General features: G+C 70.8%; 47 protein-coding genes (2 of these 47 only partly in view). 24 read left to right on the forward strand and 23 right to left on the reverse strand.

Going from position 1 to position 57,064, the window contains the following annotated elements:
- From Q9G87_RS39545 to Q9G87_RS39560, 4 genes are all read right to left on the reverse strand, one after another.
- Nucleotides 1-722, reverse strand: partial view of an MFS transporter gene (locus Q9G87_RS39545; RefSeq protein ID WP_305921702.1) — the 5' portion only. 583 nt of this gene lie to the left of the window's left edge; only the first 722 of its 1,305 coding nucleotides appear in the window; it begins with the start codon at nt 720-722; the stop codon falls past the left edge of the window.
- A 100-nt stretch (nt 723-822) separates the two neighbouring features.
- Entirely contained in the window at nt 823-1,182 is a 360-nt protein-coding gene (locus Q9G87_RS39550) for a nuclear transport factor 2 family protein (RefSeq protein WP_305921703.1), read from the reverse strand.
- Between the two features lie 11 nt (nt 1,183-1,193).
- Nucleotides 1,194-1,601 (reverse strand): hypothetical protein, encoded by a 408-nt coding sequence (locus Q9G87_RS39555; protein ID WP_305921704.1) that lies wholly within the window; start codon nt 1,599-1,601, stop codon nt 1,194-1,196.
- 159 nt (nt 1,602-1,760) lie between these two features.
- On the reverse strand, nt 1,761-3,425 hold the full coding sequence (locus tag Q9G87_RS39560; protein ID WP_305921705.1) for a class I adenylate-forming enzyme family protein: 1,665 nt from the start codon (nt 3,423-3,425) through the stop codon (nt 1,761-1,763).
- Nucleotides 3,426-3,672: 247 nt separating this feature from the next.
- Between Q9G87_RS39560 and Q9G87_RS39565 the strand changes: the two genes are divergently transcribed.
- The 4 genes from Q9G87_RS39565 (at nt 3,673) to Q9G87_RS39580 (ending at nt 7,545) form a co-directional block, all read left to right on the forward strand.
- Nucleotides 3,673-5,337: an endo-1,4-beta-xylanase gene (locus Q9G87_RS39565; protein ID WP_305921706.1), complete on the forward strand. Its 1,665-nt coding sequence runs from the start codon at nt 3,673-3,675 to the stop codon at nt 5,335-5,337.
- Nucleotides 5,338-5,448: 111 nt separating this feature from the next.
- Nucleotides 5,449-6,267 (forward strand): maleylpyruvate isomerase family mycothiol-dependent enzyme, encoded by an 819-nt coding sequence (locus Q9G87_RS39570; RefSeq protein ID WP_305921707.1) that lies wholly within the window; start codon nt 5,449-5,451, stop codon nt 6,265-6,267.
- A gap of 67 nt (nt 6,268-6,334) precedes the next feature.
- Complete coding sequence (locus Q9G87_RS39575; RefSeq protein ID WP_305921708.1) at nt 6,335-6,799, forward strand: AAA family ATPase; 465 nt, start codon at nt 6,335-6,337, stop codon at nt 6,797-6,799.
- The gene (locus tag Q9G87_RS39580) at nt 6,796-7,545 is read left to right on the forward strand and encodes a tRNA(His) guanylyltransferase Thg1 family protein (protein ID WP_305921709.1); all 750 of its coding nucleotides are present in this window, start codon (nt 6,796-6,798) and stop codon (nt 7,543-7,545) included. Before Q9G87_RS39575 ends, Q9G87_RS39580 begins: the two co-directional genes overlap by 4 nt.
- 33 nt (nt 7,546-7,578) lie before the next feature.
- On the opposite strand, the gene Q9G87_RS39585 is transcribed toward Q9G87_RS39580, so the two are convergent.
- From Q9G87_RS39585 to Q9G87_RS39605, 5 genes are read right to left on the reverse strand one after another with little or no spacing between them, the layout of a single operon-like run.
- Nucleotides 7,579-8,991 (reverse strand): AMP-binding protein, encoded by a 1,413-nt coding sequence (locus Q9G87_RS39585; RefSeq protein WP_305921710.1) that lies wholly within the window; start codon nt 8,989-8,991, stop codon nt 7,579-7,581.
- A complete protein-coding gene (locus Q9G87_RS39590) occupies nt 8,988-9,593 on the reverse strand; it encodes a VOC family protein (RefSeq protein ID WP_305921711.1) in 606 nt (201 codons plus the stop codon). The genes Q9G87_RS39585 and Q9G87_RS39590 overlap by 4 nt, the downstream gene beginning before the upstream one ends.
- A gap of 52 nt (nt 9,594-9,645) precedes the next feature.
- Complete coding sequence (locus Q9G87_RS39595; RefSeq protein ID WP_305921712.1) at nt 9,646-10,467, reverse strand: carbohydrate ABC transporter permease; 822 nt, start codon at nt 10,465-10,467, stop codon at nt 9,646-9,648.
- On the reverse strand, nt 10,464-11,381 hold the full coding sequence (locus Q9G87_RS39600; protein WP_305921713.1) for a carbohydrate ABC transporter permease: 918 nt from the start codon (nt 11,379-11,381) through the stop codon (nt 10,464-10,466). The genes Q9G87_RS39595 and Q9G87_RS39600 overlap by 4 nt, the downstream gene beginning before the upstream one ends.
- Entirely contained in the window at nt 11,378-12,733 is a 1,356-nt protein-coding gene (locus Q9G87_RS39605; protein ID WP_305921714.1) for an extracellular solute-binding protein, read from the reverse strand. Before Q9G87_RS39605 ends, Q9G87_RS39600 begins: the two co-directional genes overlap by 4 nt.
- An 85-nt stretch (nt 12,734-12,818) precedes the next feature.
- Here Q9G87_RS39605 and Q9G87_RS39610 point away from each other — a divergent pair, with 85 nt between their 5' ends.
- Nucleotides 12,819-13,994, forward strand: coding sequence for an ROK family transcriptional regulator (locus Q9G87_RS39610; RefSeq protein ID WP_305921715.1), 1,176 nt, complete (start codon nt 12,819-12,821; stop codon nt 13,992-13,994).
- 117 nt (nt 13,995-14,111) lie between these two features.
- Nucleotides 14,112-17,816 (forward strand): S8 family peptidase, encoded by a 3,705-nt coding sequence (locus tag Q9G87_RS39615; RefSeq protein ID WP_305921716.1) that lies wholly within the window; start codon nt 14,112-14,114, stop codon nt 17,814-17,816.
- A 6-nt stretch (nt 17,817-17,822) separates the two neighbouring features.
- On the opposite strand, the gene Q9G87_RS39620 is transcribed toward Q9G87_RS39615, so the two are convergent.
- Genes Q9G87_RS39620 through Q9G87_RS39645 form a run of 6 tightly spaced genes read right to left on the reverse strand, consistent with a single transcriptional unit; the run spans nt 17,823 to nt 25,017 of the window.
- Nucleotides 17,823-19,415: an ABC transporter ATP-binding protein gene (locus Q9G87_RS39620; protein WP_305921717.1), complete on the reverse strand. Its 1,593-nt coding sequence runs from the start codon at nt 19,413-19,415 to the stop codon at nt 17,823-17,825.
- Nucleotides 19,412-20,452 (reverse strand): serine hydrolase domain-containing protein, encoded by a 1,041-nt coding sequence (locus Q9G87_RS39625; RefSeq protein WP_305921718.1) that lies wholly within the window; start codon nt 20,450-20,452, stop codon nt 19,412-19,414. The genes Q9G87_RS39620 and Q9G87_RS39625 overlap by 4 nt, the downstream gene beginning before the upstream one ends.
- The gene (locus Q9G87_RS39630) at nt 20,449-21,678 is read right to left on the reverse strand and encodes an anhydro-N-acetylmuramic acid kinase (RefSeq protein WP_305921719.1); all 1,230 of its coding nucleotides are present in this window, start codon (nt 21,676-21,678) and stop codon (nt 20,449-20,451) included. Before Q9G87_RS39630 ends, Q9G87_RS39625 begins: the two co-directional genes overlap by 4 nt.
- Entirely contained in the window at nt 21,678-22,505 is an 828-nt protein-coding gene (locus tag Q9G87_RS39635) for an ABC transporter permease (RefSeq protein WP_305921720.1), read from the reverse strand. Before Q9G87_RS39635 ends, Q9G87_RS39630 begins: the two co-directional genes overlap by 1 nt.
- The gene (locus Q9G87_RS39640; RefSeq protein ID WP_305921721.1) at nt 22,502-23,470 is read right to left on the reverse strand and encodes an ABC transporter permease; all 969 of its coding nucleotides are present in this window, start codon (nt 23,468-23,470) and stop codon (nt 22,502-22,504) included. Before Q9G87_RS39640 ends, Q9G87_RS39635 begins: the two co-directional genes overlap by 4 nt.
- Nucleotides 23,470-25,017, reverse strand: coding sequence for an ABC transporter substrate-binding protein (locus Q9G87_RS39645; RefSeq protein ID WP_305921722.1), 1,548 nt, complete (start codon nt 25,015-25,017; stop codon nt 23,470-23,472). Before Q9G87_RS39645 ends, Q9G87_RS39640 begins: the two co-directional genes overlap by 1 nt.
- A gap of 77 nt (nt 25,018-25,094) precedes the next feature.
- Here Q9G87_RS39645 and Q9G87_RS39650 point away from each other — a divergent pair, with 77 nt between their 5' ends.
- The 3 genes from Q9G87_RS39650 to Q9G87_RS39660 all read left to right on the forward strand — a co-directional run bounded on the left by Q9G87_RS39650 (nt 25,095) and on the right by Q9G87_RS39660 (nt 28,670).
- On the forward strand, nt 25,095-25,982 hold the full coding sequence (locus tag Q9G87_RS39650) for a MurR/RpiR family transcriptional regulator (RefSeq protein WP_305921723.1): 888 nt from the start codon (nt 25,095-25,097) through the stop codon (nt 25,980-25,982).
- A 68-nt stretch (nt 25,983-26,050) separates the two neighbouring features.
- Nucleotides 26,051-26,941, forward strand: a complete 891-nt coding sequence (locus tag Q9G87_RS39655) for a sulfotransferase (protein ID WP_305921724.1) — start codon at nt 26,051-26,053, stop codon at nt 26,939-26,941.
- Between the two features lie 97 nt (nt 26,942-27,038).
- The gene (locus tag Q9G87_RS39660; protein ID WP_305921725.1) at nt 27,039-28,670 is read left to right on the forward strand and encodes an arylsulfatase; all 1,632 of its coding nucleotides are present in this window, start codon (nt 27,039-27,041) and stop codon (nt 28,668-28,670) included.
- Between the two features lie 14 nt (nt 28,671-28,684).
- On the opposite strand, the gene Q9G87_RS39665 is transcribed toward Q9G87_RS39660, so the two are convergent.
- From Q9G87_RS39665 to Q9G87_RS39690, 6 genes are all read right to left on the reverse strand, one after another.
- Nucleotides 28,685-29,221 carry an NUDIX hydrolase family protein gene (locus Q9G87_RS39665; RefSeq protein WP_305921726.1) on the reverse strand — a complete coding sequence of 179 codons (537 nt, stop codon included), beginning with the start codon at nt 29,219-29,221 and terminating at the stop codon, nt 28,685-28,687.
- Between the two features lie 134 nt (nt 29,222-29,355).
- Nucleotides 29,356-30,357 carry an NrfD/PsrC family molybdoenzyme membrane anchor subunit gene (gene nrfD / locus Q9G87_RS39670; RefSeq protein ID WP_305921727.1) on the reverse strand — a complete coding sequence of 334 codons (1,002 nt, stop codon included), beginning with the start codon at nt 30,355-30,357 and terminating at the stop codon, nt 29,356-29,358.
- Nucleotides 30,354-31,241, reverse strand: a complete 888-nt coding sequence (locus Q9G87_RS39675; RefSeq protein ID WP_305921728.1) for a 4Fe-4S dicluster domain-containing protein — start codon at nt 31,239-31,241, stop codon at nt 30,354-30,356. Before Q9G87_RS39675 ends, nrfD begins: the two co-directional genes overlap by 4 nt.
- A gap of 3 nt (nt 31,242-31,244) precedes the next feature.
- Nucleotides 31,245-34,451 (reverse strand): formate dehydrogenase, encoded by a 3,207-nt coding sequence (gene fdh / locus Q9G87_RS39680; protein WP_305921729.1) that lies wholly within the window; start codon nt 34,449-34,451, stop codon nt 31,245-31,247.
- A gap of 70 nt (nt 34,452-34,521) precedes the next feature.
- Complete coding sequence (locus tag Q9G87_RS39685; protein ID WP_305921730.1) at nt 34,522-35,934, reverse strand: rhamnulokinase; 1,413 nt, start codon at nt 35,932-35,934, stop codon at nt 34,522-34,524.
- Nucleotides 35,931-36,935 (reverse strand): LacI family DNA-binding transcriptional regulator, encoded by a 1,005-nt coding sequence (locus Q9G87_RS39690; protein ID WP_305921731.1) that lies wholly within the window; start codon nt 36,933-36,935, stop codon nt 35,931-35,933. Before Q9G87_RS39690 ends, Q9G87_RS39685 begins: the two co-directional genes overlap by 4 nt.
- Nucleotides 36,936-37,287: 352 nt before the next feature.
- Here Q9G87_RS39690 and Q9G87_RS39695 point away from each other — a divergent pair, with 352 nt between their 5' ends.
- From Q9G87_RS39695 to Q9G87_RS39715, 5 genes are all read left to right on the forward strand, one after another.
- On the forward strand, nt 37,288-39,216 hold the full coding sequence (locus tag Q9G87_RS39695) for a beta-galactosidase (RefSeq protein ID WP_305921732.1): 1,929 nt from the start codon (nt 37,288-37,290) through the stop codon (nt 39,214-39,216).
- 112 nt (nt 39,217-39,328) lie between these two features.
- Nucleotides 39,329-42,025 carry an exo-rhamnogalacturonan lyase family protein gene (locus Q9G87_RS39700; protein ID WP_305921733.1) on the forward strand — a complete coding sequence of 899 codons (2,697 nt, stop codon included), beginning with the start codon at nt 39,329-39,331 and terminating at the stop codon, nt 42,023-42,025.
- Between the two features lie 129 nt (nt 42,026-42,154).
- Nucleotides 42,155-42,472, forward strand: a complete 318-nt coding sequence (locus Q9G87_RS39705; RefSeq protein WP_305921734.1) for an L-rhamnose mutarotase — start codon at nt 42,155-42,157, stop codon at nt 42,470-42,472.
- 11 nt (nt 42,473-42,483) lie between these two features.
- Nucleotides 42,484-43,641, forward strand: a complete 1,158-nt coding sequence (rhaI, locus tag Q9G87_RS39710; RefSeq protein WP_305921735.1) for an L-rhamnose isomerase — start codon at nt 42,484-42,486, stop codon at nt 43,639-43,641.
- A gap of 6 nt (nt 43,642-43,647) precedes the next feature.
- Nucleotides 43,648-45,687, forward strand: coding sequence for a bifunctional aldolase/short-chain dehydrogenase (locus Q9G87_RS39715; RefSeq protein WP_305921736.1), 2,040 nt, complete (start codon nt 43,648-43,650; stop codon nt 45,685-45,687).
- Here the strand turns inward: Q9G87_RS39715 and Q9G87_RS39720 are convergent.
- Nucleotides 45,684-46,217, reverse strand: coding sequence for a hypothetical protein (locus tag Q9G87_RS39720; protein ID WP_305921737.1), 534 nt, complete (start codon nt 46,215-46,217; stop codon nt 45,684-45,686). The genes Q9G87_RS39715 and Q9G87_RS39720 overlap by 4 nt on opposite strands.
- Nucleotides 46,218-46,340: 123 nt before the next feature.
- Between Q9G87_RS39720 and argC the strand changes: the two genes are divergently transcribed.
- The 9 genes from argC (at nt 46,341) to Q9G87_RS39765 (ending at nt 55,547) form a co-directional block, all read left to right on the forward strand.
- Nucleotides 46,341-47,378 (forward strand): N-acetyl-gamma-glutamyl-phosphate reductase, encoded by a 1,038-nt coding sequence (gene argC, locus Q9G87_RS39725; protein WP_371825897.1) that lies wholly within the window; start codon nt 46,341-46,343, stop codon nt 47,376-47,378.
- A 142-nt stretch (nt 47,379-47,520) separates the two neighbouring features.
- Complete coding sequence (gene argJ, locus Q9G87_RS39730) at nt 47,521-48,672, forward strand: bifunctional glutamate N-acetyltransferase/amino-acid acetyltransferase ArgJ (protein WP_305921739.1); 1,152 nt, start codon at nt 47,521-47,523, stop codon at nt 48,670-48,672.
- The gene (gene argB / locus Q9G87_RS39735) at nt 48,669-49,541 is read left to right on the forward strand and encodes an acetylglutamate kinase (protein ID WP_305921740.1); all 873 of its coding nucleotides are present in this window, start codon (nt 48,669-48,671) and stop codon (nt 49,539-49,541) included. Before argJ ends, argB begins: the two co-directional genes overlap by 4 nt.
- The gene (locus tag Q9G87_RS39740; RefSeq protein WP_305921741.1) at nt 49,541-50,707 is read left to right on the forward strand and encodes an acetylornithine transaminase; all 1,167 of its coding nucleotides are present in this window, start codon (nt 49,541-49,543) and stop codon (nt 50,705-50,707) included. Before argB ends, Q9G87_RS39740 begins: the two co-directional genes overlap by 1 nt.
- Entirely contained in the window at nt 50,704-51,651 is a 948-nt protein-coding gene (gene argF, locus Q9G87_RS39745; RefSeq protein ID WP_305921742.1) for an ornithine carbamoyltransferase, read from the forward strand. Before Q9G87_RS39740 ends, argF begins: the two co-directional genes overlap by 4 nt.
- Nucleotides 51,648-52,166 (forward strand): arginine repressor, encoded by a 519-nt coding sequence (locus Q9G87_RS39750; RefSeq protein ID WP_305921743.1) that lies wholly within the window; start codon nt 51,648-51,650, stop codon nt 52,164-52,166. The genes argF and Q9G87_RS39750 overlap by 4 nt, the downstream gene beginning before the upstream one ends.
- Complete coding sequence (locus tag Q9G87_RS39755; RefSeq protein ID WP_305921744.1) at nt 52,163-53,362, forward strand: argininosuccinate synthase; 1,200 nt, start codon at nt 52,163-52,165, stop codon at nt 53,360-53,362. The genes Q9G87_RS39750 and Q9G87_RS39755 overlap by 4 nt, the downstream gene beginning before the upstream one ends.
- A gap of 8 nt (nt 53,363-53,370) precedes the next feature.
- A complete protein-coding gene (gene argH / locus Q9G87_RS39760; RefSeq protein ID WP_305921745.1) occupies nt 53,371-54,819 on the forward strand; it encodes an argininosuccinate lyase in 1,449 nt (482 codons plus the stop codon).
- Nucleotides 54,801-55,547 (forward strand): DNA-3-methyladenine glycosylase, encoded by a 747-nt coding sequence (locus Q9G87_RS39765; RefSeq protein WP_305921746.1) that lies wholly within the window; start codon nt 54,801-54,803, stop codon nt 55,545-55,547. Before argH ends, Q9G87_RS39765 begins: the two co-directional genes overlap by 19 nt.
- Here the strand turns inward: Q9G87_RS39765 and Q9G87_RS39770 are convergent.
- Nucleotides 55,487-55,888, reverse strand: coding sequence for a PH domain-containing protein (locus Q9G87_RS39770; protein WP_305921747.1), 402 nt, complete (start codon nt 55,886-55,888; stop codon nt 55,487-55,489). The two genes, Q9G87_RS39765 and Q9G87_RS39770, sit on opposite strands and share 61 nt — an antisense overlap.
- 91 nt (nt 55,889-55,979) lie before the next feature.
- Between Q9G87_RS39770 and tyrS the strand changes: the two genes are divergently transcribed.
- Nucleotides 55,980-57,064, forward strand: partial view of a tyrosine--tRNA ligase gene (tyrS, locus tag Q9G87_RS39775; protein WP_305921761.1) — the 5' portion only. It continues 181 nt past the right edge of the window; the window shows 1,085 of its 1,266 coding nt (coding positions 1-1,085); it begins with the start codon at nt 55,980-55,982; its stop codon lies off the right edge, out of view.

A 57,064-nucleotide genomic window follows, 5' to 3' on the forward strand; every position in this document is an offset into this window, starting at 1 on the left:
GCGATGTCCACCAGATATGTCCCCATCAGGTCGCTGCGCCCCACGGCGTAGCGCACCCCCTCGACCAGCGACTTCAGCGAGGCGGGCGTGGCGTCCTCGGCGGGCGGCAGGGATCTGATCCGCCACAGCAGCACCAGGGACAGCAGGAACGTGACCGCGTCCACGCCGTACGCGGCCGCCGTGCCGGCCGTGGTCACCAGCAGGCCGCCCAGGGCCGGGGCCACGATGGCGCCGAAGTTCCAGCGCAGGCTCGCCAGCACCGCCGCCGCGCCCTGGTGCTCGTGCTTGACGACCTGCTGGAACACCGCCTCCATGCTGGGCCGCTGCAGGCAGGCGATGCCGGTGGAGATCGCGCCCACCACGTACAGGACCCAGACCTGCGGGTTCGGCAACATCGCGTTGACCGTGAGGGCGGCCGAGGTGACCAGGAGGCCCAGCTCGCTCAGGACGATGATCTTGCGGCGGTCGAGGGCGTCGGCGAGGGCGCCGCCCCACAGGCCGCACACCACCATCGGCACGAACTCCGCCAGGCTCACCAGCCCGACCGCAAGGTAGGAGTCCGTCAGCTCCTTCATCTGGTACGGCACCGCCACCAGGGTGATGAACGTGCCGAACATCGTGATGACCCCGGCCCCGAACAGCAGGCGATAGTCGCGCGAATCGCGCAGCGGGCTCAGGTCGATGGAAAGGTGACGAAGAAGGCGTCTTACTCGATCGGGCACGAGGTCCGATTGTCCGGCGGAAGCTGCGGTCCCCGCAAATCGTTTTCTCGCACAACGGACACGCGAAGGCCCCGGGGTGACCGGGGCCTTGGTCTCGGGGTCAGGCGGTGGGGACCTTGTCGAGGAAGCCGAGGACCTTGCGGATCCTGCCGTCCTCGGCCAGCTCCACGACGTCGAAGCCGACCGCGACGGGCTCCCCGCCCGCCGGGCCGAGGTGCCAGGTGAATCTGGCGATGTTGTGGTGGGTCTCGAAGACCTGTCCGGCGCTGAACACGAGGCCGGGGAACATGCCCTGCGCCCCCTCGATCACCGCGGCGATCCCGGCGTGACCGGCCACGTCGGCCAGCGGGTCGGTGTACGTGGCGTCCTCGGTCCACAACTCGGCCACGGCCTTGGTGCGGGCGTCGGCGTCGGTCTCGTTCCAGGCGGCGAGGTAGCGGTCGACGAGATTGGCGTCCATGGTGATCTCCCTTACTGGTTGCGGGCCTTGCGCAGGCCCATGATCTGCAGCTCGGCGAACCCGGCCACGGCCAGCGCCTGGGCGATGGCCCAGATCGCGCCGATCGTGGTGAAGTCGCCCGCCCCGGTGATGACGGCTGCGACGCTGCCCAGGGTCCAGATGATGTTCAGGGCGATCACGGCCCTGGTGGCGGCCGGGCTGATCGCGCGGCGGGCGGCCAGCAGGCCGACCGCGGCGCCGTACACGAGCAGGAAGACGCCGATTCCGCGCAGCAGGCCCGCCTCGGGGCCGAGCAGGGCGGCGACGGGGCCGGCGAAGGCCAGGTAGACCAGCCCGTTGCCGCCGGTGACGACGGCGTCGGCGGCCAGCGCCAGGCGCAGGAACTTCGTGCGGTCGGTCGTGACGCTCAGCGCGGTCATATCGGCTCCTTCGGTGGTTCGGTGCGACACCTGAAAGATGTCAGCCACCGGATAGGGGCCGCGATTACGCCAGAGGTAAGCGGAGGTGGTGATTCGCCGCTTCACCTGCGGCAATGGTCAGGGTGTGACGCTCGTCACGGCGAGCCACCGAAAAGTTGATCAAGCGCTTCCGAGGATCTCCTGGCGCAGGTGGGTCTTGAGGATCTTGCCGCCGGGGTTGCGGGGCAACTCGCCGTCGCGGAACCAGATGTGCGCCGGGATCTTGAACTTGGCGATCCGGCCGGCCAGGAAGGCCTGCAGCTCCGCCGGCGTGACCGACTGGCCAGGCGTCAGGCGGATGACGGCGCCGACCTCCTCGCCCAGGTCGTCGTGCGGCACTCCGATCACGGCCGCGTCGTCGACCGCCGGGTGCTCGAACAACGCCGCCTCCACCTCGGCGCAGTAGACGTTCTCGCCGCCCCTGATCACCATGTCCTTGGCCCGGTCCACGATGTAGACGAAACCCTCTTCGTCGATCTTGGCCAGGTCGCCGGTGTGCACCCAGCCGTCCACGAACGTCTGCGCCGTGGCCTCCGGCTTGTTCCAGTAGCCGAGGATCACGTTCGGGCCGCGCAGGCACAGCTCGCCCACCTCGCCGGGCGGCAGCTCGTTGTCCATCGGGTCGACCACGCGCACGTCCACCACGGGCACCGGGCGGCCGATGCTGTCGGGCCTGGCCCGGTAGTCGGCGCCGCCGTTGCCGATGGCCAGCGCGGTCGTCTCGGTCATGCCGTAGCCGTTGGAGGGGGCGCGGTTGGGGAGGTTCTCGGTAATGCGCTCCAGCAGCTTGGGCGGGGCAGGGGCGCCGCCGTAGCCGAGGGTGGCCAGCGACGACAGGTCGTACTTGCCGAAGTCGGGGTGGGACATGAGCTGCCACGCGCTGGTGGGCACGCCGATCATGGCGCTGATCTTCTCCCGCTCGATCAGGCGCAGCGCCTGCTCGGGATCCCACTTGTACATGAGCACCAGTCCGCCGCCGCTGAACATCGTCGTCGTCATGGCCGAGAAGCAGCCCGTGACGTGGAAGAGCGGCACGGTCAGCAGCGTCACGCGGCGCGTCCCCGCCGCCGCCGCGAGGTCTTTGCCGGCCAGCGCGAGCGCGTGCATGAGCCCGTAGGCCACGGTCATGGGCGACTGGCCCAGGTTGCGGTGGCTGCCGAGCGCGCCCTTGGGGCTGCCGGTCGTGCCGGAGGTGTAGAAGATCGTGGCCGGGTCGTCCGCGGACAGCTCCACGCCGGGCAGCTTCACATCGGCCGCGACCTCGCCCAGCACCTCGTCGAAAGCACGCGCTCCGGCCGGTGGCTCGCCCCTCGTGACGATCAGCGGCACGCCCGTCGAGGCCAGCCGCGCCGCCCGCTCGCCGTCCGCGATCAGCACCTTCGCGCCCGAGTCCCGCACGCCGTAGGCCAGCTCGGCCTCCGTCCACCAGGCGTTGAGCGGCACGGCCACGGCCCCGGTCGCCAGGACCGCCGAGAACGAGACCACCCATTCCGGATAGTTGCGCATGGCCACGGCCACCCGGTCGCCCTTGCGCACGCCGTAGTCGTCCACCAGCCGGTTGGCCAGTGTGGCGGCGCGGCGGAAGTGGTCCTCGAAGGTGATCTGCTCGTCCTCGTAGACGAGGAAGACCTTGTCGCCGTGGAACCTGCTCATCTCCAGCAGGGCGCGGAAGTGGGCGGGTGCGTGTTTCCACGTGCGTACCCCGGTGTCGCCGATCTCCTCTATCTCGAAGAGCTGGCCGGGGCCGGTGAGCTGCTCCTGGACCTGGGCGTGCGTGAGGGACATCTGCAGAACGCTCCCCGCGGTGGACGATTATTCTGGGTAAATCACAGTACCGACCGGTAGGTACGTCGCGCTAGAACCCCGCGGCCGTGAAAGTTTCATCTATGCGCCGATAGTTTCTGCTGCCCAACTGCTGCTTTAGCGACTGCCCGCGACCGGCATTGACCGCTCACTTGCATGTCAATACCGTCTGCGGTGCGATCCAAGCGGGATCGAAACTTTCGGGTCGAGTGCCTGCCTCCGGAGGTAGATGTTCGTGCTGTCGTCCTCGTTCGCCAGAGTCCTCGCCTTGGCGGGGATGTCCTTAGCCTTCCTCCTGCCCGCCAGTTCGGCCGACGCGTCGGCGTCCCTGCGCACGCACGCCTCCGCCAAGGGCAAGTTCATCGGGGCGGCGCTCGCCACTAGCCCGCTGTCCAATGAGACCTCCTACCGCAATATCGCGGCCACCGAGTTCAGTCAGGTCACCGCCGAGAACGCGATGAAGTGGGACGCCACCGAGCCCAGCCAGGGCCAGTTCAACTTCTCCGGCGCCGACGCCATCGTCAACTTCGCCACCCAGAACAACCAGCAGGTCCACGGCCACACCCTGGTGTGGCACAGCCAGACCCCGAGCTGGGTGCAGAACCTCGGCGCCAGCGCCATGCGCACCGCCATGCAGAACCACATCAGCCAGGTCGTCGGCCGCTACGCCGACAACGCGACCGTGGTCTCGTGGGACGTGGTGAACGAGATCTTCGACGACAACGGCGGCTGGCGCTCCTCGTTCTGGTACAACACGCTCGGCCAGAGCTTTGTCGCCGACGCCTTCCGCGCCGCCCGCGCCGCCGACCCCAACGCCCGGCTGTGCATCAACGACTACAACGTCGAGGGCATCAATGCCAAGAGCACCGCGATGTACAACCTGGTCTCGTCGCTGCGCCAGCAGGGCGTGCCCGTCGACTGTGTGGGCTTCCAGGGTCACCTCGCGATCCAGTACGGCTTCCCGAACGACCTGCAGCAGAACCTGCAGCGCTTCGCCGACCTCGGCGTCCAGGTCCGCATCACCGAGCTGGACGTGCGCATGCAGATGCCCAGGGACGCCACCAAGGACGCCACCCAGGCCACCTACTACCGCAACGTCGTCAACGCCTGCCTGGCGGTGACCGCCTGCGCCGGCGTCACGATCTGGGGCTTCACCGACAAGTACTCGTGGGTGCCGGACACCTTCCAGGGCCAGGGCGCCGCGCTGATCTACAACGAGAGCTACCAGGCGAAGCCGTCGTACAACGCCGTGCACGACGCGCTGGCCGGCGGCACCACCACCGACACCACGCCGCCGACCACGCCGGGCACACCCACGTCGAGCAACGTGACGTCCAACTCGGCCGCCCTGACCTGGGCCGCCTCCACCGACAGCGGCGGCAGCGGGCTGGCCGGCTACAACATCTACCGCGAGCAGGGGGCCACCGACACGCTGCTCGGCCAGAGCACCACGAACTCGACCACGCTGACCGGGCTGAGCTCCGAGACCCAGTACCAGGTCTACGTGCGGGCCCGTGACGGCGCCGGCAACCTGTCGGGGAACTCGCCGCTGGCCACGTTCACGACGCTGTCGGGACCGGGTGGCGGGGGCCCCTGCACCGCGGCCGGCACCGTGCAGACCCAGTGGAGCACCGGGTACGTGGTGCAGCCGGTGACCGTCACCAACACCGGCACGTCCGCCATCACCGGCTGGACCGTCACCTTCACCCTGCCCGCCGGCCACACGCTCACCGGCTCGTGGAACGCCGACGTGACGGTGAGCGGGCAGACCGTCACCGCCAAGAACGCGGGTTACAACGGCAACCTGGCCCCGAACGCGAGCACCAGCTTCGGGTTCCAGGTCAGCCGGCCGAACGGGAACACTCAGACGCTCTCCGGATACACCTGCGCCTGATGTTCCGCGAATCCCCTGGGCGCTTCTCCTGCCGCCCAGGGGATTCTCTCTGCCGAAGATATTGACAATTAAACCGTCGAGGTCTGTCGTTCGCCATAGGAGGTGAACGGCATGAACGAATGGGATGCCACCTCGTACGCGGGCAAGGACACCATCCTGCGGGTCGTCAGGGACGAGGCCGATCGGCTGTTCGCGCTGGCCGAACCGGAGGAGGCATGGGAGGCGCCGACCGCCTGCCCAGGCTGGACGACGCGTGACGTGGTCGCGCACATCGTCGACACGACCGAGGGATACTTCGCCGCGTTCGACGCGGCTCGACGCAGCCAGGACTTCGGCGCGGCGTACGGGCTGCCCGGGATGGGCGATCGGGTCAACGAGCAGGCCGTGGCGCTGCGCGGGATCCCGCAGAAGGAGCTGCTCGACCGGCTCAAGACGGACCTCGAGCAGATGCAGGCGATCCTGCGCGAGCTCGGCGAGGACGAATGGGCCGGGCTCACCGTCCCGCACTTCTACATGGGCCCGCTGCCCGCGTACTTCTACGCGGCAGGCCAGCTCATGGACTACGCCGTGCACTCCTGGGACATCCGGCAGGGGACCGGCCGGGCGCACGGGCTGTCGGGGGAGGCGGCCGATCTGCTGGTGCCGTTCATGTTCGTGCTCTGGCAGTCCACGATCAGGCAGGAGGCGGACCTGACGACGCCGTTCGAGCTCGGCATCCGGGTGGGCGGGGTCAACGGCGGAGACTTCCGCGTGTCGGTGGGGCCGGGCGGGATGACGTACGAGCAGGGTGACCTGGGCGGGTTGCCGACCGTCATCGAGTTCGACGCGGGGAGCATGGTGCTCACGACGTTCGGGCGCAGCAACGCCGGCACCGTCAGGGGCGACCTGGCGATCGCCGACCGCTACCTGAACCTGTTCTTCCGTATCTAGAGCCGTGGGCCGCCGGTGCGCATACCGGCGGCCGCGTGCTGTTACGGTTGGCCCGTAATGTGGGGTGATGACTGATCGGGAAGTGGCCGTTCTCATCGGCCTGCAGGCTTCCGGTAAATCCGCCTTCTACCGGCGATGCCTGGCTGCCACTCATGCCCATGTGACCAAGGACGATTTCCCCAACGCGCGGCACCGGCAGCGACGCCAGCTCCGTCTGATCCGTGAGGCGCTGGAGGAGGATCGGAACGTGGCGGTCGACAACACCAATCCTTCACCCGAGGAGTGGCGGCCGTTGATCGTGACCGGGCGGGAGCACGGGGCGCGGGTGGTGGCCTATTGGTTCCCGCCGAACCTGAAGGGATCTCTCCAGCGCAACGCGGAACGGCTCGGCCGGGCGCGCGTGCCGGAGGTGGGCGTCTTCTCGACGTACAGGCGGATGCGGCGCCCCCGGGTGGCCGACGGGTTCGACGAGGTGGCCGTGGTGGAGTTCGACGGGCGCGGTGGCTTTCTCGTGCGGAAGGAGGAGGGATGAGGGGCGACCGGTTGGAGGCGGGGATGCGGGCGCGGGAGTGGTTTCACTCGCTGACGCTGCTGCCCGGTGCGTGGGCGATCGTGCGGGTGGATGGGCGCGCATTCTCCCGCTACACGGAAGGCCGCTTCGACAAGCCTTTCGACGTGCGCTTCCGCGAGTTGATGGCAGTCGCGGCGCGGAGCCTGCTGGAGGAGTTCCAGGGGTGTTACGCCTATGCGCAGAGCGATGAGATCTCTCTCGTGCTGCCTCCCTCCTTTGACCTGTTCGGGCGGGAGGCGGAAAAGCTGGTGTCGATCTCGGCAGGCGTGGCCTCGGCGGCTTTCACGCACGCGGCGGGCGAGCCGGTGCACTTCGACAGCAGGGTCTGGCTGGGCAGCTCGGTGGAGGACGTCGTCGACTACATGTCGTGGCGGCAGGCCGACGCCGCCAGATGCGCACTGAACGGCTGGTGCTACTGGACCTTGCGCAGGGACGGCAGGACGGCGCGGCAGGCCGGCAAGCTGCTCGAACACACCACGGTCGCCGACAAGAACGAGCTGCTGTTCCAGCACGGCGTGAACTTCAACGAGCTGCCTGCCTGGCAGCGCCGCGGCATCGCCTTGTGGTGGGAGACGCACGACCATCAGGGGCACGACCCCCTCCGCGGCGTGGACGTGGTCACCCAGCGGCGGCGGGTGCACGTGGAGTGGGATCTGCCCATGAAGGACGACTACCGGCGGCTCGTGGAGCGGCTGGTCACCGGCTGACCGCCGGCAGCGGTCGCGGAGTTCGCTCAGCGCTCACCCCAGGTCGTGCCCTCCGGCCGCCGGCAGCTGGTGCTTGGCCACGCGCGCGGTGGGCGTCCGGGGGAGGGTGTCCAGCCGCTGCCAGAACCTCGGCACCTTGTACGGAGCCAGCCGCTCAGCCGTCCAGTCACGCAGGGCCGCCAGGTCCAGCTCGCGCCCCGGAGCCGCGACCACGAACGCCTTCACCTCCTCGTCCGTCAGCTCGGACGGGACCCCGATCACCGCGCACTCCAGCACGTCGGGGTGGGCTTCCAGGGCCTCTTCGACCTCCAAGGGCGAAAGGTTCTCGCCGCGGCGCCGTATGACCTCCTTTTTGCGGGCCACGAACGTGTAGGTGCCGTCGGGGTTGGCCGTCACCAGATCGCCGGTGTGCAGCCAGCCGTCCTTGACGGCCTTGGCGGTTTCATCGGGCATGCCCCAGTATCCGGGCGTCACAGCGGGGTTATGCAGGAGCAGCTCGCCGTCCTCAGCCACCCGCGCGTGGTTGATCGTGCCCAGCGTGGGGTGCTGGCGGGGCGTGCCCAGGGTCTCGTAGGGTCGGGCGCCGCGGGGCCAGATCAGCCCGTACGGGGTCTCCGACAGGGCGTAGCCGACGACGATCTCCAGGCCGAAGCGGCGCTCGATCTCCAACTGCCGTTCGCGGGCCGGTGCCGGGCCCGTGTAGCAGAGCTTGAGCGGGTTGTCGGCGTCGTCCGGCCTTTCCGGCTGCCGCATGAGGATCTCCAGCATGGCGCCGATCGCGTTGAACTCGGTGGCGCCGTACCGCCGGGCATCGTCCAGGAAGGAGCCGGCCGAGAAGCGGGGCAGGAGGACCAGGCCGGCGCCGCAGGACAGCGAGCCCATGACCGAGTAGGCCGGGGCGTTGATGTGGAACAGCGGCAGCGACGTCATCAGGCGGTCCGCGCCGGTCAGGCCGAGCCAGTGGGCGAAGCCCTGGCCGGCCAGCGCGTACGCCCGGTGGGTCTGCATGACCAGTTTGGAGCGGCCTGTGGTGCCGGAGGTGGGGATGAGCGCGGCCAGATCGTCCGGCTTCACCAGGTCCGGAGGAAGGTCGGCGGGTCGTGGCCATGGGCCGGGGTCACGGATGACGTGGGCCGGCTTGGCCTGCTCCATGAGGGCGTCCAGCTCGCGGTCAGTGCTGCGCGGGTTCACGGGGAGGCTGATGGCGCCCAGCGTGGTCAGAGCCAGCCAGCAGATCAGGTCTCGCGGGGTGGTCCTGGCCACGAGCATGACGACGTCGCCGTGCCGCACGCCCCGGGCGGCCAGGGCCTGCGCCTCGCCGCCCACCAAGGCGGCGGCCTCGGCGAACGTGATCATCGAGTCGCCGTGCAACCACGGGCGCTCGCCGCCGGCGGCGGCGGCGAGCACCTGCGGGATCGTGGCCGGGAGCGATCCGGGGGTGGTCAAGGCTCCAGCGTGATCCCTTCGCGCCTGAGGTCCTCGATGATGCCGTCCACCAGACGGGTGGCGACCGTGTGGCGCAGCTCGCCGTGGTCACGCAACTCGCGCACGGCGGGAACGGGATCCGGGTCGGCGAACAGCCGCTCGTCGGCGTAGTCCACCGGCCGGCCGGTCGGGTCGATGGTCCACCAGGACGCCTCCAGCGCGATGCCGTTGGGGTCGCTGAAGTAGATCGACCGCAGGAACCCGTGGTCGATGACGTCGGTGACCTCGCACCCATGCGCCTTGAGCCGGTCGCGCATCCGGTTGAGCGCGTCCTCGTCCGGCAGGTGTAGCGACAGGTGATCGAACTGCGCTGCCTTGGCGTACGGCACGCCCGCGGGCTTGGCGAAGCTGTCGAGCGGCTGGTCCGCGTACTCGAAGAAGGCGACGGTGTTGCCCGGCGCCACCTCGAAGAAGTAGTGCTTGAACGCGGGCACGGCAAGGGTGGTGACCAGGCGGGCGCCGAGCACACCGTGCCAGAACCGCACGGTGGCGTCCATGTCCGCGGTCACCAGGGCGAGATGGTGCACGCCGCGCCAGTGCACCGGGTCGGGGTTTGCGGCCATGCGTCAACCGTACGCCTTTCAACTATCCCTGGTAAGTGAGGACTACCTGCCTTCAGCCCTTCACCGAGCCGGCGAAGCTGAAGGAGCCGGCCAGGTATTTGTTGACCGCGACGTAGAGGACCACGGCCGGGGCGGTGTAGAGGATGGAGAAGGCGGCCAGCTGACCGTAGGCGACCTGGCCGTACTCGGAGAAGAACGTGAAGACGGTGACCGCGGCCGGCTGCTTCTCCGGGGTGTCCAGCAGGACGAACGGGGCGAAGAAATTGCCCCACTGGCCGACGAAGACGAAGATCGCGACGACGGCGATGCCCGGGGCCATCAGCGGGCCGACGACGGCCGTCAGGGAGCGGATCCAGCCGGCCCCGTCGACCCAGGCCGCCTCCTCCAGGTTCACCGGCACGCCGTCCATGAAGTTCTTCATCATCCAGATGGAGAACGGCAACGAGCTCGCCGTCAGGAACAACACCATCGCCGGGACCGAGCCGTACAGGTTGAAGCGGAAGAACATCGCGTAGACCGGCACCAGGATCGCGGTCACCGGCAGCCCGGTGGTGAACAGCAGGGTCAGCATGAAGTGGCGGCGGTAGCGCAGCTGGTAACGCGACAGCGGATACGCCGCCAGGCCCGACACCAGGACGGTCAGGATCGCCGTCGAGCCCGAGATGACGATCGAGTTGATCAGCGGAAGGATGATCGTCTCCCAGGTCAGGACGGCTTCGAAGTTGTCCAGGGAGAAGGTGAGCGTGGGCGTGGCGGACAAGGTGGCCTCCGGCTGGACCGAGGCGATCAGCACCCACAGGAACGGCCCCAGGAAGGCCAGGGCGATGAGCAGCAGGGCCAGCACCGCCGCGCCCCTCGCGGCCAGCCGCATCATGCGTCCTCCACCTTGATCAAACGCAGGTAGATCAGCGAGAACAGGGCTCCGATCACCAGCATGACGAGGGCGATCGCGGAGCCGTAGCCGATCTCGAAGTAGCGGAACGCCTGCTCGTACATGTACAGCGGCGTCGTCTGGCTGGCCGTCCCCGGGCCGCCGCCGGTGAGGGCGTAGATGAGGCCGAAACTGGCCAGGGTCTGCAAGGTGATCAGCATGAGGTTCGCCATGATGGAGCGGCGGATCAGCGGCAGCGTGATGTGCAGCAGGCGGCGGCCGGGCCCGGCGCCGTCCACCGCGGCGGCCTCCACCAGGTCGGCGGGGACCTCCGAGAGCGCCGCCGAGTACACCAGCATCGAGAACGCCGTGCCGCGCCAGATGTTGGCCAGGATGACCGCGAGCATCGGCGCCGTGTAGAGCCATTCCTGCTCGATGCCGAGCGCCGTGTTGAGCGTGCCCTCCTCGGCCAGGAAGGAGAACCAGCAGGCCGCCGCCACGACCTCCGGCACCACCCAGGCGGCGATCACGACGCCGTTGACCACGCTGCGGGTCACCCGGCCGCGGCCGCGCTGGAGAAGGGCGATGATCAGGCCCAGGGTGTTCTGGCCGATGACGGCCGAGCCGATGACGAAGACGAACGTCAGGAAGAACGAGTTGAGGAAGGTCGGGTCGCCGAAGAGCTTGATGAAGTTGGCCAGGCCCACGAATCGCGAGTTCACCGACGCCGAGCCGGTGAGCGTCTCGTTCGTGAACGCGATGTAGACGCTCCAGAGGATAGGCCCGGCCAGGAACAGGGCCAGGATGACCAGGGCCGGGCCGAGGGGGAGGAGCCAGCGCAGAACCCCGCGCCGCGCCGGGCCGCGCACGGGCGGGCTCGTCACGGGCGGGGACTGCGGCGCGGTGGCGACCGTCATCGGGCCAGGACCTTGTCGGGGCCTCCCACGGCGGAGGGCAGCGCCTGGACGTACGCGGCCGTCGCCTCCTCAGGGGTCTGCGCGCCCGTTGTGACCGCCTCCATGGCCTCCTGGACCTCGGTGGACACCTTCGGGTATTCCTCGAAGGCGGGCCGGTAGTGGGTGACCGAGGCCAGGTCGGTCCAGAACTTGATGCTCGGGTTGCCCTCGCTGTACTTCGGGTCGGCGGCCACGTCCTTGCGGGCGGTCAGGTCGCCGGTGCCGACCGAGTACGCCGTCGAGTTCTCCTTGTTGGTGGCCACCGTGATGAAGTCGAACGCCTCCTGCTTGTTCTTGGCGTAGGCGCTCATCGCGATCACCCAGCCGCCCGACATGCTGACCGCGCCCGGCGGCTCGCCGTTCTGCGTCGGCATGCGCGTCCAGCCCATCTTCTCCGTCCACTCCGGCCACGGCTTCGTGCCGGTCGCCTTCCACGCGGAGGACGCCCAGGCGCCGTCGAGGGAGATGCCGAGCTCGGCGCCCGGGAACCACTCGAGCGTGATCTTGTCGCCGAGCTTGGCGTTGTGCGCGTCGGCCTGCTTGGGGCCGAGTTCCTCGCGGTAGATGGTGTTGATGAAGGTCAGGGAGTCGGTGAAGTTCTTGCCGCCGGCCAGCCACTTCTTCTGCGTCTCGTCGTAGAGGGTGCCGCCCGGGGTGCCGTACAGGAGCATCTCGAAGCCCTGCATGGTCGACGCCTCGCCGTGGATCTTCGTGGAGTACATGGCGAAGGGGATGACGCCGGGGACCTTTTGCTTGATCGTACGGGCCGCCGTCAGCACGTCGTTCCAAGTCTTCGGCTCCCACGGGACCGGCAGTCCGGCCTTGGCGAAGACGTCCTTCTGATACCAGAGACCGCGCGTGTCCGTGCTGATCGGAACGCCGTAGACCTTGCCGTCACCGCCCATGGCGGCCTGCTTGACCGAGTCGGGGAACTGGCTGCTCCAGTCGGGCCATTTGGCCAGGTAGTCGTCGAGCGGGGCCAGCTTGCCCGCCGCGACGTCCGCGTTGACCTGGAACGTGTCGTGGTAGTAGACGTCGGGCGCCGAGTCGGGGGAGCGGTTGAGCAGGGCCAGCTTGGTGTAGTAGGCCTCGTTGGTGCCCTGGACCGCGGTCAGCTTGACCTTGACGCCGGGGTGGGCGGCTTCGTACTGCGTCTTCGCGCCGGTGAGCATCTTCTCCAGATGCGGCCACGTCGGCTCGACTCTGTAGAGGACTTCGAGTTCCTTGCTGCCGGAGGTGTCCTGCGCGGGGTCGGCGCCGCAGCCGGCGACGACCGCGAGGAGCAGGAGGGAACCGGCCAGCGGACGTTTCATCACGGCCTCCCCGTGTTGCCTTGGGTTGACGTGACGGTAAATCTTTTTGATTTACTTAGTCAATACTTTGTGTTGACATATTGACATGCAGCTCGGCACGAACCTGCCCAAGATCGGCAGCTACAACCGGGCCGTGGTGCTGGAGGCCGTTCAGGCCTCCGACGGCATCAGCCGGGTGCAGATCGCGGCCCGCACCCGGCTCACCGCGCAGACGGTCTCCGTGATCGTGCGCAGGTTGCTGGAGGAGGGCCTGGTCGTGGAGGACGGCTCGGCGCCGTCGAGCGGCGGCAAGCCGAGGACGATCCTGCGCGTTGATCCGGCCGCCGGGTACGCGGTCGGCGTGCACTTCGATCCGAAGGAGATCTCGTGCGTGCTCGCCGACCTGGCGGGGCGGCCGGTGGCCCGCTCGCACCTGGCCGTGCGGCCGGGGCTCAAGCCGGAGGCGGTCATCCGGCAGATGGCCAGGGCGGCGCGACGGATCCTGCGTGAGGCGAGGGTGCCGGACGGGAAGGTGCTGGGGGTGGGGCTGGCCTGTCCCGGGCCGCTGGACGGGGACGGCGTGATGGTGTCACCGCCGCGGCTGCCGGCATGGGAGCAGGTGCCGATCAAGAAACTGCTGCGGGAGCACACGCGGTTCCCGGTGACCGTGGACAACGACGCGACCGCCGCGGCGATCGGGGAGCGGTGGGCCGGGATCGCGCGGACCACGCCCAGCTTCGCCTACCTCTATTTGGGCACCGGCATCGGTGGCGGGATCTTCCTGGACAACCAGGTGTATCGGGGGCGGTCGATGAACGCCGCCGAGTTCGGGCACATCACGGTCGAGCCGGACGGGCCCGAGTGCCACTGCGGGAATCGGGGGTGCGCGGAGGCAATCTGCTCGCCGAGCGCCATCGAGGCCGCGATGGGGGGACATTTCTCGCATGCCGACATTTGCGCTGCCGCCGCGCGAGGGGAGGCCGCGGCGCGCGAGGTGATCGAACGGGTGGCGGGGCGGCTGGCCGATGCCGCCGTGAGCGTGGTGAACATGCTGGACATCGACCTGCTGGTGCTCGGCGGGCCCGCGCTCAGGGAGGTGGGGGAGATCTACCGGGAGGTGATCGCGGCGGCCACGGCGAGCCGGGCGCTGGCCCGGCGGCTGCACACCGTGCGCGTGGAGACCTCGCCGATCGCCGCGGACGCCGCCGCGATCGGCGCCGCCTCACTGGTCTTCCACGCCACGTACGCGCCCAGGCTGGCGACCACCCTGCTCGGCGGCTGAGCTTGCTGGCGGGTTTACGACAAGTCGGGATCTGGCCACACCGACCTCATAGACAATGGCTGGTCAGGATGACTAGGAATTCGGTATTCATGCTTACCGATTCTGTGGAGGTCGTCCATGCCGCGTGGGACAGGGCGATGGCGGCGGAGCACCGTGGTGGCGGGCGTCCTGGCCATGATCGCCGCGCCGCTCTCGGTGCCTGGCGCGCACGCGTCCGCCGCGTCGCTTCCGGTTTCCGGCGCGGCGAGCGACGAGATCACGCTGATCACCGGTGACCGGGTGCGGGTGACGGCCGTGGACGGTGAGCACAGCACGGTGACGGTCACCCCCGCGCCGCGGGCCGACGGCTCCGTGCCGACGTTCCAGGTGCTGGAGGCGGACGGCGCGGTGAGCGTCATCCCCGACGACGTGGCCGCCCTGGTGCCGGAGCGGCTCGACAGCGCGCTGTTCGACGTGACGGAGCTGGCCGGCCAGGGGTACGGCGCCGACCTCCCGCTGATCCTGGACTACGCGGGGCCCACGCCCAAGCCCGCGATCCCGGCCGTGAAGCAGGTCCGGACGCTGGAGAGCATCGGCGGCGCGGGTGTCACGGTGGCCGCGGCCGACACCCCCAGGCTGGGTGCCGAGCTGACGAAACTGGCCCGCGCCCGAGCCACGGGACCGCTGGCGGGCGTGTCGAAGATCTGGCTCGACCGCAAGGTCAAGCCGGTGCTCGAATACAGCGTCCCGCAGATCGGCGCTCCCGCGGCGCGGGCCGCCGGGTACGACGGCGCGGGCACGACCGTGGCCGTGCTCGACACCGGCGTGGACGCAGAACACCCCGACCTCGCCGGCCGGGTCGCCGACCGGCGCGACTTCGCCGGCGCGAACGTCACGGACGACCCCCACGGCCACGGCACCCACGTGGCCTCCACGGTCGCGGGCGCCAAGGGCGTCGCGCCCGGCGCGCGACTGATCAGCGGCCGCGTGCTGGACTCCACCGGCCACGGCCTGTCCTCCTGGATCATCGACGGCATGGAATGGGCGGCCGGCGAGCAGCACGCCCAGATCGTCAACCTGAGCCTCGGCGCCCGCGAGGCGGGCGGCCCGCTCACCGACGCGCTCTCGCGGCTGACGAAGCAGCATGGCACGCTGTTCGTCGTGGCGGCCGGCAACGACGGTTGCGACCAGTGCGTGGGCACCCCCGGCGACGCCCCCGAGGCGCTGACGGCCGGCGCGGTGGACCGGGAGGACCGGCTCGCCGGCTTCTCCAATCGCGGCCCCGTCGCCGCCGACCAGGCCGTCAAGCCGGACGTGACCGCGCCAGGCGTGGGCATCACCGCGGCTGAGCCCGGCGGCGGTCACGTCGCGATGTCCGGCACCTCGATGGCCGCTCCGCATGTCGCGGGTGCCGCCGCGCTGCTGCGCCAAGCTCGTCCCGGCATCACAGGCGGCGAGCTGAAATCCCTGCTCATGGCCACCGCCGCAGCGGGCAGGGACATCCCGGTCGACGCGCAGGGCGCGGGCCGCATCGACGTGGCCGCCGCGCTCAAGGGCTCCGTCGTGGCCTCGCTCGGCTCGGCCCACTTCGGCCGGCTCGGCACGGGCGAGCGCAAGAGCATCACCGTGACCTACCGCAACCTCGGCCAGGCGCCTGCCGAGCTGGACCTGACCAGCGGCGCGGCGTTCACGGTCCAGCCCCCGAAGCTGACCGTCCCCCCGTCGGGAACGGCCGAGGCCACGGTCACGGTCACGGCCGCCGAGCCGGGTCGGCTGCGCCAGGAGCTGACGGCCGCCGTCGCGGGCGGCCGGCCCGTACGCACCCTGCTGACGGGTGTCGTCGAGGACCGGCGCGTCGAGCTGCGGGTACGCGGCATCGCCAGGGACGGCCGCACCGCACGCGGCGGCTTCACCGTGCTCAACCTCGACGAGGGCACCCTGGTCGGCCGGGTGCTCCCCGGGAACCCGGCGCAGCCGTGCACCGACCAGAAGTACGGCACCGGCACCTGCCTGCTGGTCAAGCCCGGCACCTACTCCGTGCTCGGCCACGTCTTCACCATGCCGGCCACCCAGGACAGCACCGCCGCCGGCAAGCCGCTCAACGAGAGCCTCCTCGGCGACCCGGAAATGGAGATCACCGAGAACACCGAGGTCGTGCTGGACGCCCGCAAGGCCGTCGAGGTCGAGATCGAGACACCCGACCACAAGACCAAGCGGAACACCGGCGCGGCCGCCGCCCTCATGTGGTATCGCTCCGGTGAGCAGGGCACCGCGCTGCGCGGCGGCACCACGATCTCGCCCGGCGCGCACATCGAGGAGCGGCTGTTCGTCCAGCCCACCAGGAAGGTCACCAAGGGCGTCTTCACCGTCGCCACCCGCTGGCGACTGAAAGCTCCGGACATCGCCTTCACCGCGCCAGGACTTCGTCTGGAGCCGCAGTACGTGGACCCGGTCCAGTTCAGCGACTTCTCCACCGAATACCCGCGCCTGGACGGCACCCGGCTGCTCATGGCCGTGGACGCCGGCCGGGGCACCGCCGAGGAGATCCAAGCCCGCGATCTGAGGGGCAAGCTGGCCGTCATCCGGCGCGCCGACGGGGTGCCGGTCTCCGCCCAGGCCAACGCGGCCGCGGCCGCCGGGGCCGCGATGGTGGCGGTCTACAGCGACCGGCCCGGCACCGACGTCACCACCGGCGGCAACAAGGTCAAACTCGCCGTCCCGACCGTCCGGCTCACCCACGAAGAGGGTCTGCGGCTCATCGAGCGGCCGGTGCCGGTCCTGGCCAAGGGTGTCGTGGCCAGCCCGTACGTGTACGACCTCTACCTGCGTGAGAAGGGCCGAGTTCGCGACCGGCTCCAGTACGTGGTCCGCGCAAGCGAGCTGGCCAGGATCGAGACCGGCTATCACAGCCAGCTCGCCGACGACGTGACCGTGAACGAGACCAGGTTCGCCTTCGAGCCGTGGGACACCCTGTCGATCTCCACAAACCACCCCATGGCCAAGGTGCCGCGTACCCGGGTGGACTATGTCACTCCGGACCCCGAGGTGCGGTGGAGCTCGTCGGCGATCAGCCCGGAGCGGTCCTACAACAACATGTGGCCGCACCCGGACACCCCGCGCGTCTCGGCCTCCTCGCCCGACTTCCGCCCCTACCAGGCGGGGGAGCGGGTGAGCCGCACGGTGTTCAAGCAGCCGCTGCTGCCCGGCGTCAACCCGCGCAACCCGCTGCGCAGGGAGGGCGACCGGTTGCGGATCTCGATGCAGGGTTTCGTGGACGCGGGCGGCAACTACGGCGAGGCGTACACCAGTCCGTACGAACGCGGCCTGAAGACCAGCTTCCGGCTCTACCGGGACGACACGCTGCTGCTGCAGACGAACCACCTGCCCTCGGGCACGGCGACGCTGCCGGCCGGGCGGTCGGCGTACCGGATCGAGTACGACCTGATCAACGAGGCCGAGTGGGCCAGGATGTCCACCCGCACCAAGGCCGTCTGGACGTTCAGCTCGGAACGGGCCGCGCAGACCACGGTGATCCCGCTGCTGCTGGCCACGTTCGACGCGCCGGTGGACCTGACGAACCGGGCCGCCTCGCGCAGGCTGGGCCTGACCCTCTCCCATCAGGAGGGCGCAGAGCAGAGCGCGGTCAAGAGCGTGTCGCTGGAGGTGTCGTACGACGACGGCGCCACCTGGCGGCCGGCCCGCCTGCGCGACAAGGGCGACCGGAGCTACGAGACCACGCTGGACCGGTCGCCCTCTGGATTCGTCTCACTGCGGCTCACCGCCGCCGACGTCGCAGGCAACTCGCTGACGCAGGAGGTGATCCGCGCCTACGCGGTGCGCTGAGCGGGGTCAGGGCCTGCCCGGGATCGCGGCCAGCAGCTCCCGGGTGTAGTCGTCGGCGGGACGGTCGAAGATCTCGTCGGTCGTGCCGCTCTCCACGATCCGCCCGTCGCGCATCACGTGCACCGCATCGGAGATCATCCGTACCACGGCCAGGTCGTGGCTGATGAACAGGTAGCTCAGCCCCAGCTCCCGCTGCAGCTCGGCGAGCAGCTCCAGGATCTGCGCCTGGACGATCACGTCGAGCGCCGAGACGGCCTCGTCGAGCACGACCAGCTCCGGCGAGAGCGCCAGCGCCCGCGCGATGGCCACGCGCTGGCGCTGGCCGCCGGACAACTCGTGCGGCAGCCGCTCGCCGAGCGAGGCCGGCAACGCCACCTTCTCCAGCAGCTCGGCGGCGCTCTGGCGGCGTTCTGCCGCCGTGCCGACGCCGTGCACGCGCAGCGGCTCGGTGATCGACTTCTCGACGGTGTAGCGGGGGTCGAGCGAGGCGTACGGGTTCTGGAACACCGGCTGCACCCGCCGGCGGAACGCGAACAACTCACGCCGCCCGAGCCCGGCCAGGTCCGTGCCGTCGAAGCGGATGCTGCCCGCGGTGGCGTCGTCCAGCCCGAGCAGCAGGTTCGCGGTCGTCGACTTGCCGGAGCCCGACTCGCCCACGATCGACACGGTACGGCCCTTCGGGATGGTGAACGAGACCGCGTCCACCGCGGTCAGCTCCTCACCCGTGCCCCTGATCGGGAACACCTTGCGCAGGCCGTCGACCACCACCAGGTCCTCCGCCGCCGTCTCCGGACGGGCCACCCGCACCGACGACAGGCTCGGCACGGCTCGCAGCAGCCGCTTGGTGTAGTCGTGCTCCGGCTCGGCCAGGATCCGCGCCGCCGGCCCGGTCTCGACGATCTCACCCTGGTACATGACGGCCACGACATCGGCCCGCTCGGCCGCCAGCGCCAGGTCGTGCGTGATGAGAAACACGGCCGTGCCCATGTCCGCGGTGAGCCGCCCGAGCTGGTCGAGGATGCGCCGCTGCACGGTCACGTCCAGCGCCGACGTCGGCTCGTCGGCGATGAGCAGCCGCGGCCGGCAGGCCAGCCCCATGGCGATCAGCGCCCGCTGCCGCATCCCGCCGGAGAACTCGTGCGGGTACTGCCCGATCCGCCGCGCCGGGTCGGGGATGCCCACCATGTCCAGCAGCTCCAGCACGCGTGCCCGCGCCGCCTTCCCGGCGGCCACGCCGTGCACCTCCAGGGCCTCGGCGATCTGGTCACCGATGCGCAGCAGCGGATTGAGGTTGGACATGGGGTCCTGCGGGACCAGGCCGATGCCGGCGCCGCGGATCGCGGTCATCTCCCGCTCGCTCGCCGTCGCCAGGTCGCGTCCCTCGAACACGACCCGGCCCGAGGTGATGCGGCCGTTGTCCGGCAGCAGCCGGTTGACCGCGGCGGCCGTGGTGGACTTGCCCGATCCCGACTCGCCGACCACCGCGACCGTCTGGCCCGGCATGATCTCCATGGAGACGTTCTTGACGACGGTGACGTCCTGCCTGCGGGTGCGGAAGGCGACCGACAGGTCGCGGATCTCCAGGAGCGGGCTACTCATGCGGTCCTCGATCGTTGCGTGGTGGCCTGCAGCAGGCGGTGCCAGAGGTCCTCGGCCGGCGTCGGGGCGCCCGCGACGAGCAGGCGGTTGCTCGCCACGACCAGGGAGACGTCCCGGCCGGGCACGAAGCCGATCGCGCAGCCCACGTAGCCGGGGTGGCCGAGCACCGTGACCGTCTCGCCCGCCAGGTCCAGGGAGTAGCGGCGGAAGCCGAGCGCCTGCTCAGGGTCCGGCCCAGGGGCGAAGAACTCCCGGGCGACCTCGGGCCGCCACAGCCGGTCGTGCTCCTCGTACCGGGACAGCGCGGCGCAGTATTTGAGCAGGTCGGGCACGGTCGAGAACAGCCCGGCGTGCCCGGCGACCCCGTCGAGCGCGTGGTAGGCGTTGCCGTCGGCCACCTGGCCGAGCACGGGCTGGCGCCGCCAGCGGGTGAAGTCGGTGCTGCGGTACGGGACCGGGTACGGCCTTCCGGTGTCGAGCATGGTCATCTCGACCCGGTCGTCCAGGGCGCCCATGGCCACCTCGGTGCCCGTGGGGCGGGCGTACGTGGTCTGGGTGAGGCCGAGCGGCCGGGTGACCAGCTCGGCCACCGCCCGGTCCAGCCGCAGCCCCGTCGCGGCCGTGACGATCCGGCCGAGCAGGATGAAGCCGAGGTCGGAGTAGTGCCGCGCGCGGCCGGGCCGGTAACGCGGCGGCGGTGGCTGCGCCTGGATGTAGAGCGGCCACCATTCCCACAACCCGCCCCGGTGCAGGAGCAGCTCCCGCACGGTGATCGCCTCGTACGACCGCGGCAGGTATGCGCTCAGCGGCGCGTCCAGGTCCACCAGCCGCTCCGACACCAGGCGCATGAGCGCCGTCGTGGTCGCCACGATCTTCGTGACGGAGGCCAGGTCGTGGTAGGTGTCCAGGGTCATGGGCGCCTCGCCCGAGAGCTCGCCGCCCTCCACGCGCACGGTCCGGTGCCCGGTGCACTCGGTCAGCTCGAACCAGGGCGTGCGCGCGGCCATGACCAGGCCGGGGGGCTCGTCCGGGCTCATCGGGTCAGCACCAGCGAACGCGGCGGCTCCGCCATCGGGGCGGGCAGGACAAGCGGGCCCGCGCCCGGCGTCAGCGTGCCGAGGACGCGGGCGGCCCGCGCGCCCGTCCCGCCGGGCACCGTGCCGGGCAGACCGTGCGCGGTCAGCCAGCCGATCAGGGCGAACGCGATGGCCTCCTTGTCGTCGGCGGGCGCGCCGAACGCATCGGACGGCGCCACCTCCACGCCGGGCAGCGCCGCGCGCAGCCCGCGCATGATGACGGGGTTGCGGCATCCGCCGCCCGAGACGACCAGGGCGCTGACGCCGGCGGCACGCACGTCGTCGGCGACGGTGCGCACGGTCAGCTCGGTCAGCGTCGCCACCAGATCCGCGTCTCCGATCGTGCCGGTCGCCGCGGGATCCCGGTCGCCGGCGGCGCCGGTCGCCGCCGAGCCGGCGCCGCCGGCCCGCAGACCCGCTCTGGCCAGCGCGGCCTCCACATATCCCAGGTGGAACAGCTCCTTGCCGGTGCTCTTGGGGGCGGGCAGCCGGTAGTAGGGCTCGTCGAGCAGCACCTCCAGCAGCCGAGCGTCTACGCGCCCCGACGCCGCGATCGCGCCGTCCTCGTCGAACCCCCGGCTGTTCAGCCGCCGGCTCGTCACCACGGCGTCGATCAGCGCGTTCGCCGGGCCGATGTCGTAGGCGAACAGCTCGCCCCCGCGCACCACGGTCATGTTCGCGATGCCGCCCAGGTTGAGCGCCCCGGCCCCGCCGGGCTGCCCGCCCAGCAGCAGCCCGTCGAGCACCGACACCAGCGGAGCCCCATGCCCGCCCGCCGTGATGTCGCGGATGCGCACATCCGACAGCACGGGAACGCCGGTTCGCTCGGCGATCCACGCGGGCTGCCCGATCTGCAGCGTGCCCCGCGCCTGCGAACCCTCCACCCAGTGGAACACCGTCTGCCCGTGCGACACGATCAGATCGACGGGACCGCCCCGCTCGATCGCCTCGGCGGCGGCCGCGGCGAAGCTCTGCCCGATGAGCGTGTCCAGCACGCACACCTCCGCCAGCGTCGTCCTGGCCGGCGGCAGCGCCGCGATCAGCCGGGCCCGCAGCTCGCCGGTGTACGGCGTGCTCGCCGTGTGCCCCACCCGGCCCTCCAGCACCTCACCAGCACGCGAGAAATCGACGACGGCCACGTCGATCCCGTCGTGCGAGGTGCCGGAGATCATCCCGAGAACCCTCATCAGAGCCTTCCTCGATTACGCGGGTCAAGCGTGTCACGCAGGCCGTCACCCAGCAGATTCAACCCCACCACGAGCAGCACGACGACCGCGCCCGGCGCGATCAGCGTCCACGGGGCCACGAACACCAGGCTGCGCGCCTCGAAGATCATCGAGCCGAGCGACGGGGCCGGCGGCGGCGTGCCCAGGCCCAGGAAACTCAGCGACGCCTCCGTCAGCACCGCCCACGACAGCGACAGCGCCACCTGGACCACGATGATCGAGGTGATGTTCGGCAGCACGTGCCGCACCATGATCTGCGCGCGGCTCAGGCCCGTGGCGACCGCCGCCTTCACGTACTCGATCTCCCTGAGCGACAGCACCGGGCCGCGGGTGACGCGGATGAAGATGGGCACGTACACGATGGCGATCGCCACGGCGATCGTGAACCAGTTGCGGTCCAGCACCGCGGCCAGCGACAACGCCAGCAGCAGCGGCGGGAACGCGAACAGCACGTTCGTCACCCCGCCGATCGCCCCGTCGGCCCAGCCGCGGTAGAAACCCGACACGAGCCCGCCGAGCGTGCCGATCACGGTCGCGAATGTCACCGCCACGACCGCGATGAGCGCCGAGTTCCCCACCCCGGCCGCCACCCGCGAGAACACGTCCCTGCCGAACTGGTCGGTGCCGAACAGGTGCGCGCCCGACGGCGACTGGAACCGCGCCGGCGGGTTCTGCGCGATCGGGTCGTACGGCAACAGCCCGAAGTACGCCAGCACCGCCACCCCGGCCAGCACCACGAGGATGACCGAGCCCGCCAGCGCGGCGGGACTCCTGCGCAGAGCCGTCACGACGCCCTCACCCGCGGGTCGATGATCCGGTAGAGCACGTCGGTCAGCAGATTGACCAGCACGAACGCCAGCGCGATCACCAGCACCGTGCTCTGCACCACCGCGTACTCCTTCTGCTGGATGCCCAGCAGCACCTGCCGGCCGATGCCCGGCACCGAGAAGATCTGCTCGACCACGACCGCGCCGCCGAGCAGGTAGCCGAACTGCAGGCCGGTCATCGTCACGATCGGCACGAGCGCGTTGCCGAGCACGTGCCTGACCTGCAGCAGCCGCTCCGGCACCCCCTTGGCGCGGGCGGTGCGCACGAAGTCGTGCGAGCGCACCTCCAGCACCGCCGCCCGCGTGGTGCGCAGGATCGGGGCCGCGATCCCGAAGCCGAGCACGAGCGCGGGCAGCACCATCTGCTGCAGGTTGAGGAGCGGATCCTGCAGCAGCGTCGCGAAGCCCTGCCCGTTGGGGTTGAACCCGAACGACGCCGCGAAGATCGACAGCAGCGTCGTGGCCAGCAGGAACGCCGGGATCGACAGACCCGCCAGGCTCACCGCCTGCCCCACGGCGTCCCGCGGGGCGCCGGCCTTCGACGCCGACAGCATGCCGAGCGGCACGCCGATCAGCAGTGCCAGCACGATCGACAGCACCGCCAGCTCGAACGTCACCGGCAGCGACTGCGACGTCAGGTCGAGCACGCTCTGCTGGTTACGCGCCGAGTAGCCCAAGTTCCCCGTGACCATGTTGCCCAGCCACGAGAAGAACTGCGTGACCAGCGGCTGGTCGAGGCCGTAGTAACGCTCGAGCGCCGCCCGCTGGGCAGGGGTGAGCGCGGCGGCCTCGGTGCCGAGCCCCGCCGTGATCTGGTCGCCGGGAATCGCCCGGAGCATGACGAACACGAACACGGCCACCCCGAACAGGGTGCCGAGCGTGCCCGCCACGCGCCGGACGACGCGGTTGCGTACGAGAGAGCGCATCAGCCGGCGGACGTGGTGCGCAGATACTGCAGCGAGCCGTTGGCCATGGGCGTGAAGCCCTGCACGCCCGCGGTCGTCGCCGTGTAGGTGAAGCCGGAGAACAGCCAGATCCAGGCGGCGTTGTCCTCCAGATGGGCGGCGACCTGGTCGTAGATCGCCTTGCGGGCGGCCTGGTCGGTGGTGGCCTTGCCCTCGGCGAACAGCCGGTCCAGCTCGGGGGAGCTGTAGCCGGCGACCTTGTTGAGGTTGCCCTTGCTGGTGAAGTAGCGCCCGTAGGAGCCGTCGGGGTCGGGGCGGCCGCCGTTCAGCGCGACGGCCGCGTCGAAGTCGGCGGCCACCCAGCGGTCCACGAACGCCCCCGACTCCAGCACCTCCAGCTCCAGGTTGATCTTGGCCTCGGCGAGCTGGGCCTTGAGGTTCTGCGCCTCGTTGACGGACGTCGCGTACTCGCCCTGGGAGACGATGGCCTTGACGGTCACCCCGCCTGACTTGCCGGCCTTGCTCAGGTAGTCGGCGGCCTTGGCGAGGTCGCGGCTGGGGCAGGGACGCTTGTTCGGGTCCGACTTGAACGCGGTGGCCGTGATAGGCCCGGTCACCTCGCCCTCGCCGAGCGCGGCGGTGTCGAGCACCTGCTTGCGGTCGATCGCGCACTGGACGGCCAGGCGCACGTTGACGTCCTTCAGGTCGCCCTTGCGCGCGTTGAGCTGGAGCACGTGGTAGCTGAGCTGCGGCGTCTTGGCGACCGTGATCGTGCCGCCGCCCTCGGCGGTCTGAGCGACCAGCGGGTCGTTGAAGACCGCCAGCTGCACGTTGCCCGACTGCATCGCCGAGACGATGGACGACTCGTCGGGGATCACCCGGAACTCGACCGTGGGGACCTTCGGCTTCTCACTGCCCCAGTACGTGTCGTTCCTGGCGAGGGTGATCGACTGGCTGGGCACGCGCTTGCTCAGCGTGAACGGCCCGGTGCCGTTGGGGGTGGCGTTGAGCTTCTCCTCGGTGTCGTCGGAGGACAGCATCGCCATGTTGACCGTGGCCAGGTTGGCGGGCAGCGCGGCGTCGGGCCCGGTCAGGCTCAGCACCACCGTGGCCGGGTCGGGCGCCTCGACCGACTTCACCGACGACAACGACGCCATGGCGACCGCCGCCGTGGCCTCGTCCATGATCTTGTCGAGGGAGTGCTTGGCGTCCTTGGAGTCGAACGCGCTGCCGTCGGCGAAGGTGACGCCCTGCCGGAGCTTGAGCGTGAGCGTCTTGCCGTCCTCGGAGGTCTCCCACGACTCGGCCAGCCCGGGCACCACGTTGAGGTCCTTGTCGAACTCCGTGAGCGTCCCGTACAGGTTCTGCAGCACGTTGACGGCCTGGAACTGGGTGGCCTTCCAGGGGAAGAGCGTGTCCGGGTCGGAGGTGACGCCGACCACGAGACCCTTGGCGGCGCCCGTGCCTGTGCTGGTGCCGGTGCCGGGCCCGGAGGAGGATGAACAGCTGGTGAGGGCGATGGACAGCGCCGCCGTGAGGGCGACCGTGGAGAACGCGCCACGGGGCATGTGGCCTCCTCAGGCAGTAGGTCATAAAATTACGCAGACCTTACCACTGGGGTATTTTCTTTTCCCTCCCAGGATGGATGACGATGGCCGAGGACGACGGCACCTTGCTGATCCGCATCCGCGCCGCCATGCCCGCCCTGCGGCCGTCCGAGCGGCGCATCGCGGAGGCGTTCGCCGGGGAACCGGCCGCGGCGGCGAACCTGTCCATCGCCGACCTGGCCGCCCGCTGCGCCACCTCCACGACGTCGGTGGTGCGCTTCTACCGGCGCATGGGGTACGCCCGCTACCAGGACTTCAGGATCGACCTGACCCGGGCGGTGGCCAGGGAGGAGCTCGCCACGTCGAGCCTGCCGGAGGCGTCCGGCGACATCGACCGCCACGACAGCCTGGAGGGCATCGTCTCCAAGGTGGCGATGAACGAGACGTTGTCCATCGCCGACACCGCCCGTTCGCTGGACATGAAGGCCCTGGCCGAGGCGGTGGCGCTGCTGGGAGCCGCCCGCAGGATCGACACGTTCGGCGTGGGCGCGAGCGCGCTCGTCGGGCTCGACCTGCAGCAGAAGTTGTCCCGCATCGGGCGCACCGCGATCAACTGGCACGACCCGCACTCGGCCTGGACCTCGGCCGCCACGCTCGACGGCACCTGCGTCGCGGTGGCGGTCTCGCACACCGGCGCCACCGTGGACACGGTCGAGTTCCTGTCGATCGCGCGCAATTCGGGGGCCGCCACGGTCGCGATCACGAACTTCCTGGACTCGCCGCTGGCCCGCGCGGCCGACGTGACGCTCACCACGGCCGCGCGGGAGACCCAGTTCCGCTCCGGTGCCCTGGGCAGCCGCATCGCCCAGCTCATGGTGGTCGACTGCCTGTTCACGGGGGTCGCGCAGGCCTCCTACGACGAGTCGATGGAGGCGCTGCGGGCCACGTACGCGGTCGTGCACGGCCGCGTGGTCAAGCGGGCCTAGGTTCCTCGCAGCATGTTCACAGACCGGATTCACCTGGGGTTCACTGGATATCTCTACCTTGTAGGGCCATGAGCTGGAAGTACCGGGCCAACGCGACGCTTGAGGGCCTGACGGGATACACCTTGACGCGGCGGCTGCGCAAGGAGCCGCCCAAGCCGCCTCCACCGAAGCCCCCGCTGGAGTTGCAGCGGCTCCCGGGTGACACGGTGCGCCCGCCCGTCGACCCGGTGCACGACCGGCTGCTGCGCGAGCCGGCCTTCCTGCTGTCGTCCGTGCGGTCGGGCTCCACGCTGCTGCGGGTCATGCTCAACAGCCATTCGCAGGTGCACTCCCCGATCGAGACGCACTTCCGGCGGATCACCATCGGCCTCGGCACCGACCCCGTACGGCAGGCGATGGAGGCGCTCGGCCACACGCACAGCGACATCGAGCACATCGTCTGGGACCGCATGCTGCACCGGGAGCTGACCCGCAGCGGCAAGCCGGTCCTGGTGGAGAAGACGCCGAGCAACGTGTTCGTCTGGCGGCGCCTGGCGACCTGCTGGCCGGACGCGCGTTTCATCTTCCTGCTGCGCCACCCGATGTCCATCGTGCAGTCCTGGCATGAGGCCGATCCCGAGAAGCGGCCCATGGAGGAGGCCGTGCCGCGCACGATGAGCTACATGACGTACCTGGAGGAGGCCCGGACCCACCTCGACGGGCTGACCATGCGCTACGAGGACCTGGTCGCCGACCCGGAGGCCGAGCTGCGCCGGCTCTGCCTGTTCCTCGGCCTCGAATGGGAGCCGGGCATGCTCACCTACGGCAACAAGGACCACGGCGGCTTCGTCAAGGGCATCGGCGACTGGCGGGACAAGATTCGCACCGGCACCGTCGTCGCCGGGCGGCCGCTGCCGACTCCTGACGAGGTGCCGGAGGCCCTGCACGAGATCTGCCGGAAGTGGGAGTACCTCTCCTGACCAGAACCAGTCCGCACGGTAACCGTTTCAGGTCTGTGACAGAGTTTCGTGCGCCATTTGCCCGCCGTTCGCCTTGGGCTTCGATATGGTGCCCGTCGTGATCAACGGGCCCTCGCGCCGCGCGTTACTCGCCGGAACCCTCGCCAGTCTCGCCGTGCCGTCCGCCGCATCGGCCGCCGACCCTGACGGCCTGCCGTCGCGTCCCAACATTGTCGTCGTCCTGGCCGACGACCTTGGCTGGGGCGAGATAGGAGTGCAGGGCCAGCGCCTGATCAGGACGCCGAACCTGGACCGGATGGCGGCCGAGGGCGTCAGGTTCGAGGCCGCGTACTCGGGGGCGCCGCTGTGCGCCCCCTCACGCTGCGCCCTGCTCACCGGGCTGCACGCCGGGCACGGCACTGTACGCGAGAACCCCGAGGGCGGGCCGCAACTCGCGCTCACCGACGCCGACGTCACCTTCGCCGAGGTCCTGCAGCTGTCCGGCTACCGGACGGCCTGCATCGGCAAGTGGGGCTTCGGGCCCGAGCTGGCCGGTCAGGTCTCGCACCCGAACATGCGCGGGTTCGACGAGTTCTTCGGCTACATCGGCCACCGCCACGCCCACCAGTACTTCCCCAAGTACCTGTGGCACAACGGGGCCAAGGTGCAGCTGGACGGCACGTCGTACGCGCCGCACCTGTTCCGCGAGCAGGCGGTCGAGTTCATCCGGCAGGGCGGCGAGGACCCGTTCCTGCTCTACTTCGCCAGCACTCTGCCGCACTCGCCGAGCGTGATCGCCGGCGACGCCGGGCCGTACGAGGACATGCCGTGGAGCGGTCCCAACCGCCGTCACGCGGCGCAGGTGGCCAGGCTCGACACCGATGTCGCGGCGCTGCTGCGCGCGTTACGCGAGACGGGCGTGGCCGAGCGCACGCTCGTGCTGTTCACCAGCGACAACGGCCCGCACCGGGAGAAGGGCGTGACGCCCGCGCTGTTCAACTCCAACGGACCGTTCCGCGGTGACAAGCGCGAGGTGTACGAGGGCGGCATCCGCGTGCCGATGATCGCCTGGTCGCCGCGGCTGCGGCCGCGCGTGGTCAAGCAGCCGGTGGCCTCCTGGGACGTGCTGCCGACGCTGGCGGACCTGGCCGAGGTGCCGGTGCCGGCGAACCTGGACGGGCTCTCCTTCCGCGGCCTGCTCACCGGCGCGGGCGCGCCCAAGCACCAGCACCTGGTGTGGAACCGGCCGCGCAAGGCCCAGGCCATCCGCCGCGGCCGGTGGAAGGCCGTCAGGCTCGCCCCCAACATCGGCGGCGCCGGGCTGGAGGGCCGGATCGAGCTGTACGACCTGGCCGCCGACCCCGGGGAGCAGCGCGACCTCGCTGCGGCGCGGCCCGACCTGACCGACGAGCTGATGACCGCGCTGGATGCGTCGATCGGACCCGACCCGCGGATCCCGTACGGGCTGAAGACGGAGATCGTCGGCAACGAGGTCGTCGTGACCCTGCACAACGGCTCCACCGTGCCGTGGAACGAGGTCAAGCTGGGGCTCGACGGGCCGCGCCGGGTCCGCGCGCACACGGTGGCGCGGGTGGACCCGGGGATGTCGATCGCGGTCGGCTTCCCGCTGCCCGCGGGGAGCCGCAGCCGCGTCGTCGCCCTCGCCGACTTCGAGTCAGGCGGCCGCTCGCACCTGTTCCGCAAGGTGCACCGCAGGAGCGCCTTCCCCGCCGACGTCGTCACCCCCTGAGCCCTCACCCGGTCTCAGGGGAGACAGCCCACGTGTGCGAGGGCCTGCTTCAGCAGCACCCCCTGCCCGCCGGGCATCTCCTGCTGCACCATCGGCGAGGCCGCCTCCTCGGGCGTGAACCACACCAGGTCCAGCGCGTCCTGCCGGGGCCGGCAGTCGCCCGCGACGGGCACGATGTAGGCCAGGGACACGGCGTGCTGACGCGGATCGTGGTACTGGGTGACGCCCGGCGTCGGGAAATACTCGGCGACCGTGAACGGCTGCGGAGACGCCGGGATGTGCGGGAGCGCCACCGGGCCGAGGTCCTTCTCCAGGTGACGCAGGAGCGCGTCGCGGACCCGCTCGTAGTACAGCACCCGGCCCGAGACGAGCGCCCGGCTGACCGTTCCATCCGACGCGATGCGCAGCAGCAGGCCGACGCGGGTGACCACGCCGGTGTCGTCGACGCGCACCGGCACCGCGTCGACGTAGAGGATCGGCAGCTGGCCGCGGACGGACTCAAGCTCTTCCGGCGACAGCCAACTGGGCGTCGTTTCGGTCTTTTCGGTCATTGGCTGATCGTACGTCCCCCCGCCCTACCGGCGTACCCGGGCCGGCTCCGGCAGGGCACGACCGGCCAGCCACGATGCCGTGCAGATGACCATCACGAAGCCCAGGAAGGGCAGATACTCGACGATCTTACGGTTCATTGGAGATCACGCTCCGCTCTCGCTCTCGCCAGCCGCTTGCGCTGCGGCTGGACGGTGTACGCCGGGTCGTTCGCCGACTCCGTTCCTGCGTGGAAGATCCCGAATCGGGTGCAGGCCGATCCCGCCAGCAGCGCCGCCCCCGCCGCGACGGCCGCGATCCTGCTGCGCCGGCCGAAGGCGATCCCGGCCAGCGCACCGGCCAGCGTCAGCGCCTCGCCCGCGCGCAGCAGCCTGCTGCGCTTGAGCGGCACGGCCTGCGGCCCGAGCCGCCGCTCCATCCGGAGAGCGGCGGCGCATCCGGCGGCGGCGCCCAGGAGCGCCACCCGCCGGGCCGGACCCGCCTCGGCCACGGGCGCGGCCAGCATGCCGAGCCCGCCCGCCGCCGCGGCGGCCGAGCCGGCGAACAGGAACGGCATCTCCCGGTAGCCCTCGTGCCAGACGGGCACGGCGGTGTCGCAGATCAGCGCGGCCGTGTAGGTGGCCACCGCGGGCCCGGCCAGCCCGGCTCCGATCGTGGCGGCCCGGCCCAGCCGGGGGAGACGCCCCGTCAGGGCGGTGACGGCCGCGCAGCCGGCCGGCGGGCCGTACGCGGTCAGCAGCCACGTGCCGACGCTCATCGGCGAGGTCACCTTGAACACGCGCAGCATGTTGACGAACCGCTCGGGGCGGCCGAGGTCGTGGATCAGCGAGTAGAGCGACCCGCCGAGCGCGCACAGCGCCCCGGTCTTGGCCGCCCTGGCCAGGCGCGGCCGGCCGGTCAGCTCGGCGGCGGCGGCCAGCGTGGACGAGGCCCCGGCCAGGCCGCCGAGGAACAGGTATCCGGCGATGTCGGGGGCCTGCCACGTCGGCTCGTTCAGCACCGGCAGGCCGTAGTAGGAGCCTGCTTGCGGCTGGGCCATCGCGGGGCGCAGCGGCCTGGGGCCCGCGGACCCCGGCGTGGCCTCACGTTCGGTCCGCACCTCGGCCGAGCCGTCCAACCGCACGTCGGTCTGGCTCATGATCTCCTCCGTCCTGGGGCCGCCGAGCCCAAGAGGGCTGAGCTCACCGCCTCCGCGCCGGCCGGCCGCCGTAGCAGGGCCGCGGCGGCCATTCCCGCCAGCAGGGCGAGGGCCGCGGCGCCGGCGTGGCGCCACATCGACGGCAGGTCCCTGGTGGTCACCACCGGGTCGGGTGGCAGGCCGTACACCTCGGGCTCGTCGAGCAGCAGGAAGAACGCCCCCATGCCGCCCACGCCGTCACCGGTGTCGTGGCCGTACAGCCGCGCCGAGGTGACCCCGGCCCCACGCACCTGCTCCAGCCGCCGCTCCGCCCGCTCACGCAACTCCTCCAGGTCGCCGAACTGGATGGAGTCCGTGGGGCACGTCTTGGCGCAGGCCGGCTCCTGCCCCGACCCCAGCCGGTCGTAGCACATGGTGCACTTGGCCGCCGTGCCGCCGTGCTCGCGCTCCCGCTTGCCGATCACCCCGAACGGGCAGGCCGGCACGCAGTAGCCGCAGCCGTTGCACACGTCCTCCTGCACCACCACCGTCCCGTGCTCGGTGCGGAACAACGACCCCGTCGGGCACACGTCCAGGCAGGCGGCGTGTGTGCAGTGCTTGCACACGTCGGAGGCCATGAGCCAGCGGAAGTCCTGGTCGTTCAGCCCGGGCTCCTGGTGGCCGAGCGGCCGCCGCTGCTCGATGAACGCCACGTGCCGCCAGGTGTCGGCCCCGAGGCCCACCGTGTTGTCGTACGACATGCCGGTGAAGGCCAGCCCGTCCTCGGGGACGGCGTTCCACTCCTTGCACGCCACCTCGCACGCCTTGCAGCCGATGCAGACGCTGGTGTCGGTGAAGAACCCCACCCGCCCGGCGCCGATCGCCTCGTCCAGGTCGAAGGCCATGGCTCAGGCCTCCATTCCGGTGTCGCCGGTGACGCCGGCCCGCTGCCGGTAGGCCAGGACGAGCTCGGGCAGCGCCGCGCCGCGTGGCCGCCGCCCCGGCCGGATGTCCGCCGACAGCGCCTTGACCTCCTGGATGTGCGAGTTGGGGTCCAGCGAGATCGACGACAGCTCGTTGGCCGCATCGCCCCTGGCCAGGCCGTTCGGCCCGAAATGGAACGGCAGCCCGATCTGGTGCAGCGTGCGCCCGTTCAGGTGCAGCGGCGCGATCCGGTCGGTGACCAGCACCCTGGCCTCGATGGCGTTGCGGGCCGTGATGATCGTGGCCCAGTCGCCGTGCACCAGGTCCCGCTCGGCGGCCAGCTCGGGCGACACCTCGCAGAACATCTCCGGCTGCAGCTCGGCCAGGTACGGAGTGTGCCGGCTCATGCCGCCCGCGGTGAAATGCTCGGTCAGCCGGTAGGTCGTCACCACGTACGGGAAGACCGACGCGCCCGGCTCGTCCCCGCTCGGGTGATACCGGTTGTCCTCGTGCGGGTAGAGCCTGCGGGCCGGGTTGCGCTGGTGCCCGTACAGGGGGTTGGCCACCGGCGAATCCTGCGGCTCGTAATGCGCCGGCAGCGGCCCGTCCACCACCCCGGTGGGCGCGAACAGCCAGCCCTTGCCGTCGGCCTGCATGATGAACGGGTCGGTGCCCGACAGCGCCGCCGCCCCCCGCGCGTCCGGCGGCGGCCGGTAGTCCGGGCTCTTGTCCACCTCGAAGTCGGGCACGTCATAACCGGTCCACCGGCTCCCGTCCCACCAGACGAGCTTCTTGCGCTCGCTCCACGGGCTGCCGTCCGGCTTGGCCGAGGCCCGGTTGTAGAGGATGCGCCGGTTGGCCGGCCACGCCCACGCCCATTCGGCGGCGATCCAGTCCTGCTCGGCGGCGGGTTTGCGGCGGGCGGCCTGGTTGACGCCGTCGGCGCGCATGCCGCAGTAGATCCAGCAGCCGCACGCGGTGGAGCCGTCGTCCCGCAGCTCGGCGTAGCCCGACAGCGGCCGTCCCTGCGCGTCCCGGCCGTTGATCTCGGCCTGCACCGCCTCCGCGTCCGGCTCAGCCGTCGCGCCCTCGACCGGGTAGTCCCAGGTGAGATCGAGCACGGGCCGGTCCATCGGGTCCTCCGAGTCGGCCAGCTTCTCCCGGATGATCCGCCCCAGGTGGTACATGAACCACAGGTCGCTGCGGGCGTCCCCCTCAGGCTCGACGGCCTGATGGTGCCACTGCAGCAGCCGGTTGGTGTTGGTGAAGCTGCCGCTCTTCTCGGTGTGCGCGGCGGCGGGCAGGAAGAACACCTCGGTGCGGATGTCCTCGGTACGCAGCTCGCCCGTCTCGAGCTCCGGGCCGTCCTTCCACCAGGTGGCGCTCTCGATCAGGTTGAGGTCGCGCACCACCAGCCAGTCCAGGTTCGCCATGCCGAGGCGCTGCATCCTGGCGTTGGCCGAGCCGACGGCCGGGTTCTCGCCGAGCAGGATGTAGCCCTTGCAGGTGCCGTCGAGCTGCGCCAGGACCGTGTCGTACGTGCTGTGCGACCCCGTCAGCCTGGGCAGGTGGCCGAAGGCGAAGTCGTTGTCCGGCCGCGCCGCCTCACCCCACCACGCCTTGAGCAGGCTCACCAGGTAGGCGGGCATGTTGGCCCAGAACCCCTTGGGCGGGGCGTCGGCGTGCAGGAAGTCGCGCAGCCGCTCGTGCTCGTGCGCGTACGGCATCGGGATGTACCCCGGCAGCAGGTTGAACAGGGTCGGGATGTCGCTGGAGCCCTGGATGCTGGCGTGCCCGCGCAGCGCCTGGATGCCGCCGCCCGGCCGGCCGATGTTGCCCAGCAGCAGCTGCAGGATGCTCGCCGTGCGGATGAACTGGGAGCCGTCGCTGTGCTGCGTCCAGCCCACGGCGTAGACGAACTCCGCCGTCTTGTCCGGCCCGGAGTTCTCTGTCAGGTGCCGGCACACCTCCTCGAACAGCCGGCGCGGCACCCCGCACGTCTGCTCCACCATCTCCGGCGTGTAGCGGGCGAAGTGGCGGCGCAGGATGCTGAGTACGCAGCGCGGATGCCGCAGCGTCTCGTCGCGCTGCGGGGTGCCGCCCATCGGCGCGCCGAGTCCGCCGTGCGCCTCCGCGTGGCCCGCCCGCCGCTCGAAGTCCTGGTCCCTGGCGCCGGCCGCGGGGACCACCTCCATGCCCTCGTACTGCCAGGTGCCGTGATCGTAGGTGTGGGTGCCCGGGTCGAATCCGGAGAACAGGCCGTCGAGGTCCTCGGCGTCGCGGTAGTCCTCGCGCAGGATGGTGGCCGCGTTGGTGTAGTCGACCACGTACTCGCGGAAGTAGAGCTCGTTCTCCAGCACGTGGTTGATGATCCCGCCGAGGAAGGCCACGTCGGAGCCGGCCCGGATGGGCACGTGCAGGTCGGCCAGCGCACTGGTGCGGGTGAACCGCGGATCCACGTGGATGATCACAGCGCCGCGCGCCTTGGCCTCCATCACCCACTGGAAGCCCACCGGGTGGGCCTCGGCGAAGTTGGAGCCCTGGATGACCACGCAATCGGAGTGCTGCAGGTCCTGCATGAACGTGGTGGCGCCGCCCCGCCCGAACGACGTGCCCAGGCCCACTACGGTCGAGCTGTGGCACACTCGTGCCTGGTTCTCGATCTGCACCACGCCGAGCGCCGTCAGCAGCTTCTTGATGAGGTAGTTCTCCTCGTTGTCCAGCGTGGCGCCGCCGAGGCTCGCGATGCCCATGGTGCGGGCGGTGCGCCGGCCGTCCCGCTCCTGCTCCCAGGTCTCGCGCCGGGTGGCGATGATCCGGTCGGCCACCATGTCCATGGCCGTGTCCAGGTCGATCTCCTGCCAGTCCGGCGCGCCCGGCGGCCGGTAGAGCGCCTTGCGCTGACGGCCGGGCGCGGTGGTGAGCTGGAGGCTGGCCGCGCCCTTCGGGCACAGCCGTCCCCTGCTGACCGGCGAGTCCGGGTCGCCCTCGATCTGGACGACCTTTCCCTCCCGTACGTACACGTTCTGGGCGCAGCCCACCGCGCAGTAGGGGCACACCGACTTGACCACCCGCTCGGCGTCGGCGGTTCGCGCCCGCAGCCGCTCCGTATGGGCGGACTTCACCGCCTGTCCCCGCCCATACCGGTCTCTGCCGGTCAGCTGCCGCAGCAGCGGCCACGCGAAATCCATGACACCCCCCGATGCCCCTGGTCCGACTCTTGCCCGAACCGGACAGAGCGAAAACCAAGGTCAAAGGGGGTCAGAAGACGCGCGAGGCAGCCTCGTCCCATGCGCCGGAGTTGCCGGAGGGCTCGTAGCGGCGCAGCGGCTCGGCCGCGGCCACCAGCGACCGCATCTCCGCCAGGTCGGAGACCAGCCCCGCCGCGCGGGCCTGTACGAGCACGTTGCCGAACGTGGTCGCCTCCGCGGGACCGGCCACCACCGGCAGCCCGCAGGCGTCTGCGGTCAGCCGGCACAGCAGCTCGTTGCGGGACCCGCCGCCCACCAGGTGCACGACCTCCACGTCGCGCCCCGACAGCTCGACGGCCTGCCGGATGGCCTGCCGGTGCCCGAGCGCCAGGCTCTCCAGCACGCACCGCACGTACGCCGCCGGGGTAGCCGGCGGGCGCTGCCCGGTGCGGCGGCACTCGGCCGCGATCCTGGCCGGCATGTCGCCCGGCGGCAGGAACACAGGCTCGTCCGGGTTGACCACGGCCGAGAAGGGCCGCTCGCCTGCCGCCGCCTTCAGCAGATCGCCCAGGTCGGAGCCGGGCCAGGCGCGGAGGCACTCCTGCAGCAGCCACAGCCCCATGACGTTGCGCAGGTAGCGGACGGTGCCGTCGATGCCGGCCTCGTTGGTGAAGTTCGCGGCGCGGCTGTCCGGCGTCAGCACCGGACCCGGCAGCTCCACCCCGGCCAGCGACCACGTGCCGCAGGAGACGTACGCGAACGCCGGGCCGGTGGCGGGCACCGCGACCACGGCCGAGGCCGTGTCGTGCGAGCCCACCGCCCTGACCGGCGCCGACCAGCCGATCTCGGCGGCCACGTCCCGGCGCAGCCCGCCGACCGCCTCGCCCGGCTGCCGCAGCGGCGGGAAGATCCCGGACGGCAGCCCCAACCGCTCGATCAGGGGGGTCGCCCACGTCCTGGTGCGCACGTCGAGCAGGCCCGTCGTCGAGGCGTTGGTCACCTCCGCGCCCAACTCGCCGGTCAGCCAGTAGCCGAGCAGGTCGGGGATCAGCAGCATCGTGGCCGCCTGGTCCAGCCGGTCGGCCAGCAGCTGGTAGATCGTGTTGAACGGCAGCACCTGCAGCCCGGACACCTCATACAGCGCCTCGGCGCCGACCTCTTCGGCCACCCGCTCGGCCACGCCCTGCGTGCGGTCGTCGCGGTAGTGCACCGGGTTGCCCAGCAGCGCACCGGACTCGTCCAGCAGCCCGTAGTCGACCGCCCACGAGTCCACGCCGATCGACGACACCGGGCCCGCGGCACGCAGGCCAGCCAGGATCTCGCGGTAAAGGCCGAGGATGTCCCAGTAGAGGCGGCCGGCCACGCGTACCGGGCCGTTGGGGAAACGATGCGCCTCGGTCAGCTTCAACCCGTCGGACAGGTCGGCCAGCATCACCCGGCCACTGGAAGCTCCGAGGTCCACGGCGGCGAAACGGCGGCTCATTGGGTCGACTCCCTGGCGACCAGCTCCGGCTGGAACATGATGTGCTGGTGGGCGTGCGTCTCGGGGTTGTCGCACTCGTCGAGCAGCAGCTCGGTGGCGATGCGGCCGAGCTGATAGGTGGGCTGGCGCATCGAGCTCAGCGACACGGTCGAGGCGGCGGCGAATTCGATGTCGTCGTAGCCCATCAGCGCCACGTCCTCGGGCACCCGCACCCCGGAGCGGAGCAGAGCCCGCAGCATGCCGAGCGCGAGCAGGTCGTTGGCGCAGAACACGGCCTCCGGCAGGGGGCCGCCGGCCATCAGCTCGGCGGCCGCCTTCTCGCCCGCGCGGGCCGTCATCGTCGCGACCTCCACCACCCGCAGCTCGCCGGGGTCGAGCCCGGCGGCCCGCATGGCCGCCTTGGCGCCCTCGCGGCGCTCCACGCACTGCCTGATCGTCAGCGGTCCGGTGATGTAGGCGACGCTGCGCGCGCCCTTGGACAGCAGGTGCGCGACGGCGGCGCGGCCGCCCGCCACGTCGTCCACGGCGACGGCGCACTGGTCGGGCCGGTGCGCCGGGTGGTCGACCAGCACCACGCTGATGTTGTGCTCGCGCATCCGGTCGAGTCTGGCCGGGTCCTCGCCGGACGGGGTGATCAGCACGCCGCGCACCCGGTGCTCGGCCAGCACCCGCAGGTTGCGGTCCTCCTTGTCCTGCGAGCCCGCCGAGTTGCCCAGGATGACGGCGTAGCCCAGCTCGCTGGCCACGTCCTCGACCCCGGCGGCGACCTCCGTGAAGAACGGGTTGCCGATGTCGATCACGCTCAGGCCGATCGTCCTGCTGTGCCCGGCACGCAGCGTCGAGGCCGAGCCGTGCCGGACGAAGCCCAGCTCGCTGATCGCCGCCTCCACCCGCTCCCGCGTGGCGGGAGCGACTTTGCCTGGCCGGTTCAGTACGTTGGAGACCGTGCCGGGGGAGACGCCGGCGTGCGCGGCGACGTCCTTGATGCTGACCATGGCCATGGGGCCCAATTAAAACGTACAAACGCACAGGACGCCACATGGCCGCCCATACATCGCCCGGTCCAGGGGAACCACGCGGTGGCTGCGGCGCGCCCCCCTCGAAGGTCCCGGCCGGCGGTCAGGCGAAGCTGTCGGTCCAGCATTGAATCGGTTCACCCACAGCCATGCCCGCGAGCGCACGAGTAGCAGTGGCACACATGGCGGCGACGGTGATTTCTTCCGCCCTGACCTGGAGCTACGCTCTCACGCTGGCGTAAAGGTCTTGTGCGGCAGGCTCGAGGAACGTTTTAATCCCCCGTACACGCAGGCGTAACAAGCTGTGAGCGCTAACAGTTACTCGAAAGGCAGGCTCATGCCGGATGTCATCGCCTACGGCGGGGACTGGAATCCCGAGCAGTGGCCCGAGGAGACGTGGGAGCAGGATGTCGCGCTGATGCGCGAGGCCGGCGTCAACAGGGTCAGCGTCGGGATCTTCTCCTGGTCGATGCTGGAGCCCGTCGAGGGGGTGTTCGACTTCGGCTGGTTCGACCGGGTGATGGACCTGCTGGCCGCGAACGGCATCCAGGCCAACCTGGCCACCCCGACGGCCTCTCCGCCGCCGTGGTTCTCCGACGCCTACCCCGAGGCGCTACCGGTGGACGCCGACGGGCGGCGGCTCTACCACGGCAGCAGGCAGGGCTTCTGCCCCAGCTCGCCGATCTACCGCGAGAAGGCGCTGCGGATCGCCGAGCAGGTGGCCCTGCGCTACCGCGCGCACCCGGCGCTGGCCCTGTGGCACGTGCACAACGAGTACGGCTGCCACAACGCCCGCTGCTACTGCGACACCTCCGCCGCGGCGTTCCGCGCCTGGCTGCGCAACCGCTACGCCTCGCTGGACGAGCTCAACGACGCGTGGGGCACCGCCTTCTGGTCACAGCGCTACAGCGACTGGGCCCAGATCCTGCCGCCCCGCGGCACCCCCAGCTTCCCCAACCCGGGCCAGCAGCTCGACTTCCGCAGGTTCAGCTCCGACGCGCTCGTCGAGCTGTACGTCGCCGAGCGCGACCTGCTCAAGTCGATCACCCCGGACGTGCCCGCGACCACGAACCTGATGGCAGGCGCGCACTGGGACATGGACTGCTGGTCCTTCGCCGACGAGCTCGACGTGGTCTCCACCGACCACTACCTGGTCGGGGCCCGCGCCGAGCCGCACATCGACCTGGCCTTCGCCGCCGACTACGCGCGCTCGCTGAACCGTGGGCGGCCCTGGCTGCTGATGGAGCACTCGACCAGCGCCGTCAACTGGCAACCCCGCAACCTCGCCAAGGCGCCCGGCGAGCTGCGCCGCAACTCCCTGCAGCACCTGGCCAGGGGCGCCGACGGGATCATGTTCTTCCAGTGGCGGGCCTCCCGCGCCGGCGCCGAGAAGTGGCACTCGGCGATGCTGCCGCACGCCGGCACCAACACCAAGATCTTCCGCGAGGTCGCCGCGCTCGGCGCCGAGCTGGCCGGGCTCTCCGACGTCGCCGGCAGCACGGTCAAGGCCGACGTGGCGATCCTGCTCGACCACTCCAGCGTGTGGGCCCAGGACCATCCCGCCCAGCCGACGGCGGACCTGGACCCGGTCGAGGAGGCCAAGCGCTGGCACGCCGCCCTGTGGCGGGCGGGCGTCACCTGCGACCTGGCCCGGCCCGAGTCCGACCTGTCCGGCTACCGCCTGGTGCTGGTGCCCGCGCTCTACCTGGTGAGCGACGCGGGGGCGGCCAACCTGGAGGACTTCGTCCGCCGGGGCGGGGTCGCGCTCGTCGGGCCGTACAGCGGGATCGTGGACGAGCACGACCGGGTGCGGCTGGGCGGCTACCCGGGGGCGTGGCGTGACCTGCTCGGGGTGACGGTCGAGGAGTTCTTCCCCCTGGACGGGCCGATCCGGCTGGCGTCGGGGGCGACGGGGACCGTATGGAGCGAGCTGGCGCACGCCGGCGGGGCGAAGGTCCTGGACACCTACGCCACCGGCGAGCCCGCCTGGACCCGCAACTCCTGGGGCGACGGGGCCGCGCACTACCTGACCACCCGGCTGGACGACGAGGCGCTGGCCGAGGTCGTGGCCGCCGTCTGCGCCGAGGCGGGCGCCGAACCCGTCGCCAAGGCGGGCCCGGGTGTGGAGGTGGTGCGGCGCTCGCATCCCGACGGCCGCTCGTTCCTGTTCGCGATCAACCACACGGAGGATGACGCCGTCGTGACGACGCCCGCGGGGGACCAGGTGACCGTGCCCGCCGGCGACGTCGTCGTCCTCACCGCCTGACATCCGGGCCTCGCCTGCCGGGGCCCGGCCTCCACAACCGTTGGGAAAGCGCTTCCCCGGGAAGCGTGTCATCCCACCGATCCCCCCTTCCCGTACGGAGGTGCACCCCCCAATGTCCGAAATCTCGCGACGTGATGCGTTAAAGGGAATGGCCGTCGCCGGAGCGGCCGTCCCGCTGGCCTCGATGCTGGAGTCGCCCGCCCTGGCCGCCCTGGACATCCCCGACGTCAGCCTGCGCTGGCTGGAGGGCAAGCCCGCCGAGGCCCCCGGCACCACCTGGGGCGTCCCCTGGCCGAAGGGCACGGTGCCCAAGGAGCAGCAGTTCGCGCTCACCGCCGCCGACGGCGCGGCCGTGCCGGTGCAGACGTGGCCGCTGGCGTACTGGCCGGACGGCTCGCTCAAGTGGACGGCCCACGCCGCGGGCCCCGGCACCCCCGTCGCCGAGACGTACACGCTGCGCCCCGGCGCCGCGGCCGCCCCGGCCAAGCCGGTCACGGTCAAGGACGAGAAGCAGTACGTGGACGTGGACACGGGCGTGATCCGGGTCCGCGTCCGCAAGGGCGGCAGCGAGCTGATCTCCCAGATCTGGCGCGGCGAGACCGAGATCGCCCGCAAGGGGCAGCTGGTCAGCCTCAGGCAGAGCAAGATCGACGACGGCGACGATCGCACCACCGAAGTGGACTCCTACCTCAGCGACATCGCCAAGGTCGAGGTCGAGCAGTCCGGCCCGGTGCGCGCCGTGATCAGGATCGAGGGCCGCCACACCTCCACGAAGGGCAAGTCCTGGCTGCCGTTCACGGTCCGGCTGTACTTCTACGCCGGCGCGGAGAGCGTGCGCATGACGCACACGTTCGTGTTCGACCGTGACGGCCAGAACGACTTCATCGCCGGTCTCGGCGTGCGCTTCCGCGTCCCGATGCGCGACGAGGCCTACAACCGGCACGTCCGCTTCGTCGGCGACGGGCACGGCCAGCTCGCCGAGGCGGTCAAGGGCATTACGGGCCTGCGCCGCGACCCGGGCCTGGCCGTCCGCAAGGCGCAGGTGGCCGGCCAGAAGCTGCCGGACATCGCCACCTGGGACGCCCGGGTGAGCAGCCGCGTCCACCTCATCCCGGACTGGGGCGACTACACCCTCTCCCAGCTGTCCTCCGAGGGCTTCACGCTGAAGAAGCGCACCAAGAAGGGGTACGGCTGGGTCGCCGTCGACCAGGGCAAGCGGGCCTCGGGCTTCGGCTACGTGGGCGGCGTGGGCGGCGGTCTCGCGTTCGGCATGCGCGACTTCTGGCAGCGCCACCCCAGCCAGCTCGACATCCGCGGCGCCGCCTCGGAGGAGGCCGAGGTCACGGTCTGGATGTGGTCGCCGGAGGCCGGGCCGATGGACACCCGCTTCTACCACGACGGCCTCGGCCAGGACACCTTCCCCGAGCAGATCGAGGGCCTCAACATCACCTACGAGGACTACGAGCCCGGGTTCGGCACGCCGCTCGGCATCGCGCGGACGACCGAGCTGACCTTCTGGGCCGTGGCCGCCACCCCCGACGCCGCGCGGCTCGGCGCGATGGCCGACGCGGTGCGCACGCCGCCGCTGATCATCGCCCCGCCCGAGCACCTGGCCGCCGCCAAGGTGTTCGGCGGCCTGTTCACCCCGGTCGACCGGTCCACCCCGGAGAAGAAGACCATCGAGGACCGGCTCGACTTCCTCTTCGACTACTACAAGAAGCAGGTCGAGCAGCGCCACTGGTACGGCTTCTGGGACTACGGCGACATCATGCACACGTTCGACGAGGACCGTCGCGTGTGGCGCTACGACATCGGCGGCTACGCCTGGGACAACTCCGAGCTCTCGCCGGACCTGTGGCTCTGGTACGCGTACCTGCGCTCGGGCCGGGCCGACGTCTTCCGCTTCGCCGAGGCGATGACCCGGCACACCGGCGAGGTGGACGTCTACCACCTGGGCCCGTGGGCCGGGCTTGGGACCCGGCACAACGTCCAGCACTGGGGGTGCAGCGCCAAGCAGCAACGCATCTCGACGGCCGTCTACCGGCGCATCTTCTACTTCCTGACCGCCGACGAGCGCACCGGGGATCTGATGCGGGCGCTGGTGGACTCCGACAAGACGTTTATGGCGCTCGACCCGCTGCGGAAGATCCGCACGGCGCCGTACACGCCGAACCCGGAGGCGCTGGCCATCGGCCTGGGCACCGACTGGAGCGGCCTGGCCGCCGCCTGGCTCACCGAATGGGAGCGCGGCGGCGACCCGATCGCCGAGAAGAAGCTCAAGGCCACGATGCGGACCATCGCCGCGATGCCCAACGGGTTCGTCACGGGGGAGGGGCTCTACAACATCAACACCGGCGAGTTCGCGGCTGCCGAGAAGAAAGTGGCGGTGTCTCATCTGTCGGCCATGTTCGGGCAGGTCGAGATCTGCGCCGAGCTGATCGACCTGGTGGACATGCCGGACTTCGAGAAGGCGTGGCTCCAGTACTGCCGGCTGTTCAACGCCACCAGGGCCGAGCAGGCGGCCGAGACCGGGGCCCACTTCGGCAACCTCATCCTCAAGCAGGGGCACTCCAGGCTCACGGCGTACGCGGCGGTCCGGCTGAAGCGCGACGACCTCGCCACCCGCGCCTGGACGGAGTTCCGCACCGGCGACGGGTACGCCCCGACCCTGCCGTGGAAGTCCGAGAAGGTCGCCACCACGCTCAACCCGACCGACGAGGCGGCCTGGGTCTCCACCAACACCACCGCCCTGTACGGCCTGGCCGCCATCCAGAACCTGGCCCTCGTGGGCGACAAGCTCCCCAGATGACCGATTAAAACGTGTCACCGCCCCCGGCTGACCTCCTGGTCATGCCGGGGGCCGGGGACGCATTGACAGCGAGCACCAGGAATCGTAGTTTCCTGCACGGAGGATTAAAACGTTTTGAAGGGAGTGCCAGTGCAACGCGTCTGCTTCCTGCTGAAAGTCCGCCCAGAGCGGCTGGCGGAGTATCGCGAACGCCACCAGAACGTCTGGCCGGACATGCGAGAGGCGCTGTCGCGCACCGGCTGGCACAACTATTCGCTCTTCCTCAGGGACGACGGCCTGCTCGTGGGCTACCTGGAGACCGAGGACTTCGAGGCCGCCAAGAAGGCCATGGCCGAGACGGACGTCAACGCCCGCTGGCAGGCCGAGATGGCGCCCTTCTTCGAGGACCTCGACGGTCGCCCCGACGAGGGCATGGCGCCGCTGACCGAAGTGTTCCACCTGGATTGATCGGGGAGTTCATGACTGACATCAAGGCCGCGCTACGGGCGCAGCACATCGAGACGCCGTCCTGGGCGTACGGCAACAGCGGCACGAGGTTCAAGGTGTTCGCCCAGCAGGGCGTGCCGCGCGACCCGTACGAGAAGCTCGCCGACGCCGCCCAGGTGCACGCCTACACGGGGGTGGCGCCCACGGTCGCCCTGCACATCCCGTGGGACAAGGTGGACGACTACGCCGACCTGGCCCGGCATGCCAAGGACCTGGGCGTCGGCATCGGCGCGATCAACTCCAACGTCTTCCAGGACGACGACTACAAGCTCGGCAGCGTCACCAACCCGGACCCGCGGGTGCGCCGCAAGGCCACCGACCACCTGCTCGAGTGCGTGGACATCATGGACGCCACCGGCTCCGACACCCTCAAGCTGTGGTTCTCCGACGGCATCAACTACCCGGGTCAGGACGACATCCGCGCCCGCCAGGACCGGCTGGCCGAGTCCCTGGCCGAGGTGTACGAGCGCCTGGGTGAGGGCCAGCGGTTCCTGCTGGAGTACAAGCTGTTCGAGCCCGCCTTCTACGCCACCGACGTGCCGGACTGGGGCACCGCGTACGCGCACTGCGTCAAGCTCGGCCCCAAGGCGCAGGTGGTCGTGGACACCGGGCACCACGCGCCGGGCACCAACATCGAGTTCATCGTGGCGTTCCTGCTGCGCGAGGGCAAGCTCGGCGGCTTCGACTTCAACTCCCGCTTCTACGCCGACGACGACCTGATGGTGGGGGCCGCGGACCCCTTCCAGCTGTTCCGCATCATGTTCGAGGTGGTGGGCGGCGGTGGCTTCGACCCTGAGCTCAACGTGGCCTTCATGCTCGACCAGTGCCACAACATCGAGCCGAAGATCCCCGGCCAGATCCGCTCGGTCATGAACGTCCAGGAGGCCACCGCCAAGGCCCTGCTGGTCGACCGCGAGGCTTTGGCCGCGGCGCAGAACGAGGGCGACGTGCTGGGCTCGAACGCCGTGTTCATGGACGCCTACAACACCGACGTGCGGCCGCTGCTCGCCGAGCTGCGGGAGGAGATGGGCCTCGCGCCCGACCCGATGGCCGCGTACGCCAAGTCCGGATATTTCGAGAAAATCGCCGCCGAGCGTGTCGGCGGACAGCAGGCCGGCTGGGGGGCCTGAAGCACCATGGATGTCATCAACGAACTGCTGGAACGCTCGCACCGCCTGGGAGCCGACCCGCGCAACACCAACTTCGCCGGCGGCAACACCTCGGCCAAGGGCAGTGAGTCCGACCCGGTGACCGGCGAGGACGTCGAGCTGCTCTGGGTCAAGGGCTCCGGCGGCGACCTGGGCACGCTCAAGGAGTCCGGCCTGGCGGTGCTGCGCCTGGACCGGCTGCGCGCGCTCAAGGGCGTCTACCCGGGCGTCGAGCGCGAGGACGAGATGGTCGCCGCGTTCGACTACTGCCTGCACGGCAAGGGCGGGGCGGCCCCGTCGATCGACACGGCCATGCACGGCCTGGTCGAGGCGGGCCACGTCGACCACCTGCACCCCGACGCGGGCATCGCCATCGCGACCGCCGCCGACGGCGAGGAGCTGACCAGGCGGGTCTTCGGCGACCGGGTGGTGTGGGTGCCGTGGCGGCGGCCCGGCTTCCAGCTCGGCCTGGACATCGCCGCGATCAAGGACGCCAACCCGCAGGCGATCGGCTGCGTCCTCGGCGGCCACGGCATCACCGCCTGGGGCGCCACGTCCGAGGAGTGCGAGTCCCGCTCGCTGGAGATCATCCGCACCGCGGAGGCGTACCTGGCCGAGCACGGCCGGCCCGACCCCTTCGGCTCGGTCGTCTACGACACGCTGCCCGAGGCCGAGCGGCACGCCCGCGCGGCCGCGCTGTTCCCGGTCATCCGCGGCCTGGCCTCCACCGACGTGCGTACGGTCGGCCACTACACCGACACGCCCGAGGTGCTGGACTTCGTCTCCCGCGCCGAGCACCCGAGGCTGGCCGCGCTGGGCACGTCCTGCCCCGACCACTTCCTGCGCACGAAGGTCGCCCCGCTGGTGCTCGACCTGCCGCCGGACGCGCCGCTGGAGCAGGCCGTCGAGCGGCTGCGCGAGCTGCACGCCGCCTACCGCGAGGACTACACCGCCTACTACGACCGGCACGCCACCCCGGACTCGCCGCCGATGCGCGGCGCGGACCCGGCGATCGTGCTGGTGCCGGGCGTCGGCATGTTCTCCTTCGGCAAGGACAAGCAGACCGCCCGGGTGGCCGGCGAGTTCTACGTCAACGCCATCAACGTCATGCGCGGCGCCGAGTCCGTCTCCACCTACGCGCCCATCCCCGAGTCGGAGAAGTTCCGCATCGAGTACTGGGAGCTGGAGGAGGCCAAGCTCCGCCGCATGCCCAAGCCCAAGCCCCTGGCCACGCGCGTGGCGCTGGTCACCGGCGGCGGCTCGGGCATCGGCGCGGCCACGGCCCGCCGCCTGGCGGCCGAGGGCGCCTGCGTGGTGATCGCCGACCGCGACCTGGCCGCCGCCGAGAAGGTGGCCGAGGAGATCGGCGCGAGCGCGTACCGGGTGTCCGACGTGGCCGTGGCCGCCGGCGTGGACGTCACCTCCGAGGAGCAGGTCGTCGCCGCGGTACGCGCGGGCGTGCTGGCCTTCGGTGGCGTGGACCTGATCGTCAACAACGCCGGCCTGTCGCTCTCGCGCGCGCTGCTGGAGACCACCCTCGCGGACTGGGACCTGCAGCACGACGTCATGGCGCGCGGCTCGTTCCTGGTCTCCCGCGAGAGCGCCCGGGTGATGATCGACCAGGCCATGGGCGGCGACATCATCTACATCTCCTCCAAGAACGCCGTCTTCGCCGGCCCGAACAACGTGGCCTACGGCGCCGCCAAGGCCGACCAGGCCCACCAGGTCCGCCTGCTCGCGGCCGAGCTGGGCGCCCACGGCGTCCGCGTCAACGGCATCAACCCCGACGGTGTTGTCCGCGGCTCCGGCATCTTCGCCTCCGGCTGGGGCGCCAACCGCGCGAAGGTCTACGGGGTCGAGGAGGAGAATCTCGGCGAGTTCTACGCGCAGCGCACCCTGCTCAAGCGCGAGGTGCTGCCCGAGCACGTGGCCGCGGCCGTCTTCGCCCTCACCGGCGGCGACCTGACCCACACCACGGGCCTGCACATCCCGGTGGACGCCGGCGTGGCCGCCGCCTTCCTGCGCTAGGCGTAGGAGGCGACGAGCCCGACCAGCATCCCCGCGACGCCGGCCGCCGTGATCAGCCAACCACCGATCACGGCGGCCCGCCGTCCCCTGCGCGCGCCCGCCCAGTACATGATCACGTACGGCAGGAAGCCCAGTCCGCCGAATCCGACCGCCGGCAACGTCAGAGCGGCGAGCACGCCCATCGTCCCGGCGGGAACGGCCCGATCCCCTTCAGGGGTGAGCTGCGCGCGCTTGACGTCCCCCGCCGAGGAGTCCGGCGAGGCGTCCACCGGCATAGGAGCGCCCCCCGAATCCGGGCTGAACAACCCCTTGCAGTCGTAGCGCCCCTCGCCCAGGTCCTCGCACGAGATCACCTGCAGCGTGCCCGGTGTGCCGATCCGGCCCGTCGCGAGCTCCAGATCCCGTACGACGAACACCATCGGCATCAGGCACACCACGAGCCAGAGCAGCACGAGGATGACCTTCCCCACGCGCCCGGGGTCCCTCCCCGCAGGTGTGACGAACTGCACATCGGGCAAGAAATCGCTCATAGGCTCATCATTCTGCCTGCGACTTGGGTTTCACCTGCAGCCTGCTGGGACGACCGGCTTGCACATCCATCCTGAGCAGTGCATCATCTTCACAAGCAAGGTCATGAGTAGTTATGCATGAATATGCAGGAGGATGGGATGAGGGCGGCGATCGCCGGAGCCAGCGGCTATGCGGGGGGCGAGCTGCTGCGGCTCCTGCTCGGCCATCCCGAGCTTGAGATCGGCGCGCTCACCGCGGCCTCCAGCGCGGGCAGCCGCCTGGGCGCCCACCAGCCACACCTGCCGCAGCTCGCCGACCGGATCATCGAGGACACCACGGCCGGCGTGCTCGCCGGCCACGACGTCGTCTTCCTGGCGCTGCCCCACGGCCATTCGGCCGCCGTCGCCGCCCAGCTCGGAGCGGACACGGTCGTGGTGGACTGCGGCGCCGACCACCGGCTCGCCGACCCGGCCGCCTGGCAGGAGTTCTACGGCGGCGAGCACGCGGGCACCTGGCCCTACGGGCTGCCCGAACTGCCGGGACAGCGCGACGCCCTGCGCGGGGCCACCCGGATCGCGGTCCCCGGCTGCTATCCGACCTCGGTCCTGCTGGCCCTGTTCCCGGCGTTCGCCGCCGGGCTGGCCGCGCCGGACGTGGTCGTGGTGGCCGCGAGCGGCACCAGCGGCGCCGGCAAGTCGCTCAAGCCCAATCTGCTGGGCAGCGAGGTCATGGGCTCGGTCAGCGCGTACGGCGTGGGCGGCGTGCACCGGCACACCCCCGAGATGGAGCAGGGCCTGTCGGCCGTCGCCGGCACGCCGGTCCGCGTGTCCTTCACTCCGACCCTCGCCCCGATGAGCCGCGGCATCCTCGCCACCTGCACCGCCCCCGCCGCACCCGGCGTCACCAAGGAGTCGCTCAGGGCGGCGTACGAGGTGGCGCTGAAGGACGAGCCGTTTGTCCGGCTCCTGCCCGAAGGTGTCTGGCCGGCCACCGCCATGACCTACGGCGCCAACACCGCCGCCCTACAGGTGACGCTCGACGAACGCGCAGGGCGCGTCGTCGCCGTCATCGCCATCGACAACCTCACCAAGGGCACGGCCGGAGGCGCCATCCAAAGCGTCAACCTCGCCCTCGGCCTGCCGGAAGAGCTCGGCCTCCCCCTGACAGGAGTCGCCCCGTGACCTCCGCCGTGGCGGCCAAAGGCCCCCGACCGGGCGGTTCGCGGTTCGCGGCCGGTGCCTGGAGGGCCGAGCTGAGCACCATGTCCTGGGTCTCCACGTTTACTCGCAGGCGCGCAACGGTGCGGCTGACGAAGGAGGAAGTGTGAGCGTTACAGCGCCACTAGGTTTCAGAGCCGCGGGAGTGGCCGCCGGGATCAAATCCGGCGGCGCCCGCGACCTGGCCCTCGTCGTCAACGACGGGCCCAGCCGCGCCGCCGCCGGCGTCTTCACCGCCAACCGCGTGAAGGCAGCCCCCGTGTTGTGGTCGCAGCAGGTCCTGGCGGGCGGCCGGCTGCGAGCCGTGGTGCTCAACTCCGGCGGCGCCAACGCCTGCACCGGCCCGGAGGGCTTCCAGGACACGCACGCCACCGCCGAGAAGGTCGCCGCGGCGCTCGAGGACTCGGCGGGCGAGGTCGCGGTCTGCTCGACCGGCCTGATCGGCGAGCGCCTGCCGATGGAGGCGCTGCTGTCCGGCGTCGACACCGCCGCCACCCAGCTGTCCCGGGACGGCGGCCTGGCCGCGGCCGACGCCATCCGGACCACCGACACGGTCTCCAAGATCTCCTTCAAGCGGGCCAACGGCTACATGGTCGGCGGGATGGCCAAGGGCGCGGGCATGCTCGCCCCGGCCCTCGCGACCATGCTCTGCGTGATCACCACGGACGCCGACGTGACCAGCGACGAGCTCGACACGGTGCTCCGCAAGGCCACCGCCACGACGTTCGACCGGCTCGACACCGACGGCTGCATGTCCACCAACGACACCGTGCTCCTGCTGGCCAGCGCCGCCTCCGGAGTCAAGCCTGACCTGGCGGAGTTCGAGCAGAAGGTCACCGAGGTCTGCGCCGACCTGGCCAGGCAGCTCCTGGTGGACGCCGAAGGCGCCAGCAAGGCCATCGCCATCGAGGTGATCGGCGCCCACTCCGAGCAGGACGCGGTCAAGGTCGGCCGCTCCGTTGCCCGCTCCAACCTGCTCAAGTGCGCCATCCACGGCGAGGACCCCAACTGGGGCCGCGTCCTGGCCGCGGTCGGCACCACCGACGCCGTCTTCGAGCCCGACCGGCTCAACGTGGCGATCAACGGCATCTGGATCTGCCGCGGCGGCGCGGTCGGCGACGACCGCTCCAAGGTGGACATGCGCCCCCGGGACGTGACCATCACGATCGACCTGTCGGCCGGACCGCACACCGCGACCGTGCACACCACGGACCTGACAGCCGACTACGTCCACGAGAACTCGGCGTACAGCTCATGAGGCTCTCCACCGCCCAGACCAAGGCCGAGGCCTTGATCGAGGCGCTGCCCTGGCTGACCCGCTTCCACGGCGCGACGGTCGTCATCAAGTACGGCGGCAACGCCATGACCGAAGAGGCGCTCAAGGAGGGCTTCGCCGAGGACGTCGTCTTCCTGCATCACGTGGGCCTGCGCCCGGTGGTCGTGCACGGCGGCGGCCCGCAGATCAGCAGCGCGCTGGACAAGCTCGGCATCGAGTCGACGTTCACCGCCGGCCTCCGGGTCACCACGCCCGAGGCCATGCAGGTCGTCAGGATGGTGCTGACGGGCCAGGTCAACCCCGAGATCGTGGGCCTGGTCAACCGGCACGGCCCGTTCGCGGTCGGCATGTCCGGCGAGGACGCCCACCTGTTCACCGCCGTGCGCAAGCACGCGCTCGTGGACGGCGAGCCGGTCGACATCGGCCAGGTCGGCGAGATCATCAAGGTCGATCCCGGTGCCGTCAAGGCCCTGATCGACGACGGCCGCATCCCCGTGGTCTCCAGCGTCGCCAGGGGAGACGACGGCCAGATCTACAACGTCAACGCCGACACCGCCGCCGCCGCGCTGGCCGTGGCGCTCCAGGCGCAGAAGCTGATCGTGCTGACCGACGTCGAAGGCCTGTACGCCAACTGGCCCGACGACACCGACGTGATCGACAGCCTCACCGCCGACGAGCTGGAAACGCTCATGCCCACGCTGTCCAGCGGCATGGTCCCCAAAATGGAGGCCTGCCTGTCGGCGGTGCAGGGCGGCGTGCCGCAGGCCCACGTGCTCGACGGCCGCGTGCCCCATTCACTGCTGCTAGAGATCTTCACCAATGAGGGAATCGGAACGATGGTGATGCCCTAATGGACCTTTTTGAGAGGTTCGAGAAGGTGTTCATGCCCAACTACGGCATCCCGCCGGTCGCGCTGGCGCGCGGCGAGGGCTGCCGCGTGTGGGACGTGGACGGCAAGCAATACCTCGACTTCATCGGCGGCATCGCGACCAGCTCGCTCGGCCACGCGCACCCCGCCCTGGTCGAGGCGGTGTCGAAGCAGGTCGCCACCATCGCGCACACGAGCAACCTGTTCCTGCACGAGCCCGAGGTACTGCTCGCCGAGAAGCTCATCGCCCTGCTGAACGCCCCCGCCCGGGTCTTCTTCGCCAACTCCGGCACCGAGGCCAACGAGGCGGCGTACAAGCTGGCGCTCAAGTACGGCCGCCGCGAGGGCCGCTCCTACTTCGTCGCCGCCGAGAACGGCTTCCACGGCCGCACGATCGGCGCCCTGTCGCTGACCGGCAAGCAGTCCATCCGCGACCAGTTCGGCCCGTTCCCCGTCGAAGTGCGCTTCGTCCCCTACGGCGACGCCACCGCGCTCAAGGAGGCCGTGACCGGCGACTGCATCGCGGTCTTCCTGGAGCCCACCCAGGGCGAGGCCGGTGTGGTGCCCCCGCCGGCCGGCTACTTCGAGGCCGCCCGCGAGATCTGCGACTCGACCGGCGCGCTGCTGGTGGCCGACGAGATCCAGTCGGCGATCGGGCGTACCGGGCACTGGTTCGCCCACCAGGCCGACGGCGTCACGCCCGACATCCTGACCCTGGCCAAGGGCCTGGGCGGCGGGATGCCGATCGGCGCCTGTGTCGGCTTCGGCGAGGTCGGCAAGCTGTTCGCGAAGGGCGACCACGGCTCGACCTTCGGTGGCAACCCGGTCTCCTGCGCCGCCGCCCTGGCGGTGCTGGACACCCTGGACCTCGACCACGTGAAGACCGTCTCCGCACGTCTGCGGGACGGTCTGGAGGCCGTCGGCCACCCGCTGCTGAAGGGCGTCCGCGGCCGCGGCCTGTGGCTGGGCGTGGTCCTGAACGAGCCGCGCTCGGCCGACGTCCAGAAGGCCGCCGCGAACGCCGGTTTCCTGGTGAACGCCCTCCAGCCCGACGCGGTGCGCATCGCCCCGCCGCTGGTGGTGACGGCCGACGAGGTGGACGCCTTCGTGGCCGCGTTCCCCGCGATCCTGGAGGAGGCCGCACGATGACCAGGCACAGCGCGGACTCGGCGCAAATCAGACACTTCCTGAGAGACGACGATCTTTCGCCCGCCGAGCAGGCGGAAGTACTCGACCTCGCCGCCGCGATGAAGAAGGACCGGTTCGGCTACCGGCCGTTCGAGGGTCCGCAGACGGTCGCGGTGCTGTTCGACAAGCCGTCGGCCCGCACCCGCGTCTCCTTCCACACCGGCATCGGCGAGCTGGGCGGCCTGCCGCTGGTCGTGGACAACGTCTCGGTCCTGATGGGCCGCGGCGAGCCCACCGCCGACCTCGCCAGGGTGCTCGACCGGCAGGTCGCCGCCATCGTCTGGCGGACCACCGGCCAGGAGCTCATCGAGGAGATGGCGGCCCACTCCCGCGTGCCGGTCGTCAACGCGCTCACCGACGAGTTCCACCCCTGCCAGATCCTCGCCGACCTGCAGACCGTCCGGGAGCACCTGGGCAGGACCGCCGGCCTTACGCTGACCTACCTCGGCGACGGCGCCAACAACATGGCCCACTCCTACCTGCTCGGCGGCGCCACGGCCGGGATGCACATCCGCATCGCCGCCCCGGCCGGCTACCAGCCCGACGCGGTCATCCTCGACCAGGCCGCCGCCATCGCCGCCAAGACGGGCGGCTCGGTGGTCGCGCTGTCGGACCCGGTCGCCGCCGTCCAGGGCACGCACGTGATCGCCACTGACACGTGGGTGTCGATGGGCCAGGACGGCAAGGAGCAGCGGGTTCGCGACCTCATGCCTTACCAGGTCAATGGCGAGCTGCTCGAGCACGCCGCGCCCGACGCGATCGTGCTGCACTGCCTGCCGGCCTACCGCGACTACGAGATCACCGACGCGGTGCTCGAGGGGCCGCGCAGCGTCGTGTGGGACCAGGCCGAGAACCGGCTGCACGCGCAAAAGGCGCTGCTGCACTGGCTGGCGACGCACCGATGACCATTCCGATGACCAAGGCGGCCAGGCAGCAGAAGATCACCGATCTGCTGCGGCGGCAGGCCGTGCGCTCCCAGCCGGAGCTGGCCAAGCTGCTCGCCGACAGCGGCGTCGAGGTCACCCAGGCCACGCTCTCGCGTGACCTCGACGAGCTCGGGGCGCTCAAGCTGCGCGCGGAGGACGGCTCGCTGGTGTACGCGCTGCCTGGCGAAGGCGGCGGGCGGATCCCGCTGGCCCGGGTGGGCACCGGCGAGTCCCCGTCGGCGAGGCTGCAGCGCGTCGCCGAGGAACTGCTGGTCAGCGCCGAGGCCTCGGCCAACCTGGTCGTCGTGAAAACCCCTCCGGGGGCGGCCCAGTTCATGTCCTCCGCCATCGACCATGCCGACTGGGAGTCCATCCTCGGCACGGTGGCGGGCGACGACACCATCCTCGTCATCACCCGCGACCCGGCAGGCGGCCCGGCGGTCGCCGACGCCCTCCTGAAAGTCGCCGCCCGGCGTAGTTTGGAGCAGAAATGACCGAGCGCGTGGTCCTCGCCTACTCCGGCGGGCTCGACACCTCCGTCGCCATCCCCTACCTCGCCGAGAAGATGAACGCCGAGGTCGTCTGCGTCGCCGTGGACCTCGGCCAGGGCGGCGAGGACATGGAGGCGATCCAGAAGCGGGCCATGGACTGCGGCGCCGTCGAGTCGGTCGTGGTGGACGCCAAGGAGGAGTTCGCCGCCGACTTCTGCGTGCCCGCGCTGCAGGCCAACGCCCTCTACATGGACCGCTACCCGCTGGTGTCGTCGCTGTCGCGCCCGCTCATCGTCAAGCACCTGGTGTCGGCGGCCCAGCAGTTCGGCGGCACCGTCGTCTCGCACGGCTGCACCGGCAAGGGCAACGACCAAGTCCGCTTCGAGGCCGGCCTGGCCGCGCTGGCGCCCGGCCTGAAAGTCGTCGCGCCCGCCCGCGACTTCGCCTGGACCCGCGACAAGGCCATCGAGTACGCCGAGGCCAAGGGCCTGCCCATCGAGACGTCGAAGAAGAACCCGTTCTCCATCGACCAGAACCTCTGGGGCCGCGCCGTCGAGACGGGCTTCCTCGAGGACATCTGGAACGGCCCGACCGAAGAGGTCTACTCCTACACCGCCGACCCGTCCCAGCCGCAGGAGCCGGACGAGGTCGTCGTCACCTTCGAGGCGGGCGTCCCGGTCAAGATCGACGGGCGGTCGCTGACGCCGTACCAGCTCATCGATGAGCTCAACAAGCGCGCCGGCGCCCAGGGCGTCGGCCGGATCGACATGGTCGAGGACCGGCTCGTCGGCATCAAGTCCCGCGAGGTGTACGAGGCGCCGGGCGCCATCGCGCTCATCACCGCCCACATGGAGCTGGAGAACGTCACCGTCGAGCGTGACCTGGCCCGCTTCAAGCGCGGCGTCGACCAGCGGTGGAGCGAGCTCGTCTACGACGGTTTGTGGTTCTCGCCGCTCAAGGACGCCCTCGACGTGCTCATCGCCGAGGCTCAGAAGCACGTCTCCGGCGACATCCGCATGACGCTGCACGCCGGCAAGGCCACCGTCACCGGCCGCCGCTCCGAGGAGTCCCTGTACGATTTCTCGCTGGCCACGTACGACACCGGCGACACCTTCGACCAGTCGCTCGCCAAGGGCTTCGTCCAGCTGTTCTCCCTCCCCGCGAAGATCGCCGCGGCGCGGGACGCGAGGAAGGGCTGATTGCACTAATGTCGCGGGGGATACAGGAGGAGAAGATTACGGTGAGTGATGGCAAGCCGATGCGGCTGTGGGGCGGGCGGTTCGAAGGAGGCCCGGCCGACGCGCTGACCCGGCTGTCGGTGAGCGTGCACTTCGACTGGCGGCTGGTGCCGTACGACCTGGCGGCGTCCAGGGCGCACGCACGCGTGCTGCACAAAGCGGGGCTGCTGAACGACGAGGAGCTCGAGCGCATGATCGGCGCGCTCGACGACCTGGAGCGGGCCTGCAAGGCGGGCGAGTTCCGGCCGACGGTCGCCGACGAGGACGTGCACACCGCGCTGGAGCGCGGCCTGCTGGAGCGGCTCGGCTCGCTCGGTGGCAAGCTCCGCGCCGGCCGCTCGCGCAACGACCAGATCGCTACCGACCTGCGTCTCTACCTTCGCGACCACGCCCGCACGATCGTCTCCCGGCTGGTCGAGCTGGAGACGGCGCTCATGACCCAGGCCGCCGAGCACGCCGAGACGGCCGCGCCCGGCATGACGCACCTGCAGCACGCGCAGCCGGTGTCGTTCGGCCACCAGTTGCTGGCGCACGTGCACGCCTTCACCCGCGACATCGACCGGCTCATCGACTGGGACAAGCGCGCCGCGATCTCCCCGCTCGGTTCCGGCGCGCTGGCGGGCTCGTCGCTTCCGCTGGACCCGCAGGCCGTGGCACAGGAGCTGGGCTTCTCGGCGGCCGCGCCCAACTCCATGGACGCCGTCGCCGATCGGGACTTCGCGGCCGAGTTCCTGTTCGCCGCCGCCCTGATCGGGGTGCACCTGTCGCGGCTGGGCGAGGAGATCGTCCTGTGGGCCTCGCAGGAGTTCCGCTGGATCGAGATGGACGACGCCTACTCCACCGGCTCGTCGATCATGCCGCAGAAGAAGAACCCCGACGTGGCCGAGCTGGCCCGCGGCAAGTCAGGGCGGCTGATCGGCAACCTGATGTCGCTGCTGACCACGCTCAAGGGCCTGCCGCTGACCTACAACCGCGACCTGCAGGAGGACAAGGAGCCGGTCTTCGACACCGTCGACACGCTCCTGCTCGTCCTGCCCGCGATGGCCGGGCTCGTGGCGACCATGCGAGTCAACACCGCCCGCCTGGAGGCCTCCGCCCCCGACGGGTTCGCGCTCGCCACCGACCTGGCCGAGCTGCTGGTGCGCCGCGGCGTGGCGTTCCGCGAGGCCCACGAGGCCGTCGGCCACCTGGTGGTGTGGTGCCAGGTGCACGACAAGGACCTCGGCGAGCTCACCGACGACGAGCTGGCCAAGGTGTCGCCGCACCTCACGCCCGACGTGCGCGACGTGCTCAACGTGCCCGGAGCCCTGGCCGCACGCAAGGCGCACGGCGGCACCGCGCCCGACCGCGTACGCGACCAGCTCATCACGCTCCGCGAAGCGGTCGACGCGCAGGCGGCATGGGCGGCGGGCAGCTGAGCTCCGCCCCGCTGCCGCGGAGCTTCTTCGACAGGCCGTCGCACGAGGTGGCGCCCGACCTGCTCGGGCGCGTCCTCGCGCACGGCAACGTCGCCGTGCGCCTGACCGAGGTCGAGGCGTACGGCGGCCCGGGCGAGGACCCGGCGGCGCACACCTACCGGGGCAGGACACCCCGCAACGCCGTCATGTTCGGCCCGCCGGGCCACCTGTACGTCTACTTCACCTACGGCATGCACTTCTGCGCCAACCTCGTCTGCCTGCCCGACGGCTGCGGCTCGGCCGTGCTGCTGCGGGCGGGCGAGGTGGTGGCGGGTCTCGACGAGGCACGCCGGCGGCGCAACGGCGGGCGCGCGGCGGACAGCGCCGGCCGCAGGACCATCCCCGATCGGGATCTCGCCAGGGGCCCCGCCAGGCTCGCGGTGGCCCTCGGCCTCCTGCGCGAGCACAACGGCCTCGACGCGATCTGGGAAGGCCCGCCGGACCCGGGCGGTGGGGACGGCGCCCGCCGGCTGACCGGCCGGCCCCACACAGCGGCCATGATGCTCGAAGGCGACCCGGCCGACCCCGCCTCGATCAGGTCAGGGCCCCGCACCGGCATCTCGACGGCCAAGGAGGTGCCGTGGCGGTTCTGGATCGAGGGCGACCCGACCGTGTCGCCGTACCGAGCTCACGTGCCGCGCCGCCGCAGCGCCGCCGCCACCTCGGTGGGAGAGGCGCCCAGCTCTTGAGGACTGAAGACGTGCAGGTGATCACCCGTGTCGATCTCCAGCATCTCGCTGCGCAGCCCCCACCTCCTGCGGACGTCGACCTTGATGTCCCAGATCGCCTCCCAGGGCACGTGCCGCTTCCCCGCGAACCCGTGCACCACGGTGATCCCGCTCTCGTCGGCCGCCAGCCGCACCGGAACGATCAGGTCACGCAGCCCCATCGCCCCCACCAGGACGGCTGCGGGGACGGCTAGGATCACGCCGCGGACATCGCCTGCCAACCACCAGTAAACGGCGAGTCCGGCGCATACCAGACCCCCTAAGATCTTGAAAACGGCCAGCTCGCGACGGACCCTCCACATGGAGACAGAGCGTATCCAAGTGGCGGTCAGCCCAGGCGATCAGGCACGCTTGTAACACCCAACGTCCAACGTCTCAATGAAAGCCGGCACCGTGATCGACATTCTCGATGACCTCGCGTGGCGAGGCCTGATCGCTCAGTCCACCGACCTCGACGCCCTGCGTGCGTCCATGGCCAAGGGACCGATCACGGTCTATTGCGGTTTCGACCCGACCGCGCCTTCCCTGCACGTCGGCCATTTCGTGCCGCTGCTCACGCTGCGCCGCCTGCAGCGGGCCGGGCACCGCCCGATCGGCCTGGTCGGCGGCGCCACCGGCCTGATCGGCGACCCGAGCGGCCGCAACACCGAGCGCTCGCTGAACGCGACCGAGGTCGTCGCCGAATGGGTGGAGCGCCTGCGCGGGCAGGTCGGCCGGTTCCTCGACTTCGACGCCCAGCCCAACGCCGCCCTCATGGTGAGCAACCTCGACTGGACCGGCGAGCTGAGCGCCATCGGCTTCCTGCGCGACATCGGCAAGCACTTCCCGGTCAACCGCATGCTGGCCAGGGAGTCGGTCTCCGCGCGCCTGCAGGGTGAGGGGCTGAGCTACACCGAGTTCAGCTACCAGATCCTGCAGGCCAACGACTACTTGGAGCTGCACCGCCGCTACAACTGCACGCTGCAGATCGGCGGCAGCGACCAGTGGGGCAACCTCACGGCGGGCGCCGACCTGATCCGCCGCGTCGAGGGTGCGCACGTCCACGCGCTCACCCTGCCGCTGATCACGAAGGCCGACGGCACCAAGTTCGGCAAGACGGCGGGTGGCGCGCTCTGGCTCGATCCGGAGATGACCTCGCCCTACGCCTTCTACCAATACTTCCTCAACTCCGACGACCGCGACGTGATCCACTACCTCAAGGTGTTCACGTTCAAGAGCCGCGAGGAGATCGAGGCCCTGGAGAAGGCCGTCGCCGAGCGGCCCTTCGCCCGCGAGGCGCAGCGGACGCTGGCCGAGGACCTGACCGAGTTGCTGCACGGCAAGGAAGAGCTCGACGCGGTCGTGGCGGCCTCCAAGGCGCTCTTCGGCCAGGGTGCCCTGGAAGACCTGCCCGCCTCGACGCTGGCGGCCGCGCTGGCCGAGGTGCCCAAGGCCGAGATCTCCGCGCTGGGGGTGCCGTTCGTGGACCTGCTGGCCGA

Source organism: Nonomuraea turcica (assembly GCF_030718205.1).
Classification (GTDB): domain Bacteria; phylum Actinomycetota; class Actinomycetes; order Streptosporangiales; family Streptosporangiaceae; genus Nonomuraea.

Excerpts from the sequence above, each read along its gene's own strand:
- Q9G87_RS39645 (WP_305921722.1), bottom strand. The coding sequence starts at position 25,017 with ATGCCCCGTGGCGCGTTCTCCACGGTCGCCCTCACGGCGGCGCTGTCC.
- Q9G87_RS39765 (WP_305921746.1), top strand. The coding sequence starts at position 54,801 with ATGGGCGGCGGGCAGCTGAGCTCCGCCCCGCTGCCGCGGAGCTTCTTC.
- Q9G87_RS39590 (WP_305921711.1), bottom strand. The coding sequence starts at position 9,593 with ATGGCCGCAAACCCCGACCCGGTGCACTGGCGCGGCGTGCACCATCTC.
- Q9G87_RS39620 (WP_305921717.1), bottom strand. The coding sequence starts at position 19,415 with ATGAGTAGCCCGCTCCTGGAGATCCGCGACCTGTCGGTCGCCTTCCGC.
- Q9G87_RS39720 (WP_305921737.1), bottom strand. The coding sequence starts at position 46,217 with ATGAGCGATTTCTTGCCCGATGTGCAGTTCGTCACACCTGCGGGGAGG.
- Q9G87_RS39565 (WP_305921706.1), top strand. The coding sequence starts at position 3,673 with ATGTTCGTGCTGTCGTCCTCGTTCGCCAGAGTCCTCGCCTTGGCGGGG.
- Q9G87_RS39640 (WP_305921721.1), bottom strand. The coding sequence starts at position 23,470 with ATGCGCTCTCTCGTACGCAACCGCGTCGTCCGGCGCGTGGCGGGCACG.
- rhaI (WP_305921735.1), top strand. The coding sequence starts at position 42,484 with ATGACTGACATCAAGGCCGCGCTACGGGCGCAGCACATCGAGACGCCG.
- Q9G87_RS39750 (WP_305921743.1), top strand. The coding sequence starts at position 51,648 with ATGACCATTCCGATGACCAAGGCGGCCAGGCAGCAGAAGATCACCGAT.
- Q9G87_RS39690 (WP_305921731.1), bottom strand. The coding sequence starts at position 36,935 with ATGGCCATGGTCAGCATCAAGGACGTCGCCGCGCACGCCGGCGTCTCC.
- Q9G87_RS39575 (WP_305921708.1), top strand. The coding sequence starts at position 6,335 with ATGACTGATCGGGAAGTGGCCGTTCTCATCGGCCTGCAGGCTTCCGGT.
- Q9G87_RS39560 (WP_305921705.1), bottom strand. The coding sequence starts at position 3,425 with ATGTCCCTCACGCACGCCCAGGTCCAGGAGCAGCTCACCGGCCCCGGC.
- Q9G87_RS39630 (WP_305921719.1), bottom strand. The coding sequence starts at position 21,678 with ATGAGGGTTCTCGGGATGATCTCCGGCACCTCGCACGACGGGATCGAC.
- argF (WP_305921742.1), top strand. The coding sequence starts at position 50,704 with ATGACCAGGCACAGCGCGGACTCGGCGCAAATCAGACACTTCCTGAGA.
- Q9G87_RS39615 (WP_305921716.1), top strand. The coding sequence starts at position 14,112 with ATGCCGCGTGGGACAGGGCGATGGCGGCGGAGCACCGTGGTGGCGGGC.
- Q9G87_RS39740 (WP_305921741.1), top strand. The coding sequence starts at position 49,541 with ATGGACCTTTTTGAGAGGTTCGAGAAGGTGTTCATGCCCAACTACGGC.
- Q9G87_RS39610 (WP_305921715.1), top strand. The coding sequence starts at position 12,819 with ATGCAGCTCGGCACGAACCTGCCCAAGATCGGCAGCTACAACCGGGCC.
- Q9G87_RS39685 (WP_305921730.1), bottom strand. The coding sequence starts at position 35,934 with ATGAGCCGCCGTTTCGCCGCCGTGGACCTCGGAGCTTCCAGTGGCCGG.
- argB (WP_305921740.1), top strand. The coding sequence starts at position 48,669 with ATGAGGCTCTCCACCGCCCAGACCAAGGCCGAGGCCTTGATCGAGGCG.
- Q9G87_RS39600 (WP_305921713.1), bottom strand. The coding sequence starts at position 11,381 with ATGACGGTCGCCACCGCGCCGCAGTCCCCGCCCGTGACGAGCCCGCCC.
- Q9G87_RS39695 (WP_305921732.1), top strand. The coding sequence starts at position 37,288 with ATGCCGGATGTCATCGCCTACGGCGGGGACTGGAATCCCGAGCAGTGG.
- fdh (WP_305921729.1), bottom strand. The coding sequence starts at position 34,451 with ATGGATTTCGCGTGGCCGCTGCTGCGGCAGCTGACCGGCAGAGACCGG.
- Q9G87_RS39675 (WP_305921728.1), bottom strand. The coding sequence starts at position 31,241 with ATGGCCTTCGACCTGGACGAGGCGATCGGCGCCGGGCGGGTGGGGTTC.
- Q9G87_RS39580 (WP_305921709.1), top strand. The coding sequence starts at position 6,796 with ATGAGGGGCGACCGGTTGGAGGCGGGGATGCGGGCGCGGGAGTGGTTT.
- Q9G87_RS39755 (WP_305921744.1), top strand. The coding sequence starts at position 52,163 with ATGACCGAGCGCGTGGTCCTCGCCTACTCCGGCGGGCTCGACACCTCC.
- Q9G87_RS39650 (WP_305921723.1), top strand. The coding sequence starts at position 25,095 with ATGACGATGGCCGAGGACGACGGCACCTTGCTGATCCGCATCCGCGCC.
- Q9G87_RS39665 (WP_305921726.1), bottom strand. The coding sequence starts at position 29,221 with ATGACCGAAAAGACCGAAACGACGCCCAGTTGGCTGTCGCCGGAAGAG.
- Q9G87_RS39570 (WP_305921707.1), top strand. The coding sequence starts at position 5,449 with ATGAACGAATGGGATGCCACCTCGTACGCGGGCAAGGACACCATCCTG.
- argH (WP_305921745.1), top strand. The coding sequence starts at position 53,371 with ATGTCGCGGGGGATACAGGAGGAGAAGATTACGGTGAGTGATGGCAAG.
- Q9G87_RS39555 (WP_305921704.1), bottom strand. The coding sequence starts at position 1,601 with ATGACCGCGCTGAGCGTCACGACCGACCGCACGAAGTTCCTGCGCCTG.
- Q9G87_RS39550 (WP_305921703.1), bottom strand. The coding sequence starts at position 1,182 with ATGGACGCCAATCTCGTCGACCGCTACCTCGCCGCCTGGAACGAGACC.
- Q9G87_RS39770 (WP_305921747.1), bottom strand. The coding sequence starts at position 55,888 with ATGTGGAGGGTCCGTCGCGAGCTGGCCGTTTTCAAGATCTTAGGGGGT.
- nrfD (WP_305921727.1), bottom strand. The coding sequence starts at position 30,357 with ATGAGCCAGACCGACGTGCGGTTGGACGGCTCGGCCGAGGTGCGGACC.
- Q9G87_RS39715 (WP_305921736.1), top strand. The coding sequence starts at position 43,648 with ATGGATGTCATCAACGAACTGCTGGAACGCTCGCACCGCCTGGGAGCC.
- Q9G87_RS39700 (WP_305921733.1), top strand. The coding sequence starts at position 39,329 with ATGTCCGAAATCTCGCGACGTGATGCGTTAAAGGGAATGGCCGTCGCC.
- Q9G87_RS39595 (WP_305921712.1), bottom strand. The coding sequence starts at position 10,467 with ATGATGCGGCTGGCCGCGAGGGGCGCGGCGGTGCTGGCCCTGCTGCTC.
- Q9G87_RS39625 (WP_305921718.1), bottom strand. The coding sequence starts at position 20,452 with ATGAGCCCGGACGAGCCCCCCGGCCTGGTCATGGCCGCGCGCACGCCC.
- Q9G87_RS39605 (WP_305921714.1), bottom strand. The coding sequence starts at position 12,733 with ATGAAACGTCCGCTGGCCGGTTCCCTCCTGCTCCTCGCGGTCGTCGCC.
- Q9G87_RS39655 (WP_305921724.1), top strand. The coding sequence starts at position 26,051 with ATGAGCTGGAAGTACCGGGCCAACGCGACGCTTGAGGGCCTGACGGGA.
- argC (WP_371825897.1), top strand. The coding sequence starts at position 46,341 with ATGCAGGAGGATGGGATGAGGGCGGCGATCGCCGGAGCCAGCGGCTAT.